This is a genomic window from Niallia sp. WK069_GA_01 (assembly GCF_983173855.1).
On record NZ_OZ470138.1, the window covers coordinates 2,652,885 to 2,710,555 of the forward strand.

General features: G+C 35.2%; 53 protein-coding genes, 2 riboswitches and 1 other annotated feature (1 of these 56 only partly in view). Of the genes, 7 read left to right on the forward strand and 46 right to left on the reverse strand.

Features of this window, described 5'->3' with window-relative positions; all coding sequences use genetic code 11:
* The first annotated feature begins 53 nt into the window (after window positions 1–53).
* Window positions 54–272, forward strand: a complete 219-nt coding sequence (locus AC5LWL_RS12725; RefSeq protein WP_493434644.1) for a hypothetical protein — start codon at window positions 54–56, stop codon at window positions 270–272.
* A gap of 150 nt (window positions 273–422) precedes the next feature.
* Here the strand turns inward: AC5LWL_RS12725 and AC5LWL_RS12730 are convergent, their stop codons facing one another.
* Window positions 423–2,099, reverse strand: a complete 1,677-nt coding sequence (locus tag AC5LWL_RS12730; RefSeq protein WP_493434645.1) for an ABC1 kinase family protein — start codon at window positions 2,097–2,099, stop codon at window positions 423–425.
* Between the two features lie 31 nt (window positions 2,100–2,130).
* On the reverse strand, window positions 2,131–2,424 hold the full coding sequence (locus tag AC5LWL_RS12735; RefSeq protein ID WP_493434646.1) for a phasin family protein: 294 nt from the start codon (window positions 2,422–2,424) through the stop codon (window positions 2,131–2,133).
* A 234-nt stretch (window positions 2,425–2,658) separates the two neighbouring features.
* Here AC5LWL_RS12735 and AC5LWL_RS12740 point away from each other — a divergent pair, with 234 nt between their 5' ends.
* On the forward strand, window positions 2,659–3,156 hold the full coding sequence (locus tag AC5LWL_RS12740; RefSeq protein ID WP_493434647.1) for a YhcN/YlaJ family sporulation lipoprotein: 498 nt from the start codon (window positions 2,659–2,661) through the stop codon (window positions 3,154–3,156).
* Between the two features lie 610 nt (window positions 3,157–3,766).
* Here the strand turns inward: AC5LWL_RS12740 and AC5LWL_RS12745 are convergent.
* The 8 genes from AC5LWL_RS12745 to AC5LWL_RS12780 all read right to left on the reverse strand — a co-directional run bounded on the left by AC5LWL_RS12745 (window position 3,767) and on the right by AC5LWL_RS12780 (window position 8,825).
* On the reverse strand, window positions 3,767–4,303 hold the full coding sequence (locus AC5LWL_RS12745) for an aminodeoxychorismate lyase (protein WP_493434648.1): 537 nt from the start codon (window positions 4,301–4,303) through the stop codon (window positions 3,767–3,769).
* A complete protein-coding gene (locus tag AC5LWL_RS12750; RefSeq protein WP_493434649.1) occupies window positions 4,293–4,673 on the reverse strand; it encodes a hypothetical protein in 381 nt (126 codons plus the stop codon). Before AC5LWL_RS12750 ends, AC5LWL_RS12745 begins: the two co-directional genes overlap by 11 nt.
* Before the next feature lie 259 nt (window positions 4,674–4,932).
* Window positions 4,933–5,655, reverse strand: coding sequence for a 7-carboxy-7-deazaguanine synthase QueE (queE, locus tag AC5LWL_RS12755; protein ID WP_493434650.1), 723 nt, complete (start codon window positions 5,653–5,655; stop codon window positions 4,933–4,935).
* Window positions 5,648–6,136, reverse strand: a complete 489-nt coding sequence (gene queD, locus AC5LWL_RS12760) for a 6-carboxytetrahydropterin synthase QueD (RefSeq protein ID WP_493434651.1) — start codon at window positions 6,134–6,136, stop codon at window positions 5,648–5,650. The genes queE and queD overlap by 8 nt, the downstream gene beginning before the upstream one ends.
* Entirely contained in the window at window positions 6,136–6,807 is a 672-nt protein-coding gene (gene queC / locus AC5LWL_RS12765) for a 7-cyano-7-deazaguanine synthase QueC (RefSeq protein ID WP_493434652.1), read from the reverse strand. The genes queD and queC overlap by 1 nt, the downstream gene beginning before the upstream one ends.
* Before the next feature lie 365 nt (window positions 6,808–7,172).
* The gene (locus tag AC5LWL_RS12770) at window positions 7,173–7,556 is read right to left on the reverse strand and encodes a ribosomal maturation YjgA family protein (RefSeq protein WP_493434653.1); all 384 of its coding nucleotides are present in this window, start codon (window positions 7,554–7,556) and stop codon (window positions 7,173–7,175) included.
* Between the two features lie 47 nt (window positions 7,557–7,603).
* The gene (locus tag AC5LWL_RS12775; protein WP_493434654.1) at window positions 7,604–7,768 is read right to left on the reverse strand and encodes a Fur-regulated basic protein FbpA; all 165 of its coding nucleotides are present in this window, start codon (window positions 7,766–7,768) and stop codon (window positions 7,604–7,606) included.
* Between the two features lie 270 nt (window positions 7,769–8,038).
* Window positions 8,039–8,146, reverse strand: a riboswitch (SAM riboswitch).
* Between the two features lie 79 nt (window positions 8,147–8,225).
* Window positions 8,226–8,825: an EAL domain-containing protein gene (locus AC5LWL_RS12780; RefSeq protein WP_493434655.1), complete on the reverse strand. Its 600-nt coding sequence runs from the start codon at window positions 8,823–8,825 to the stop codon at window positions 8,226–8,228.
* A 131-nt stretch (window positions 8,826–8,956) separates the two neighbouring features.
* On the opposite strand from AC5LWL_RS12780, the gene AC5LWL_RS12785 reads away from it, so the two are divergent.
* Window positions 8,957–10,234 carry an IS110 family RNA-guided transposase gene (locus AC5LWL_RS12785; RefSeq protein ID WP_493432641.1) on the forward strand — a complete coding sequence of 426 codons (1,278 nt, stop codon included), beginning with the start codon at window positions 8,957–8,959 and terminating at the stop codon, window positions 10,232–10,234.
* Between the two features lie 346 nt (window positions 10,235–10,580).
* Here the strand turns inward: AC5LWL_RS12785 and AC5LWL_RS12790 are convergent, their stop codons facing one another.
* From AC5LWL_RS12790 to AC5LWL_RS12860, 15 genes are all read right to left on the reverse strand, one after another.
* Window positions 10,581–11,048, reverse strand: a complete 468-nt coding sequence (locus AC5LWL_RS12790) for a hypothetical protein (protein WP_493434656.1) — start codon at window positions 11,046–11,048, stop codon at window positions 10,581–10,583.
* A 287-nt stretch (window positions 11,049–11,335) separates the two neighbouring features.
* Window positions 11,336–13,216, reverse strand: a complete 1,881-nt coding sequence (gene htpG / locus AC5LWL_RS12795) for a molecular chaperone HtpG (protein WP_493434657.1) — start codon at window positions 13,214–13,216, stop codon at window positions 11,336–11,338.
* 183 nt (window positions 13,217–13,399) lie between these two features.
* Window positions 13,400–13,813, reverse strand: coding sequence for a GNAT family N-acetyltransferase (locus AC5LWL_RS12800; RefSeq protein ID WP_493434658.1), 414 nt, complete (start codon window positions 13,811–13,813; stop codon window positions 13,400–13,402).
* Between the two features lie 183 nt (window positions 13,814–13,996).
* Window positions 13,997–14,950, reverse strand: a complete 954-nt coding sequence (locus tag AC5LWL_RS12805) for a diguanylate cyclase domain-containing protein (RefSeq protein ID WP_493434659.1) — start codon at window positions 14,948–14,950, stop codon at window positions 13,997–13,999.
* A gap of 1,226 nt (window positions 14,951–16,176) precedes the next feature.
* Window positions 16,177–17,598, reverse strand: coding sequence for an amino acid permease (locus tag AC5LWL_RS12810; protein WP_493434660.1), 1,422 nt, complete (start codon window positions 17,596–17,598; stop codon window positions 16,177–16,179).
* Window positions 17,599–17,896: 298 nt separating this feature from the next.
* Window positions 17,897–18,074: riboswitch (Lysine riboswitch) on the reverse strand.
* Window positions 18,075–18,392: 318 nt separating this feature from the next.
* Complete coding sequence (gene map / locus AC5LWL_RS12815) at window positions 18,393–19,136, reverse strand: type I methionyl aminopeptidase (protein WP_493434661.1); 744 nt, start codon at window positions 19,134–19,136, stop codon at window positions 18,393–18,395.
* An 807-nt stretch (window positions 19,137–19,943) separates the two neighbouring features.
* Window positions 19,944–20,108 (reverse strand): hypothetical protein, encoded by a 165-nt coding sequence (locus tag AC5LWL_RS12820; protein WP_493434662.1) that lies wholly within the window; start codon window positions 20,106–20,108, stop codon window positions 19,944–19,946.
* A gap of 61 nt (window positions 20,109–20,169) precedes the next feature.
* A complete protein-coding gene (locus tag AC5LWL_RS12825; protein ID WP_493434663.1) occupies window positions 20,170–20,595 on the reverse strand; it encodes a DUF1801 domain-containing protein in 426 nt (141 codons plus the stop codon).
* Between the two features lie 363 nt (window positions 20,596–20,958).
* Complete coding sequence (locus AC5LWL_RS12830) at window positions 20,959–22,419, reverse strand: alpha-amylase (protein ID WP_493434664.1); 1,461 nt, start codon at window positions 22,417–22,419, stop codon at window positions 20,959–20,961.
* A 230-nt stretch (window positions 22,420–22,649) separates the two neighbouring features.
* Window positions 22,650–24,569 (reverse strand): threonine--tRNA ligase, encoded by a 1,920-nt coding sequence (thrS, locus tag AC5LWL_RS12835; RefSeq protein ID WP_493434665.1) that lies wholly within the window; start codon window positions 24,567–24,569, stop codon window positions 22,650–22,652.
* Window positions 24,570–25,010: 441 nt separating this feature from the next.
* Window positions 25,011–25,241 (reverse strand) — a binding site (T-box leader).
* Between the two features lie 118 nt (window positions 25,242–25,359).
* Window positions 25,360–26,532, reverse strand: coding sequence for a M20 family metallopeptidase (locus AC5LWL_RS12840; protein WP_493434666.1), 1,173 nt, complete (start codon window positions 26,530–26,532; stop codon window positions 25,360–25,362).
* A 148-nt stretch (window positions 26,533–26,680) separates the two neighbouring features.
* On the reverse strand, window positions 26,681–27,490 hold the full coding sequence (speD, locus tag AC5LWL_RS12845) for an adenosylmethionine decarboxylase (protein WP_493434667.1): 810 nt from the start codon (window positions 27,488–27,490) through the stop codon (window positions 26,681–26,683).
* A 708-nt stretch (window positions 27,491–28,198) separates the two neighbouring features.
* On the reverse strand, window positions 28,199–29,128 hold the full coding sequence (glsA, locus tag AC5LWL_RS12850; protein WP_493434668.1) for a glutaminase A: 930 nt from the start codon (window positions 29,126–29,128) through the stop codon (window positions 28,199–28,201).
* A 356-nt stretch (window positions 29,129–29,484) separates the two neighbouring features.
* A complete protein-coding gene (locus tag AC5LWL_RS12855) occupies window positions 29,485–31,713 on the reverse strand; it encodes a sensor domain-containing protein (protein ID WP_493434669.1) in 2,229 nt (742 codons plus the stop codon).
* Between the two features lie 237 nt (window positions 31,714–31,950).
* The gene (locus tag AC5LWL_RS12860) at window positions 31,951–32,376 is read right to left on the reverse strand and encodes an EamA family transporter (protein ID WP_493434670.1); all 426 of its coding nucleotides are present in this window, start codon (window positions 32,374–32,376) and stop codon (window positions 31,951–31,953) included.
* Between the two features lie 223 nt (window positions 32,377–32,599).
* Here AC5LWL_RS12860 and AC5LWL_RS12865 point away from each other — a divergent pair, with 223 nt between their 5' ends.
* Entirely contained in the window at window positions 32,600–33,232 is a 633-nt protein-coding gene (locus AC5LWL_RS12865; protein ID WP_493434671.1) for a ribonuclease H1 domain-containing protein, read from the forward strand.
* Window positions 33,233–34,453: 1,221 nt separating this feature from the next.
* Here AC5LWL_RS12865 and AC5LWL_RS12870 read toward each other — a convergent pair.
* The 19 genes from AC5LWL_RS12870 to AC5LWL_RS12960 all read right to left on the reverse strand — a co-directional run bounded on the left by AC5LWL_RS12870 (window position 34,454) and on the right by AC5LWL_RS12960 (window position 55,082).
* Window positions 34,454–35,632 carry a DUF2812 domain-containing protein gene (locus tag AC5LWL_RS12870; protein ID WP_493434672.1) on the reverse strand — a complete coding sequence of 393 codons (1,179 nt, stop codon included), beginning with the start codon at window positions 35,630–35,632 and terminating at the stop codon, window positions 34,454–34,456.
* Window positions 35,629–35,958 carry a PadR family transcriptional regulator gene (locus AC5LWL_RS12875; RefSeq protein WP_493434673.1) on the reverse strand — a complete coding sequence of 110 codons (330 nt, stop codon included), beginning with the start codon at window positions 35,956–35,958 and terminating at the stop codon, window positions 35,629–35,631. The genes AC5LWL_RS12870 and AC5LWL_RS12875 overlap by 4 nt, the downstream gene beginning before the upstream one ends.
* 197 nt (window positions 35,959–36,155) lie before the next feature.
* Window positions 36,156–36,617 carry a DUF4362 domain-containing protein gene (locus AC5LWL_RS12880; RefSeq protein ID WP_493434674.1) on the reverse strand — a complete coding sequence of 154 codons (462 nt, stop codon included), beginning with the start codon at window positions 36,615–36,617 and terminating at the stop codon, window positions 36,156–36,158.
* 278 nt (window positions 36,618–36,895) lie between these two features.
* Window positions 36,896–38,224 carry a group II intron reverse transcriptase/maturase gene (gene ltrA / locus AC5LWL_RS12885; RefSeq protein ID WP_493433688.1) on the reverse strand — a complete coding sequence of 443 codons (1,329 nt, stop codon included), beginning with the start codon at window positions 38,222–38,224 and terminating at the stop codon, window positions 36,896–36,898.
* Window positions 38,225–38,885: 661 nt separating this feature from the next.
* On the reverse strand, window positions 38,886–40,364 hold the full coding sequence (gene dacB, locus AC5LWL_RS12890) for a D-alanyl-D-alanine carboxypeptidase/D-alanyl-D-alanine endopeptidase (RefSeq protein ID WP_493434675.1): 1,479 nt from the start codon (window positions 40,362–40,364) through the stop codon (window positions 38,886–38,888).
* 78 nt (window positions 40,365–40,442) lie between these two features.
* Entirely contained in the window at window positions 40,443–41,252 is an 810-nt protein-coding gene (locus tag AC5LWL_RS12895; RefSeq protein WP_493434676.1) for an Fpg/Nei family DNA glycosylase, read from the reverse strand.
* Between the two features lie 106 nt (window positions 41,253–41,358).
* Window positions 41,359–42,387, reverse strand: coding sequence for an STAS domain-containing protein (locus AC5LWL_RS12900; protein ID WP_493434677.1), 1,029 nt, complete (start codon window positions 42,385–42,387; stop codon window positions 41,359–41,361).
* A 158-nt stretch (window positions 42,388–42,545) separates the two neighbouring features.
* Window positions 42,546–43,157: a hypothetical protein gene (locus AC5LWL_RS12905; protein ID WP_493434678.1), complete on the reverse strand. Its 612-nt coding sequence runs from the start codon at window positions 43,155–43,157 to the stop codon at window positions 42,546–42,548.
* A 91-nt stretch (window positions 43,158–43,248) separates the two neighbouring features.
* Window positions 43,249–44,637, reverse strand: coding sequence for a DEAD/DEAH box helicase (locus AC5LWL_RS12910; RefSeq protein WP_493434679.1), 1,389 nt, complete (start codon window positions 44,635–44,637; stop codon window positions 43,249–43,251).
* Window positions 44,638–44,975: 338 nt separating this feature from the next.
* A complete protein-coding gene (gene murG / locus AC5LWL_RS12915) occupies window positions 44,976–46,034 on the reverse strand; it encodes an undecaprenyldiphospho-muramoylpentapeptide beta-N-acetylglucosaminyltransferase (RefSeq protein WP_493434680.1) in 1,059 nt (352 codons plus the stop codon).
* A gap of 200 nt (window positions 46,035–46,234) precedes the next feature.
* Window positions 46,235–47,035: an HAD family hydrolase gene (locus AC5LWL_RS12920; RefSeq protein ID WP_493434681.1), complete on the reverse strand. Its 801-nt coding sequence runs from the start codon at window positions 47,033–47,035 to the stop codon at window positions 46,235–46,237.
* Between the two features lie 289 nt (window positions 47,036–47,324).
* Complete coding sequence (ltrA, locus tag AC5LWL_RS12925) at window positions 47,325–48,653, reverse strand: group II intron reverse transcriptase/maturase (RefSeq protein WP_493433688.1); 1,329 nt, start codon at window positions 48,651–48,653, stop codon at window positions 47,325–47,327.
* A 1,242-nt stretch (window positions 48,654–49,895) separates the two neighbouring features.
* The gene (locus AC5LWL_RS12930) at window positions 49,896–50,357 is read right to left on the reverse strand and encodes a VOC family protein (RefSeq protein ID WP_493434682.1); all 462 of its coding nucleotides are present in this window, start codon (window positions 50,355–50,357) and stop codon (window positions 49,896–49,898) included.
* 418 nt (window positions 50,358–50,775) lie between these two features.
* Window positions 50,776–51,249: a GNAT family N-acetyltransferase gene (locus AC5LWL_RS12935; protein ID WP_493434683.1), complete on the reverse strand. Its 474-nt coding sequence runs from the start codon at window positions 51,247–51,249 to the stop codon at window positions 50,776–50,778.
* A 13-nt stretch (window positions 51,250–51,262) separates the two neighbouring features.
* On the reverse strand, window positions 51,263–52,018 hold the full coding sequence (locus AC5LWL_RS12940) for an exodeoxyribonuclease III (RefSeq protein WP_493434684.1): 756 nt from the start codon (window positions 52,016–52,018) through the stop codon (window positions 51,263–51,265).
* Between the two features lie 363 nt (window positions 52,019–52,381).
* A complete protein-coding gene (locus AC5LWL_RS12945) occupies window positions 52,382–52,573 on the reverse strand; it encodes a hypothetical protein (RefSeq protein WP_493434685.1) in 192 nt (63 codons plus the stop codon).
* A 462-nt stretch (window positions 52,574–53,035) separates the two neighbouring features.
* The gene (locus AC5LWL_RS12950; protein WP_493434686.1) at window positions 53,036–53,479 is read right to left on the reverse strand and encodes an SRPBCC family protein; all 444 of its coding nucleotides are present in this window, start codon (window positions 53,477–53,479) and stop codon (window positions 53,036–53,038) included.
* 105 nt (window positions 53,480–53,584) lie between these two features.
* Window positions 53,585–54,064 (reverse strand): DinB family protein, encoded by a 480-nt coding sequence (locus tag AC5LWL_RS12955; protein ID WP_493434687.1) that lies wholly within the window; start codon window positions 54,062–54,064, stop codon window positions 53,585–53,587.
* Window positions 54,065–54,122: 58 nt separating this feature from the next.
* Window positions 54,123–55,082 (reverse strand): tyrosine-type recombinase/integrase, encoded by a 960-nt coding sequence (locus AC5LWL_RS12960; protein ID WP_493434688.1) that lies wholly within the window; start codon window positions 55,080–55,082, stop codon window positions 54,123–54,125.
* A 234-nt stretch (window positions 55,083–55,316) separates the two neighbouring features.
* On the opposite strand from AC5LWL_RS12960, the gene AC5LWL_RS12965 reads away from it, so the two are divergent.
* Together AC5LWL_RS12965 and AC5LWL_RS12970 are read left to right on the forward strand one after the other, a co-directional pair.
* Window positions 55,317–55,607 (forward strand): DUF5658 family protein, encoded by a 291-nt coding sequence (locus AC5LWL_RS12965; protein ID WP_493436604.1) that lies wholly within the window; start codon window positions 55,317–55,319, stop codon window positions 55,605–55,607.
* 102 nt (window positions 55,608–55,709) lie between these two features.
* Window positions 55,710–55,967 carry a DUF2533 family protein gene (locus AC5LWL_RS12970; protein WP_493434689.1) on the forward strand — a complete coding sequence of 86 codons (258 nt, stop codon included), beginning with the start codon at window positions 55,710–55,712 and terminating at the stop codon, window positions 55,965–55,967.
* A 57-nt stretch (window positions 55,968–56,024) separates the two neighbouring features.
* Here the strand turns inward: AC5LWL_RS12970 and AC5LWL_RS12975 are convergent, their stop codons facing one another.
* Window positions 56,025–56,453 (reverse strand): MarR family winged helix-turn-helix transcriptional regulator, encoded by a 429-nt coding sequence (locus AC5LWL_RS12975; RefSeq protein ID WP_493434690.1) that lies wholly within the window; start codon window positions 56,451–56,453, stop codon window positions 56,025–56,027.
* Between the two features lie 133 nt (window positions 56,454–56,586).
* Here AC5LWL_RS12975 and AC5LWL_RS12980 point away from each other — a divergent pair, with 133 nt between their 5' ends.
* Complete coding sequence (locus AC5LWL_RS12980; protein WP_493434691.1) at window positions 56,587–57,063, forward strand: GNAT family N-acetyltransferase; 477 nt, start codon at window positions 56,587–56,589, stop codon at window positions 57,061–57,063.
* A gap of 236 nt (window positions 57,064–57,299) precedes the next feature.
* Here the strand turns inward: AC5LWL_RS12980 and AC5LWL_RS12985 are convergent, their stop codons facing one another.
* Window positions 57,300–57,671: the final stretch of an MFS transporter gene (locus AC5LWL_RS12985; protein WP_493434692.1), read on the reverse strand. 849 nt of this gene lie beyond the right edge of the window; the window shows 372 of its 1,221 coding nt (coding positions 850–1,221); its start codon lies beyond the right edge, outside the window; it ends in the stop codon at window positions 57,300–57,302.

Here is a 57,671-nt window from a genome sequence, read left to right on the forward strand (position 1 = left end):
GTTTATATTATATGGACAAGAAATTAATTCGAATAATAAGGAGAGAATGAAAGATGGCGGTCATACATTTTTTTGAAAATAGATCTATCGTATTAACACAGCTCCTAAATAATATTCCTAATGTGGAGGAGCCTATTAAAATTAAAGGCAGGAAAGGAATCATTTCCAATGTGCAGAAAATAGAAGACAATTTATTTCACGTACATATTTTGTTTGAACAGGTGTTAAAAAATCAACCATTAGTAAAAGATACAAAAAAGAAAAAGCGCTAACAAAAAGGGAAACTTCGATCTGCGTGAATTCTCTTTTATCCCCCATCTAATTGTCTCTTGTTCTCTGAATTTTGTGAGGTTGGATTCTTACTAACTCGTTAGGTGTGGAAAAGGAGCCGCTTTAAATAGCTGCTCCTTCTTTTTGCAAATTCAAAATTTTCCCGATCGAAAAATGGAGATGATTAACCATAAAAACATCAATCCTGCAACGAGAAAACCTATCTCAATTGCCGGCACTTTCCATAAGAGGGTTGACTGTCCGCTTATAGAGGATCCAATGATTAAACCTACCATTAGAATGCTGAAGGCAAGTAATACGATGCTTAAAGACAAGCGATTGGATATTTTGTCCATCTTTTGCAAGACAGCATGCATATCTGGTGTGGAAATTTCAAATCGCAGCTTTCCTTTTTTTAGAGCTGTCGTAAGTTCTTTTATATTTTTAGGAAAGGAACTTGCTAAATCCGCATAATCATTAAGATGATGCCAGGCGTTTTCGGCAAGCTTTTTGGGATGAAATCGTTCTTTTGCAAGTTGTTCTGCAAACGGTTCAGCCAAATCCATCATATTACAGGAAGGATCAAGAAACTCGACAATGCCTTCTACTAACATAAGTGATTTCCCGAGTATAGTTAACTCAGCAGGTATATGTATTTGATGACGTTGAGCAATGTGAAAGAAATCATGTATAATTTCACCGAAGCTTAACTGGCTAAGTGGAACATCATAATATTTGTCCCGCATTTTTTCTATATCCAAGCGAATGGTTGTTAATTCTATATCGTCTGGCAATACACCCATTTGAAACATGACTTTTATTATCGCATCACTGTTTCCCTTTTTTAAGGAAATAACGAAAGATACAAATTGATATTTCATTTCATTGCTTAATCTTCCTACCATGCCAAAATCAAGAAAGCCAATCCGTTCGCCTGGCAAAATAAGAAGGTTTCCCGGGTGTGGATCTCCATGGAAAAACCCAAATTCCAAAATTTGTTTTAAAAGGCTGTTTGCAAATTTCCTCGCTACTTTTTTGCGATTGTAGCCTAACTCTTCCATCTGCTTTATATCATTAATTTTAATGCCTGCCAAATATTCCATTGTCAAAATTTTTCCTGTAGAATAATTCCAGTATATAGTCGGGACTTGGACAATTTCGCTGGATTTAAATTGCTTGGCCACTTTTTCGGCATTTCTTCCTTCAATTGTGAAATCTAATTCTTCTTTTAAAGAATGGGCAAATTCGTCAATAAGTTCTATAATCGGATATTTTTTTACCCAATCTAATTTCGAACTAGCTAATTGCGACAGATCTTTTATAATTTCAAGGTCGGTATAGATTAACTTTGTGATATTTGGCCGTTGTACCTTAACAGCTACATGCTCTCCTGTATGAAGTCTTGCAAAATGTACTTGACCGATGGAAGCGGAAGCAATCGGTTTTTCTTGAAATTCAGCAAATATCCCCGCAATATCCCCGCCTAATTCTGCATCAATAATCTCCGTTACCTCTGAAAAGGAAAAAGGCGGCACATTGTCTTGCAACTTTTCTAATTCATGAATAATATGCTGTGGAAAAAGATCTCTTCTTGTGCTCATCACTTGACCAAACTTAATAAAAGTTGGGCCTAATTCTTCTAATAATAATCGAATTCTTTCTCCTAAAGTGCGGCGATAGGAAGGCTGCATTCTTCCCATCTTTTTAATAAGAGGAGAAAAGGCTTCTGTCAGTCCAAGATCTTTCACCAGATAGCCGAAGCCATTTCGAAGTAATGCCCTAATAATCTCTTGGTAACGATGAGCATGTTTCATTCTCTTGCTGAACATTCCTATCCCTCCCAAGAATCACTTGAAATCTTCATTCACTCTTCTGTTCCAGTAAGGCAATTCTGCGCTCCAGCTCTCGATATTCCTCGATTGTTACAACATCCAACTCTTTTAATGCCTGCTGTACTTTTGTTTTTATTACAGCATCCATATCTTTTTTTGCTTGTTGTCCTTTTTCTAATAATTGATTCACCATATCTTTTGATTCGTTTTTACTAATTTCTCCTTTTGCTACTAGTTCATTCACAAGCTTTTCTACTTGCTCCTTGCTTGCAGCAGCAACTCCAAGGCCTAAAGAAATGAATTGATTGATTGTATTTTTCATGTTTTCCCTCCTAAAGTTCTTGTTATACATTATATTAATTCATTTGGTTCGATATGAAAAACAATAAGTTAGAATATACAGATTAATTTTTCTTTTTAGAGTTATTTTATATATAAGCTTATTATATTTCTCTTTTGTAAATGCATTCTTCCTTTTTCTTAAATTTGGAAAGTATCAATCGCGTTTTATAGGGAAAATTAAAGCTTGAACAAGATATAGAAAGGAAGATGAAGAATGAAATTAGCAAGAAATGTATTGGCATTAGCTGGGGCAATGGCTATTATGGCTGGCTGTAATAACAATGATACAGACAAAGACACTGCCATGAATAATCGAGATAATAATGGCAATGTCAATGTTGAAAATGTTGGCTATAAAACAGATAAAAGAACAACAGCAGATCTTGATTTAGCGGATAAAGCGGCAGATAAAGTGAAGGATCTAAAAGAAGTAGAAAGAGCGGTTGTTATGAAAACCGATCATAATGCTTTTGTAGCTGTCCAATTATCAGATCATCAAGAAGGCGATGTAACAAATAAATTAGAGGATAAAATAGCAGATAGAGTCAAAGCGGCGGATAATGATATTAATCGTGTATATGTCTCTGCTAACCCTGACTTTTATGATCGAATGACGAATTATGGAAAAGATATAGAAAATGGAAATCCAATCAGCGGGTTGTTTGATGAATTCTCAGAAACAGTTAGAAGGGTCTTTCCTAATTATCGATAATCGTAAATCCACTTTAGAATAACTATAGGGCTATCATTTGTAGAGATTTTCTATTCCAGTTCTACAAATGATAGCATTAACTATGCCTATTATCTGGACAAAAAATTCCTGTTCGAAGTATCATCACATTGGCGATTAATCGCGCTGTTTTTCCTTCCTGGTTTTGTTGTTTGGTCTTAGCTTGTACACACCGAATGAGTGCTCGATCACATAGGCAGCAAGATCCATATTTGCTAACACAATTATCATGGGCTTTGCAGCAAGAATCTACATAATTGATAGGGACCCCAGGACCGCTGCAACCTGGTCCGCAATAACGATACCCACCTGGCAGACAAAATCCAATCCTTTTCCTTCTTGAAGGCTGAGTTCTTTTTATCATAAACATTCTCCTTTCTGCTTTTCTCTCTATATGTATGTTTTATGATGGAATAAGCATTATATAAGTACCCAACAGCTAAAAAAATTCTTTTTGCAAAGAAAAATCAAACATTTCCCTAAGAAAAGCACCTTATCCTTTGCACCACCTTAAAACTTGCCATATATCTAATTTGAGTCGTTATAATAAAAAAGATACCTATGCAGAAAATGCAATAGGTATCTTCAAGTGCTATTGTTTTTTAAAGATAGTCGAAATAATTTTATCAGAGGACATGCTGCTATCCATTTCATATGTCCCAGGCTTTAAGTAATTGGCAACGCCTTTTTTATCCACCTTTTGGGAAAATTCAAAAGCGCTTTCTTTGATGATTTTGGCACTTTTTAATGCTCGTCCAACATCTATACTTGTCATCCCATTAGACACACTGATCATGGTACGATAAACAACTTTATCATTGTTCTCTTTATTATCAGAGTTTGCTTTTTTGGCAGCATCTTCTGCTTCTGCTACTTTTTTCTTCCATTCTTCTTCAGTCGCAGCATCTTTCTTTTCTATCTCTTCTTTTGTTTGAACAACATATCCAGATGAGGCAAGAAGATTTTGCATTTCTTCAATAGTAGGTGTTTTCGCTACTATTTGTTCTGTTTGCGTGTCGTTCGTTTTAGCGCTTGTAGCTTCTCCTTTGTTTGAGAAGTATACAATACCACACACAGTCGAAGCTAAAAGAAGTCCTGCCGAGAAGCTAGTTACAATATTAGACTTCATGTGCAACTTTTCTCCTTTCATCTTTTGCTGTAAAGTAAGGAGACAGCATACGTTCTACTTCTGTTTCAGCTAACTTTTTTTGTACGGCAATGCTCTCTATAGAGTATTTACGTTTATACAGGTCTAATACTTCACGCATTATTACACGCTCTTTAGAAGATAATTGAATACCTGATTGTTTTTCGATTATCTCTAAATCAAGCTCCAGGTTTCGCAATTGTTTTTGCAACTGTTCTACTTCATCCATTACAGAAAGATGAATCATATCGATTTCTCGTTGTTCTGCTTTAGATGATTGACGACTCTTAGCAATCGACATAATCAATAACAAGAACGCTGCACCAAACAAAATGGCTAAAGTCCATTCCATCCTTAAGATCCTCCCTCTTTCAGAATCTAGTACCCTAAGTTTCTATTATACATTCTTTTTCTATATTTTTCGATTCATATCCACAAAATCCTTCAAAAGTCAGGAGAATTTGTCGATTTTTTGCGAAAAAAGGTATTTTGCTCAGCACTTAATGCCCATACTTTTTTATATTAATTGAATGCGATTGTTGAACCCATGCTTTTTTTAAATAATGTTTTCCTATTCTCAACAGGAAGTAAAATAAGGCCAAAAGAGGACTTTATACCCCTCTTTTATTTCCCCATACGAACGCATGCAATTGTGGCAGTACCCTTACATCATTCATTTCACTGGATTCAATCGTTTTTTCAATAAGCCATTCATATTTACCTAATAGTTTCGAAAGCAGTTCGTCGTTATTGCCATTATGAATATCATCGTTTCCTACTTGAAGATAAAAAGAAACAGCAGGGTAGCGAGCATGAACTTTTATCGCGTACTCAAAATCATCTTGATCGAAAACAACCACTTTTAGACTAAAGACATTCTTGTTTTCTTGTAAGTTAGCAATAATAGTATCTAATAGAGGGAAATTAGTCTGCATGCCAGAACTAGGTGGTTTTGGCGATATCGTTAAATCATCAATTTGATAAAACCAATCTTGCCATTTGCTTCCTTGTGTTTCGAGTGCTACAGAAATTCCTTTTTCTTTTAATAAAAGAATAAACGGATCCAGAGCTGCCAGTAATGCTGGATTCCCTCCGGATATCGTCACATGATCAAAGCGCGTACCTCCTGTTAGAACTAACTGCTTCCATATTTCCTCCGCTGTCAAAAGCTTAATATCCTCTTTACCCGTACCATCCCATGTAAAGGCAGAGTCACACCAAGAGCATTTATAATCACAGCCCGCTGTGCGAACAAACATCGTTTTCCGTCCAATGACCATTCCTTCTCCTTGAATCGTTGGTCCGAATATTTCCAGTACAGGAATTTTACTCATTTTCCATCCACTCCCGTCTTGCTTCCGCATAACTTGTAGGCGTTTCATAAAGACGGACAAATTCTAAGCGTGCACCTTGTTGAGCAGAATAGGAATCTCTTAATGCGTCTTGCATTTTTTCATATATCCATACCACCATATTTTCTGCGGTTGTATTCATTTTTGGCAAGGTTTCATTCAGATAGCGGTGATCAAGATAAATTTCTATTTTTTCTTTCCATATCTTTTTTATATCACCAAAGTCAATAACGAGTCCAATTTCATTCGTAAATCCGCTAATACCGAATACTGCTTTATACGTATGCCCGTGCAAATTTTTACATTTACCCTCATAGCAATGCAAATGATGGGCTGCGTCAAATGTAAACTCTTTGCTGACAAGCACTCTTTTTTTATGATAATTTAATTCGTTTTTGTTAATATCTTGATTGATTTTCTGCAAGCCTTCTACGATGCGAAAGCCAAAAAAGTTCTGATCCATTATTGTATTTCCGCCTTTTGTTTTGAAAGTAAATAAGTATCTAATCCAGCTTTTCTTAATTTGCAAGCAGGGCATTGTCCACAGCCATCACCAATAATGCCCTCATAACAGGTTAAGGTGTTTTCTCTAATATAATCTAATTGCTGCAGTTCATCGGCAAGCTTCCATGTTTCTGCCTTATCTAACCACATTAATGGGGTATGAATCACAAATTGGCTATCCATTGCTAAATTAATGGTAACATTAAGGGATTTTATAAAAGCATCTCGGCAATCAGGATAGCCGCTGAAATCTGTTTCGCAGACGCCGGTTATAATATGTTTTGCTCCAATTTGGCTAGCCAAAACGGCAGCAAAGGACATAAAAAGTAAATTGCGTCCTGGTACAAATGTGGATGGCAATTGGCCGTTTTCCCCTTCTTTTACTTCTATATCCGCTCTTGTTAATGCATTAGGAGCTAATTGATTTAATAATGCCATATCCAGCACATGATGATTAACATGAACATTTTTGGCGATTTTTTTGGCGCATTCAATTTCTTCTTTATGGCGTTGATTATAGTTAAAGGTCACTACCTCTACTTCTTTAAAAGTCTTTAATGCCCAGAATAAACAAGTAGTACTATCCTGTCCGCCGCTAAAGACTACTACAGCTTTTTCCTCTTTTAACACAATTCCTACACCCTTTCTAAAAAACAATCTATTCAAAAAAACAGTTGTTATAAAATCAAAAGATAGCCATTACTAAGAAAAGCGCAAGCGCCTTGTTCAACCCCGAAGAAAAATGTTCTCTTGCCTCAAAAAGTGTTTTTTACTTTTAGAGGCAAGAGGCAATACTCACAGGGGCTAGGCGCTGGAGCTGGACGCTAAAGAAGCAGTACTCCAAGATGGAAGTACTGCTTCATCTTAGTTTTTTTTAAGAGGGGGGCTACAACCTCTGTTATTCATTTATATCTTCATTATCCTACCATATTTTTAAGCAAAAAACTACCTTCATGAAAGAAGCGAATTTTTCTCCTTTTTTACAAGGGAAAACATTATTTTTTTGAAAGAAGAAAAAAATCGAATAAGAAGGCAAAAAATATACCGAAACAATACCGCAGCAAGTCAACCCATAAAAATCCTTTTCCAAGAATCAACCCACCGATTAAGGTGTTTCTTATGTTGTTTATCCATTCCTCTTGATACAATTGACTGCATTCGATTAAGATACAAAACCCTAAAGCTAGAATCGCCCCATTAAATTGGGAATAGCGAGAAAAAAGGATTCTAGCAAAAAAATAAATCATGCTAGCCCATAGTGCATCTCCTAAATGAATAGAAAGAAACGGAGGAAAGATGACCGAATATCTCGATAACAAACCGAATGCAATACATAATAGAAGGAAGAAGCAATAGTAAACTTTAATCGTTTTCTTCATCTGCATACCACTTTCCTTTATATACGTCATAACCAAGCTGTGTTTCGCTATCTAGTGTCTTTTTGAAGGAGTATTTTGTTATATTCTTCTTCCAATTCTATCACAGTTAATTCAAACAGATGCAAGGACTCTTTTTTATAAATACCATGATCCAAAAGTTTTTCAATGAGAATATCCTTTTGGTTGATTTGTGATGATGGTTGATGTTCCATAGTTATTCTCTCCTTAAAATGCATTTTACTTATTGTTTTAGTCGGAATTGATAAAATAGTACATAATGCTATTATTTATAGCGAATAAAGAAAAAGAGTTGTGGCCTATTATCTCTTTCCAATTAATGAACTTTTTAAACATGACCACTCAAAAAATGAAAGCGACTTATAAAAGGGAATTTCCATAAGTAGATCCTCTTTCCCATCAAGAGTGGATAAAACAAAAAACCCTCTTCTGCAGACAGAAGAGGGAATAAAATATGTTTTCTCTTCTTATCTTGCAGACAAGTAGTTGCCTGCTGGAATTGGCACAGTATTCAAAAGAACCCGCTGCCGAGGTATCAAAGGGCCATTTCCCTCCACCTCTCTGGATAAGATTTATTCAATTTTTCATTATAGTTAATTTTACAAGTAATTAGACCATATAAATCTTGGAATGTCAAGGGGAACCTCTGCTTTAAGAAACTTTTGTTGCTATGTTCTCTTGTGTGGCAGGAATAGGAGTTGGTTTGGAAAAGAAATACCCCTGAAACAGTTCATAACCCATATGACGGAGAAAGTGATAATCTTCTTCCTGTTCGACGCCTTCTGCAAGTGCTGTTGCACCGATTTTTTTTGTTTTCTCTAAAACAGATTGTGCTACTTGCTGTTTATAAGGATCAGTAGATACTCCATTACAATATTCCAAAGCAAGCTTTACAATATCCGGCTGTAGTTGTTCCAGCTTGCTTACATCGTTATAGCCAACTCCGACATCATCCAACGCATACCGAAAGCCATGTGAACGGTAATAAGCTAAAATCTTTTTTAAATGGTTCATATCTTTCACTTCATCTGTTTCTACCACTTCAAATATAACTTGGCTTGGTTTGATATCCAATTCATTGATTAAAGAAAAGGTGCTTTCTAAACAATGCTCAGGGACGTAAATAGCAGTGGGAATAAAATTGATGAAAATTAATGAATCACCTACAATAGAGGCATTGCGTACTGATTGCAGACGGCATGCACGGTCTAATGAAAACAAACGATTTCGTACTCTTGCTGCCTCAAACATCTTAAAAGGAGCATTCCTGTTAGAAGGATTTTCGGGGACTTGAACAAAAAAGAGCCCTCTTGGTATGATACGGGGTGTCAAATCGTGGACCGAAATGACCCCTAACTTAGTTAACCAAGGAGGACTCCAAAATGGATTTTAAACAAAATCAGAAAATAAATCAAGTCACCGAAAAAACACTCGTAGTCGGAATCGATATTGCCAAGCGGACCCATTACGCTTGCTTTGTGGATGACCGTGGACGTGTGCTCCAAAAATCGTTCTCTGTTTCTCAAGCTAGAGACGGGTTCGAGCTTTTCTATCAACGTATTCTGGTAGCCATGAAAGAAAATGAAAAAACGGAAGTCATTGTCGGGATTGAACCTACGGGACACTACTGGCTCAATTTGGCCTACTACCTTGAGGACCGGGGCATTCCCTTGGCCATGGTTAACCCTATGCATGTTAAGCGTTCAAAAGAGTTGGACGACAATCTGCCAACCAAGCATGACAGAAAAGATGCACTTGTGATCGCTCGACTTTTAAAAGACGGACGGTTCAGTTATCCCCGTATCCTAAAAGGTATGGAGGCCGAACTTCGCGTTGGGTCAACGTTTAGAAGTAAATTGACTGAGGAACTAGGGTCTGTCAAAAACATGATTATTCGTTGGTTAGATCGCTATTTTCCAGAGTTTACTCAGGTGTTTCCGTCATTCGGAAAAATGGCTTTGGCAGTACTTGAATGTACCCCATTTCCGAATGATCTTCACCAAAAACAACCCGATGAAGTTTTATCTCTTTATCGGAAGGTTGAGGGGCTCAAATCCCCCCAAAGACCCAAAGCATTGCGTCTTATTGAAGTCGCAGCTAACTCTATCGGAGTAACAGAAGGACGTGAGATGGCCCGTATTGAAATTACCACGCTCGTTCGCCGTTACCATCAGTTAGAACAAGATATCGAAAGCCTTACTCAACATCTAGTTGACCTTGTAAAAACGTCTGTAGAGTACGAATGGCTATCAACGGTTCCGGGACTCGGAGATACAACGATTGTCGATCTATTAGCTGAAATCGGAAGCTTTTCACACTACGAAGATCCACGCCAACTAATTAAACTCGCGGGATTAACGTTACGTGAAAATTCCTCTGGTCAGCACAAGGGGCAAAAACGCATCTCCAAACGGGGGAGAAGAAAGCTTCGCGCCCTTCTGTTCCGAGTAATGATGCCGATGATCCGTCACAATGAAGCCTTTCGAAAGCTACATGAGTATTACACAAATCGTATGGTTAATCCATTACGCAAGAAGCAATCCATCGTGGTTCTATGCGGTAAGCTATTAAAAGTATTACATGGAATTAGCACTAAGCACAAAGCGTTTGACGCACAGCGAATGATGAGGGATATTCCTAGTCTCGTAGAGGCTGCATAAGACCCTTCATCCCCTTAAATAGACCTAGACAACAGGATGACACGGAGAAGCTGGCACTATTTTTTCCATTCGACCTTGAGTCCCTAAAGGAGCTTCGCTAGCCTCTGCCTTATGACTAGACCGAACGAAGGAATGTAGGCACTTAGATGCCCAGAGACATGGGAGGGTACGTCATCATAAGTTACGCAGAGATCCATTGTGCATCGCATAATTTCCTATCACTACTTTCCACCATTATCCAGTAGTGACCGCGTAGCGTACCCATGTATTGGAATAGTTTCACATATTTTAAAAATATTGTTAGGGATTGTGTCGAAAAATATTTTTTTGATACCCCAACAACGGGTCAAACCGTTGATAGATCAACATTTATAGAGGGAGGAATGATATTGCCGCTTTCGTCCATTCCACGTGATAATAATTCATACCCTGCGATAATTGGTTTATTATTTTGCAAACGAATAATTGGTTGATAATGCGTTGTAATTCGATTTTGCTCGATTAACAGATCAATCCAAGCAGTTTCTCTTTCACTCGTAAACTCAGTTATTGGTTTTGTATGCGCTCTGTTCTCTAAAGGATGCAAAGGGTTCGACTCTACAGCATAGATAGAAGAGCTGTCCAAATGAACGTTGGCATAATCAATAAAAGAAAAAAAAGCAGGTTCTAACAACCACACGGTGTGTGAATCAATAATTTGAAATGTATCTTCCGTATCATCCAGATAATAATGCTTTAACTGGTTAAACTCTTCTTCTTTGGAAAAAAAGAGGGTGTACCCCTTTTTGGTTGGCCGGCAAATATCACAAACCATTTTCATTCTCCTTTCACATTTCTTTCTCTATAAAAATTGGTTGAATTTATTATGTAAAATCGTAAGGAAATTCGTATTAGGTCTATTTTACTGTATAGGCTTTTGAACGATGTTACAACTAATATGCTCAGAATCATTATCGTTCCATATTAATCAGTCCCTTAGAAACTGCCTGAAAAAGATAAAAATCAGTAGAATCATCTAGGAGAAACCCCTACAGATGCCTTTTTCAGGACAGCATAAAGAAACAGTCTCCCTTCATAAGAAAGAAAGGAGACTGTTTACTATTAAATCATTATTTTACAAACATTATTTGTAAATGCAATAGGATCTTCAATTGGTAATCCTTCCATTAATAGCGCTTGATTGTACAATAAATCAGTATAAAGAGATAATTTTTCTTTATCCTTAGTATAAGCCGCCTTTAACGATTCGAATACTTGATGATTTTTATTTATTTGCAAGACCTTATCTGCTTTCACTTGCTGGTTATTTGGCATAGCATTTAACGTTTTTTCCATTTCAATCGTAATTTCTCCTTCAGTAGAAAGAAAAACCGGATGTGATTTTAAACGATTAGATATTTTTACTTTTTTCACTTTCCCTGAAAGAGCGTTTTCCATATACGCTAATAACTCTTTATTCTCTTCAGTTGATGTGCTGTCCTCTGCATTATCCTCTTGATCGATGCCAAGGTCACTGCTGGATACTGACTTAAATTCTTTGTCTTTATAATTCATTAGCATTTTGATTGCAAATTCATCAATATCGTCTGTGAAGAAAAGAATTTCATAACCTTTATCTGCAACTAGCTCTGTTTGTGGAAGCTTCTCTATTCTTTCAATGGAATCACCAGCAGCATAATAAATATATTTTTGATCTTCCGGCATATTCGAAATATATTCATCTAAAGTCACTTGCTTTTTCTCTTTGGAAGAGTAAAACAGCAATAAATCTTGCAGATTCTCTTTATTTGCCCCAAAATCACTGTAAACTCCATATTTTAGTTGTCTTCCAAATGATTGATAGAAGGTTTCATACTTCTCTCTTTCATTTTTTAATAAGCTTAACAACTGACTTTTTATCTTTTTAGTGATATTTTTTTCAATTCTTTTTAATTGACGATCATGCTGAAGAATTTCTCTGGATATATTAAGAGAAAGATCTTCAGAGTCTACCATCCCTTTTACAAAGCTAAAGTAATCTGGTAGTAAATCTCCACATTTCTCCATAATGAGTACACCGTTAGAATACAATTCCAAGCCTTTTTCATATTCTTTGGAATAATAGTCATAAGGCGTTTTTTCCGGGATATACAGAATCGCATTGTAGCGAATAGAACCATCAACACTTACATGAATATGTGTCAGCGGCTGATCAAAACCGTATCTTTTTTCTGTATAAAATTGTGTATAGTCTTCTTCCGTTAATTCATTTTTGTTTTTACGCCAAATTGGCACCATGCTGTTTATAATTTGTTCTTCTGTAAACTCTTCTAGATCATTTTCTGTTCCTTCTTTAACCCGATTGCTAGTAACATCCATTTTAATTGGATAGCGGATAAAGTCAGAGTATTTTTTTATAATTGCTTGCAGACGGTATTCTTCTAAAAATTCTTCATATTGATCTTCTTCGGTGTTGTCTTTTATTTTCAGAATAATATCGGTGCCGACTGTTTCTTTTTCCGTTGTTTCGATTGTATAGCCATCCGCACCATGTGATTCCCATTTATAAGCGGTTTCACTGCCGAAAGCTTTTGTAATAACGGTAACAACATCTGCTACCATAAAAGCAGCATAAAAACCAACACCAAATTGACCAATAATATCATGACCATCTTTGCTTTCATTTTCTGATTTAAAAGCAAAAGAGCCGCTTTTTGCAATAATACCAAGGTTATTTTCTAACTCTTCTTTTGTCATTCCTATTCCCGTATCAGAAATAGTAAGAGTTTGATCGTCTTTATTAACCGTTAATTTAATATAATAATCTTCCTTATTAAACTGCAATGTATCATCTGTTAAGGTTTTATAATAAATTTTATCAATCGCATCACTTGCATTGGAAATTAATTCACGTAAAAAAACCTCCCGTTGCGAATAAATTGAATTAATCATCATTTCTAATAATCTTTTGGACTCTGCTTTAAATTCTTTGGTTTGTACCATCGAAATATTCCCCTCCATTTTCCAAATAATAGATTGTTTTCTAGTTTATATTAGCACTTCTTGATGAAGAGTGCTAAACAATATTTTAATACCATATTTTTATCGTTTTTGTCAATAGATTGTATCGTTTGAAGGGAATTTCTCCATAAAAAAAAACTCATCAAAATTTTTTTGTGAGTTTTTTTAAATAACAATCGACATTCCAGGGGCATCTTCTTCTCGTTCCTGAAAACCTAATTTTTTATAAAATTGTTGTTTTCCTTTTGCGGAAAAAAGTTGAATGGATTGAATTCCATTTTGTTGGCATTTATGTAAGAGTCCTTCGATAATCTGTTTTCCCAACCCATTTCCCTGACAAGAAGGATCGACCATCACATCACAAATTAACGCTTGATACACTCCGTCAGAGATCATTCTGCCAAATGCAATTAATGTTTCTCCGTCATAAATAGATAAACAATACCAGCTATTAGTAGCGGCTATATACAATTGCTCTTGTGTATAATTTCCTTTTTTACTTTTTAATAATCCGCTCGCTTCATGTAGATGAGCAAACTGGCTATATATTGGTAATTGATCGGTTATATGGTAATTCATAAGTTATTCCCCTTCGTAAAGTATCTGTTAATAATATTTATACAACATTTTTAATAAATATGCAATTATGTTTTTCGTATTTTTCAAAAAAATAATAAAAAAGCAAGCGGAATGATTTAAATTCTGCCTGCAGAGTATAAATATATATAAACACTTGATGAAACGGTTAGATAGAATTACCGCTTATGCATCCTGAACAGATGAATAAAAATGATATTGATTTTTTCCTTTTTCTTTTGCCATATACATTGCTTTATCTGCGTGAGCAATTAATCCATCTTGTTCTTCGCTGTCATCTGGATATAAGCTAATTCCGATGCTTAGCGTAATAGAAGCGGTTGTTTGCTCAATGAAATAAGGTTTAGATACTTTATCAATAATACGTTTCGTAATCTTGTTCATTTCGTCACGATTCGTTTCTTCAATAACGATAATAAATTCATCTCCACCAATTCGTGCAATATAATCTTCTTCTCTTATTGTTGCATGAAACCTGTCTGCTGCTTCCATCAACAGTACATCTCCGGCGCTATGCCCTAACGTATCATTCACTAATTTAAAATCGTCTAAATCAATAAACATGATTGCCAATTGATGATTATGTCGTTTGGATCTAGCGATTGCTTTCGTTAAATGTCTGTCTAGTGCTTTACGATTCGACAAATCCGTTAAATGATCGGTAAATGCTAATGTTCTCAGTTCTTCTTCTAATTTTTTTCTTTCTGAGATATCGATAATTTGGGTATATATATTTGTAATCTCACCAGTTGCATCGGAGATTGACTTTCCTATACACAGAACCCATTTGATTTTTTCGATCGGGTGTTTTACACGGCATTCTACCCTTTTGCTCTCCCCGTTCTTTAAGGTATCGACAAAGTCATTCATAATGGGTACGTCGTCTTCATAAATGAATTGTTTCCATAGTGGAGGCTTTAGTGTATCAGATGGATAGCCTAATATTTGTTCAAAACCTTTGGAAAAAAAATATTCTTTATTCTGTTTTGTATAAGTAAAGAATCCTCCTTCAATAGAATTAATAAATGATTTATGGGAGATAGTTTGTTCTTCCAGTTGTATTAGTAAGCGATTTTTTTTCTTCAACTTAGCATTTGCTTCTTTCCATGCTCTGCTCAATTGATTCCATTTTGTTATGAAAAAAAGATGAAAAAAAACAAAAATTATGATAAAAATAAGGTAACTTTCCTTCGAAAAAAAACCAAACGCTAAAATAAAATACAAATAAATACAACAGATGGCTATCAAGAAAAAACTAGGTATTCGACGCATATATAATCCTCTTTCAGTAAAATAATTTCTGTTTTTTAGGATAGGTTAAACAATTGTTTATTGCAATATATCGTAGTATATATCATTAGCGTTTAAACTTCTACTTCCCCTAACTTAAGAAGAAGTAATTCTATTTAAATTATAATGAGAATAAAACGGATTTATTCCTATAATAATGTAATGATGCTTAAAAAAGAGGCTGAGACATAACGAAATAGATAATAGGTAAAGACGAACATGCTCTAATTTAGCACGTAAATGGTTCCTTCCCTATCCTGGTTATTTATGTTTTTTTATAGAGTTAACTCAAACTTCGCACCATCAAATTCGTTTGCAAGTCTTGATATCACTCGGCCTAGAACAATAAAATAGGAGGCTTGTTTTTATTATGGGGGTTGCTTTCCACTACGGGTTGCTTCGCTTTCCACGGGGTGGGATCTGAGCCTCCTCGGCGTTGCCTTGCGGGGTCTTTAGCCTTCCCACATTTCCCGCAGGAGTCTTCGCACCCTTCGTTACAAGCAACCTGTTTTAGAATAAGTTCTTGTCTTCGAATTTCATGACTAGGTTTGACTACTAAATACTAGTAGCGTTGATTTTTTATGTTATTATTCAACGTTGTTCTACCAAAATGTGCCGCTTTTAGTCTATTCTATAAGGTGGGTGTTTTTCCAGTTCAATGGCTGCAACTGATGAATCAAAACAGCTTGATTGGAGTGTAAGGTGCGAGACTCCTGTGGGATTAGCGGGTTAGATGAGACTTGCGTCGAGGAGGCTCATCGCACGCCCCACGGAAAGCGAAGTGTATGCAGGCTGCGGGTGATTACCACCAACCTTCTTTTTTTACATAAATAAAAAGCCCAAACCATGATACGAAATATTTTTTACATCTTCGTATTATGGTTTGGGCTTATTTTCGGCTGAAATACTTATGTCCCAGCTTCTTTCTTTTACATATAAAGTGCTAGGTGTCCTCATTCCCATTAAGGAATAAGAACTCCAGTTCCACTCTATCAAATCAAGGATGAAAGAGGTGGAAGATAAAGGAATCAGTGACAGTTAGATCACTTTATCAGTTAAGCAGCTGTTTTGTTTTTTTTATGTGGTTTTGGCTGTTTGTTTAATTGATTATAAAACAGTAAACCGCTCAATAATAAGACGACGCCAAATGTAAATGTTTTGAGGTCTGCTGTTCCAGCTATTATAACCCATATGGAATAAATAGATGCAAGCAGTCCTATAAAACCGTCCACAATTCTTTGTTTTTTTGATTTATACGTTTCACCAGTGACAACTAACTTTATCTGAAAAAAGGATGAAATTAAATATGGTATTAAATAAGATAATGTCGCAATATATATAACAAATCCAAAAGCAGCAGAGATGCTGTTAGATATGGTAGAAAAGATAAAAAGCTGGCCAAATATATTGGTTACTGTTAATGAAAATGTTGGAATTCCCTTTTTATTTTCTTTTAAAAACGCAGGAATAAAAATTCCTTGTTTAGCAGCTTGGAAAGGTACTTCAGAGCTTAACATGATCCAGCCAATGGTCGAACCAAATAAACTAATTAAGCCAACTGCAGCCAGTACTTTTCCTCCTATCGGTCCTACCACCGCAATCATAGCATCGATTAATGGTTTTTGAGAAGCAATCAGTACATCCTGTCTTAAAATCCCCATTACTAATGTGCTAATTCCAATATAGATAGCTAAGGCAATTAATAATCCTAAGATAGTCGCTCTTTTTACGTCGATTTTCCTTTTCGCTCTAGAAGCAAAAACGACAGCAGATTCTACACCGATAAATGCCCATAATGTTGTAACTGCAGCACTATTGATTTGTCCGAAAAGATGAACCGAAGTACCTGAAGCATCTATTTTCGGTTCAATAAATGGCAGGATATTACTAACTTGGAATGCAAATAAAGCGACGATAATAAAAAGTAAAAATCCAATAATCTTTGCAACTGTTGCAATCAAATTCAGCTTCCCAGCATTTTCTATTCCTCGTAATATGATGCAATGTGTTCCCCATAATAAAATGGTGCAAACGGAAAAGGTTAAAGCATTTCCCACTTTTAAGGTAAAGGATCCAATAGTGAATAAAACAGCTTCACTTATTAGTATTGGGAAAAACGTAGAAAGATAGCCTGCAAAGGTCGTAATAATCGCAATATTTCCTGCTAGATTACCAATCCAGTATCCCCAGGTAGACATGAAGCCCGCAAGCAGTGATTTTTTAGAACCAGCTTTAAATAGTTCTTTTGCATATATTTGTGGTCCTCCGTTTAAATTGGGTTTTCTAATGCCAAGATTACCAAAAACAAGTGCAGTTACTAAAACACCCATTCCTGTTAATAACCATGCAGCAATTACTCCGCCAGGACTTGCTACTTCTGATAATGTACGAGGCAACATAAATATACCTGATGCGACCATATTACCTACAACAAGCGAGGTAAGGATTCCTAGTCCAAGTTTTCCTTTAGTATTCATGATGTATTTGTCTCCTTTTCGTTTCCTCTTGCTCAAAATAGGAGAATTTACTTTGAATAGTATATCCTGGATTAACGATCATTTGTTTTCTTCACCCATTTAATAATGAAAAAACGAAATCCCCGTTAAAGCCTGATAGTAAGAACAAATAACTCAATTTGTCTATTTATTTCACTATATCTATTAATCTGTGTATGTGTATTCCATTAAATGGAGATAAGTCTTCTTCTAGACTCCATATAGGCATAAAAAAAACACACCACATAAATGGTGTGTCGTACATAAAACACCATCAGATAGAAAGGATAGTTCATCATAGTAATCCTATGACAGTCCTGTACCTATTCGTGTACAGTCCCAGCTAAATATTATCAGAGAATAATAATGCTTCGGCGGTTGTTCCTTTCAAAAGATATCTGCAAGCTCTCCAACTCTCCATCTTCATACTGATAAAAACCGCAACCTCTACCTCATCTTGAGCTGATAAGGATTTTTTATTATTAAAATTATACGTATTACAATACGAAAAATATCGAAAAAAGTCAACAGGAAAAGTTATTACGGTAAAACATTTGCATTTTTCTAAAAATAATTTATTTTTAGAATAAGACTTGTCCGCATAGAAGGATGAAGAAAACAATCTTGTTTTGCGTAGAAAAAGTGACTGCAAAACCGCAGCCACTTTAGGAAAAGATAAGTAGTATAATATGTTGAAGCCACTTGAGTGACTAGTTTCAGTTTTTGTAAGTCTTTAAATGTTAAAACCACTTTTTTCGTAGAAAGCATTTTTTGTTTTATAATGTGGTGATAATTGGTTTATCTTTTGTGATAATCACCGTATGCTCGTATTGAGCAACAAAGCTTTTCTCTTTTGTTGAAAAAGTCCAGCCATCTTCTTTTTCGTATACTTCTTCTGCTTTTGTTGAGATGAAAGGCTCGAATGCAATAACCATGCCTTCTTTTAATAAATCATTATCCCAAGAGTCAAAATAATTTAAAATATGATCTGGTTTTTCGTGTAAAGATGTTCCAATTCCATGACCTGTCAGGTTTTTAATGACTGTAAATCCATTTTTTTTCGCTGTATTATATACAAATTTTCCAATGCGATTTTTTTTGCCTCCAGGTTTAAAACATTTTAAGCCTTCTTCAAAAGCTTCTTTCGCTACTTCACATAATTTCACTAGGTTCTGATCACCGTTTCCAACGACAAATGATTTGCCTGTATCGGCAAAGTATCCATTTTTGCTTGCTGAAACATCTATGTTAACTAGATCTCCTTCTTGGATAATGCGTTCGCCAGGAATTCCATGTGCTACTTCATCGTTTACAGAGATACATGTAAACCCTGGAAAATCATACATAGACTTTGGTGCTGAAATTGCTCCATGTTCTTCAAACAGTTTTCCAGCAAGTTCGTCTAATTCTTTTGTCGTTATACCTGGTGTTGTTTTGGTACATAATTCTTCTCGAATAATACTAACGATTTTTCCGATTTCTTTTAAGCTGTTTACATCTTGTTCGTTTTTTACAATCATTTTTTTCTCTCCGTTCATTTCTTGTACGATTTTTATTCTTATATATATAATTCCATTGAATATGGCGTTTACCATTATACGCTTTCTTGTCTTTTAATGAAAGTAGAATCCATTAAAAAGCGTGGCTAATCCTTTGTGCAAGTCTCATGTGTTTAACATCTTTTAATAGGCTACCCTGAAAAGAGGCTTTGGCTCTCTCGAGTAGCCCGCAGCCGGAATACACTTCGCTTTCCTGCGGGCGAGCGTCGAGCCTCCTCGCTGCGCTGCGGGGTCTCGTCTTTCTCGCATTCCCGCGGGAGTCTTCGTGTATTCCGGCTGCTCTCTGGAAGTTTTCATTTTCTCGCCATTTTGCGAAAATAGAAATATTGTTTTCTGTAGAGTCCAATACATCTGCCTTCTTATATACAGATTTCAGAGTTCTATCCCTTCAATCATTTGGCTTACGGCCGATTACCTTGCTGTCTAAGCTTAAAAGCAAGGGTTACCCCTTACCCTCCAAGACTCTCTACGAGTGAATGGCTAATTCTCACTCAGTGGGAATTCCACCAACTATATATTGCAACCTAGGCTCGGTCTCTCCTGTCCCGCAATTCCCATAGGAGTCTGCGTGTATTCCGGCTGCTCTCTGCTTATGAATTTAAGAAAACTGTTTTTCTTTTTGTGTTATGGTGGGAATCTATATTAGATGGGTGGTTATTCTGTAAAAGATAATTGTATGTGATTTCTTTTTTTGATATACATTAAAAAAAGCTAATTCTTGCATGTGGAATTCCACTTTTGCAAGATATTAGCTTTTTAGCATGGAGATTATTTGAATTGTCCGTTGTTTTTTGAAGCTTTTTCTTTTTTTGCTTTTTCATGATGGATTTTATTGGTGGCTGCACTTCCGATTTCATGTGCAAATTCTTCATTTAGCACAGCAGAATCAAACCCTTTTTTGTTTTTCTGTTGAGGATCATTCTTTTTTGTCATTTTAAAAACCTCCTTTTATCATCTTTAGTATGATTCGGAGGTATACCTTTTATTCTTATGCTTATTTATTTTCAGGATATTGTTCCTTTAAAAAACGTACAGATTCTGTAATTAAGTTTTTTAATACCTTTATATCAATATCCTTGAGCTTATTTATATAAACACAAGCTTTTCCCGTTGTATGCTTTCCGAAGTCCTTTAGCAATTCCTCCCGTTTCGTTAAATCGCTTGCAAAATATAAACTGATTTTTGCTTTTCGAGGCGAAAATCCTACCAAAGGTGCATCACCTTCATGACCAGAAGCGTATTTATAATGATAAGACCCAAATCCAATAATGCTAGGTCCCCACATTTTTGCTTGTAATCCTGTAGTTTCTGTAAAGATGTCTAATAGTTGATAAGCGTCTTCTTTTTTCTTATCATTGTCGACGTTTTCAATAAATTCTATTACATTATTTTCTGTCTCTTTTGTTTTTAGTTTATACACGAATATTCCCTCCTCTTTTTATCATGAATTGGCAGTTATTTCTTCTATAAATAATAATATAACCTTGAGTCAATGAAAAGGACATACTAAAAAACGACCTTATTAAAAAGGTCGTAGGCTAAAAAAACTGTAAAAATCCAAGTAGATTCTCACCATGGAGCGTGAAAAGAAGCTTTCAATTTTGGTTATTGTATATTGAAAGCAGGGAGCAGCCGGAATACACGAAGACTCCTATGGGATTTGCGAGACAGGAGAGACCCCACAGGAGTTGCTCCGAGGAGGCTCGCCGCCCACCCCATGGAAAGCGAAGTGTATTCCGGCTGCGGACTTATTAAGAGAGCATCTCTTTTCAGGGTAGCCTTTTTATTCTATCGGATCTGCCAGTCCCCAGACAGATACACTTTTTTCATTAACTGGGAATTCGGCAAAACCATCTTCTGCTATTTCAATTTCTTCCTTTCTTGTATTCGTAAAATCAATCCATTTTTCGCCTGCTCGGTCAGTTCCGACAAACATTCGTTTTTTAGCCTCGTGATGATTAGAAATAACCACCGCACAGCCGGATCTTTCTATTTCTATATCCCCGTGGCGCACCCAGCCGATTACATGTTTATCATCAAAATAATCGTCTTGTTTTCCATATGCTTTTTGTTTTCTGGCATATAATAAGGGGTCAATCGCTTGTTTTTTTCCATCTATGCTGTTTTCCCCGCTAATGCCGAAATAATCTCCATAAAAAACAACAGGATATCCATCTTTACGCAATAGAACAAGACTGTAAGCAATTTGTTTAAACCAGTCTTCCACCCATGACTCTAACGATTCTTCCGGTTGTGTATCATGATTATCTACAAACGTGACGCTATTTTGAGGATGCGTTTGCACTAACGTATCGTGAAATATAGTAGATAAATCAAAATCGCTTCCTTGAATAGAAGCGGTATGTAGCTTATAATGCAGTGGCACATCAAATAGGTCTATTTGATAATCCATTTCCTTTAAAAAATCTGCACATTCTTCTATATCTGATTTCCAAAATTCACCAACAAAATAAAAGTTATCTCCATTTGCATCTATCATATTTTCTGCAAATCGTTTAATAAATTTATGGTTAATATGTTTAATAGCATCTAATCGAAAACCATTACATTGGAGGGTTTCACACATCCACTTCCCCCACTTGATCATTTCATCTTGAACTTCCTTATTATTATAATCAATATTTGCAAACATAAGAAAATCATAATTGCCAAATTCATCATCGACATGATTATTCCAGTCCTTATTGTCACCAAGAATTCTAAATACCCCTGTTTTATCTTCTTTAGCATCGTAGTCTGTTCCATTAAAATATTCAAAATTCCAGGTGAATGATGAATGCTTTCCATTTCTTCCGGGAAAATTAAATTTCGTCCATCCCTCAATATCATGGGGCTTTGAAATAGCTTCTTCCCGATTTTCAGGATTTACCTCTACTACTTTAAATGTTTCTTTCTCATCTGCACCTGCTTTATGGTTCATTACAATATCTACATATACAGCGATGCCGACATTATGGCATGCATGTATTGCTTCAACCAACTCTTCTTTTGTACCATATTTCGTTCTTACGCAGCCTTTTTGATCAAATTCACCGAGATCATATAAATCATAAATCCCATAACCATTATCATCTTGAGACACACCTTTTGTAACAGGAGGTATCCATACAGAATCAATGCCTGCTTCTTTTAATTTTCCAGCGTTTTCTTTTAAATTTCTCCAATGGTTTCCATCAGCTGGAAGATGCCATTCAAAATATTGCATCATTGTTTTATTTTTCATGTCCATTCACCTTTCGTTATAAAGAAAATGAGTTATGTCTAATTAGTACCCCCTTTTCGCAAAATTAATGTCAATGTAAAAAAAAATAGTATAAAAAGGGTTTGGCTGCTTGCTAGAATTGATAAGCAAGCAGCCAAACCCTTAAAAAGTGATAAGATAAAATAGTTAAGTTAGGTTGTTTTCGGATGGATTATTGTTTTGGAACTGGCAGCTATTGAAGAAAAGAGGCTTCAACCAAGAAGTCTGCGCTCAATAGCATTTTTTAAAGTAGAAATAAACGCATCCAGCTTTATTTCAGTTGATTCATCATGTCCATATTTTCGAACTTGAACAGATTGGTTTTCTTGTTCTTTATCTCCTACAACGAGAATATAAGGAATTTTTTTCATTTGTGCCTCTCTTATTTTATAGCCAAGTTTTTCTACTCTTAAATCAAGCTCTACCCGTATTTCTGCTGCTTTTAATTGTTGAGTAATTTCTTTCACATACTCTTTATGAACTTCATTTGACACAGGAATCACTTTTACCTGGACGGGAGCAAGCCAATCTGGGAAGGCACCTCCGAAATGTTCAATCAGAATACCAAGAAACCGGTCAAGGGATCCAAATACTGCCCGATGAATAACAACAGGACGCACTTTGTTGTTTTGTTCATCAATATAACTTAAATCAAATTTTTCTGGCATTTGAAAATCTAATTGAACAGTCGCACATTGATGGCTTCTTTTGAGTGCATCTTTAATATGAATATCAATTTTTGGTCCATAAAAAGCTCCGTCTCCTTCATTAATGGAATAAGGATAGTTTAGTTTTTGCAACACATTTTGTAATGCGTCTTCTGCTTTATCCCATAGTGCTGCGCTTCCCATATAATCATCGGGTCTTGTCGATAGTTCAATGTCATACTGAAATCCTAATGTTTGATATACATAATCGATTAGCTTTAATACCAGCGTAATTTCATCCTCTATCTGACTTGGAGTGACAAAGATATGGGCATCGTCTTGACAAAATGTCCGAACACGAAGCATTCCATTTAATGCACCACTGAATTCATGGCGGTGTACTTGGCCGAATTCCGCCATTCGAATAGGCAAATCCCTGTACGAATGAAGCTTATCTTTAAAGATAAGCATATGTCCTGGACAATTCATCGGTTTTAATGCAAATTGCTGATCATCCACTTTAGAAAAGTACATATTTTCTTTATAATGATCCCAATGACCAGACTGTTCCCATAATCGCTGGTTCATCATAATAGGGGTGCGTACTTCTTGATAATCATTTGCATACTGTAATTTTCTTAAAAAGGATTCTAGTTCATTACGAATCACTTGCCCGTTTGGTAAATAAAAGGGCATGCCAGGAGCCTCTTCAGAAAACATAAACAGCTCTAATTGATTTCCTAATTTCCGATGGTTTCTTTTTTTTGCTTCTTCTACAAAATGAAAATACTCCGCTAATTGTTCCTTTGAAAAAAATGCAACACCATAAATGCGCTGTAGCATTTTGTTGTTGCTGTCACCACGCCAGTATGCCCCGGAAACATGTGTTAATTTAAATGCTTTAATAAACCGAGTTGCAGGCAAATGCGGCCCGCGGCATAAATCAACAAATTCGCCTTGACGATAAACGGTTACCTGTTCTTCATGTGGAATGGAATGTAACAATTCTAGTTTAAGCGGATCACCAGCAAAGATTTTTTTTGCTTCCTCACGTGAAATTTCGTCCCTTTTAATCAGTAGATTTTCTGCAATGATTTTATGCATCTCTTTCTCAATCTTAGCAAGATCCGAAACAGTAAGGGTATCTTTTATATCGATATCATAGTAAAAACCGTTCTCAATAACAGGTCCAACACCTAAGTGAACATCTCCATATAGACGTTTGGCCGCTTGAGCTAATACATGTGTAGTTGTATGACGCATAATCTCTAATCCAGCTGTAGACTGGAGATCGTACAGTGCTATCTCGGCATCCTCATTGATAGGACGTGTTAAATCATACCATTGTCCATTAACCATTCCAGCGACTGATTTCTTTTTTAAACTTGGGCTAATAGACTGGGCAATATCTTCAAGCGTTACCCCCTTTACATATTTCTTTTCTTTTCCGTCTGGAAACTTAATGACCATTTCTTGTTGATTCATTCCTCTTACACTCCTTTTTGTACGCTAACTTTGTTCCATTTCCATGTTGATTTTCTGCCGTGGATTCTGCTATTTTCGAGAAGCGTGCGCAGAATTCTCTGCTCCAAACAACAAAATGATAAAATAAAAAAACACACCCATCCCTCCAAAAAAAGGGACGAGTGTGTTTTTACTACCCGTGGTTCCACCCAACTTTCCATAAAAAATGAATGCATGTAACATGCGTTTATTTTTCCGGCTCGTTGTGCTTTATCGCAGCTCATACGGTATTGGATACTATTATTTCCCCAATACTGCTCCAAGGTGGTAAGTTCAACATTCTATGTTAGGAAGCTCTCAGCCTTGACTTCCCTCTCTGGAAACCGTCATGATGAACCCATATCCTTATCATCGCTTTTCAGTAATCGTTATAAACATAAAAAAACACACATACATCCCTAAAGAAGGGACGAGTGTGTGTTTGACTCGTGGTTCCACCCAAATTCCCAGCAAGTTGATAAAAAAAGCTGGCTCATGGTTGCTGTAACGTAGCAGCTACGGTATTAACTACTGTCATTTCATCAATACTGCTCCAAGGTGGTAAGTTCAAATTGCTGCGTTAGGAAGTTTTCAGCATTTCTTCCCTCTCTGTAAACCGTAAAAATAAACTCATATCCTTATCATCGCATTTAAATTTACAAATATTATACAATATTATCTAAATTTTATCAATATGCATTCGTTCATTTTATAGAAAATGTTAAATGGTTATCCTTATCTTTTATTATTATTATGCGTTATTCAAGCTATTTTACTCTTGATTTCCTTGATTAAACTCTTCTTTAATTTGTTGAAGAAGCGCTGGATTTGTTAAAACTTTATAACCTGTTAAAGCTAGTGTTTTTGCGCCTAAAATCATTGCTTCTCTAGCTTGTTCTGACATGGCTGCTTCTCTGAATTCATGGGTATGGCATGCATATGCTTCGTTGCAGATTTTAATATAAGGGTGAATGGAAGGAACTACTTGACTGACATTCCCCATATCTAAGGAACCTGAACCATCTCGCTGATTCATTATTTCTTCTTTTGTCACACCTAAAGAGATCAATTCTTCTGTGAAGGCATTGGATAAGGCGTTATTTGTTATCATATCATCATAAGAAAATTCATAATTAGAACAGGTAACCGTTGCTCCAGTCTGCAAAGCAGCGCCTTCCGCACATTTTTTCACCTTTTCTACCAATTCATTTACATACGCTCTTTTTCCTGCTCGTACATAAAATTGCGCAACCGCATAATCCGGCACCACATTAGCCGCTTTTCCGCCTTCTGCGATAATTCCATGAATCCGTGCATCTGATTTAATATGCTGTCTTAGCGCATTGATGCTGTTAAAGGTTTGGATAACGGCATCTAAAGCATTTATTCCTGCATGAGGACTAGCGGCAGCATGCGCTGATTTTCCGTAAAATTCAAATTGAATCGCATCCATTGCTAGTGATGTGCCGCTTTTTAGATAGTTATCTAATGGATGAACCATCATAGCAACATCTAATTCGGAAAAAATTCCAGCATCAGCCATGGTCACTTTCCCACCCTTTGTTTCTTCAGCTGGTGTTCCGTAGACAATAATTTTCCCACCTGTTTTATGTAATGCCTTGCTCAGTCCAATTCCTGCAGCCACACCCATTGTTCCAATTAAATTATGACCACATGCATGACCAACTTCAGGCAATGCATCGTATTCAGCCATAAATCCAATAACTGGCCCTTCTTTTCCACTGTCAAATGTAGCTGTAAATGCGGTAGGTAAATCACAAGTTCCCACTTCTACATGAAAATCATGTTTTCTTAATGTCTCTGTTAATATAGTACTTGCCTTAAATTCTTCATGCCCTAATTCAGGGTTTTTTCCAATATATATACTGATCTCATAAAAATCATCTTTATATTGTTCGATTGCTTCTAGGATGTTATCTTTCACAAGTTACATCACCTTTCTATTATTCTACTAAAATAGTTTAGCAAAAATGGGAGGAAAAGAATAGTTGTAATTTGATTAAAAATAAAGAAAATAGTATAAATATTCACTAGTTAAGAAGGGAAAGGAACATTCCATATCCCTTTCACAATTAACCATGTATATTTTTCCCATAAAATATTTCATTCATTTCTGTTGTTAACTTTTCTGTGATATGTGTTTGTTCTTCCTTCGATAATTCATCTACTTTATAGCCGAATAAATAATTATTTAGATCGAATTTTTTCAACTTGCATTTTGTATGAAAAATATTCTCCTGATAAATATTAACGTCAATCATATCAAAAAGTTTTTTCATTTCATTTGGAATATAATTTTGAATAGAGTTTATATTGTGGTCAATAAACAATTTATGTCCGCTAATATCTCTTGTGAAGCCCCTTACTCGATAATCCATAATCATAATATCCGTATCAAAAGAGTAAATTAAATAATTTAACGCTTTTAATGGAGAAATTTCACCACATGTAGAAACATCAATATCTGCACGAAATGTGCTGATTCCTTCATCAGGATGATATTCAGGATATGTATGGACGGTAATATGGCTTTTATCAAGATGCATGACGACTGAATCAGGTAGTGGTCCTGGCGATTCTTCAAAAACATCCTTTGGGGCTTCCGCAACCGGTCCTTCTGATACGAGTAAAGTCACACTTGCCCCTTGAGGTTCATAATCTTGTTTGGCGATATTTAGTATATGTGCTCCAATTATATCGGATACATCCATTAATATATTTGTTAAGCGGTCTGCGTTATATTGTTCATCAATATACTGTAAGTAGGCTTCCCGTTCTTTTTTTGTTCTAGTATAGCAAATATCATACATATTAAAACTTAATGACTTGGTTAAATTATTAAAACCATGTAATTCAATCCGTTGTTGAGGTGTTAAATTCATTGCTGTTCCTCCTGTTCTTCCCATTGTGTTTCCTTTAGTAGTTTATCGAACAAGTAAATAGTGTTATCTTACCCGACTAAAAATTTTTTAATCGAAAAGCTGCGTTATAATTTCACGTTGTTTTACGAAAACACCCTTTTGTATTGCCAACAAATAAAAAATATAGTTTTTTTAATGACTCAAACTTCGCAGTTATAAATTCTTCTTTATGTATCTTTATGTATTGACTTAACTTGGTTTAGAGCAATGAGAAAAGAGTGATTGATTAATCTAGCAAACATTATTCCTTATAATAGGGGCAAGATTCTCGTTTCAGGATGTTCGCTTTCCGTGGGGCGTGTGATGAGCCTTCTCGGCGCAAGCGCCTGCTTAGGTCTCATCTAACCCACTAATCCCACAGGAGTCTCTCACCTTCCACTCCAATCAAGTCGTTTTGATTCATTAGTTGCTGTCGTTGAACTGGTAAAAACATCCATCTTATAAAAATAGACTAAAAGTGCATATTTTATTGTTCTAAACCGAGTACTATCAAGACTTGCAAACGAATTTGATGGTGCGAAGTTTGAATAAATGATAATTAAGGAAGCGTCACAAGATCTACGGAAAAAGAGAGTTCTCATGAATACATGGCAAATCAAAAAAAGATTACCTATTATGAATAGAATCCTTTTGTTTTAGGATATTCATTCATAAAAGATAATCCATTTTTTAAAACATGCTTAAAGAATATTTTTCTGCCAGCATTTCTAAAAGTTTTAAACCTGCCACGCTATTTCCTTTATCATCTAATGCAGGTCCTGAAATACCAATGCCAAATCGATTGGGAACTGCTCCTAATATCCCGCCTGACACACCACTTTTCGCAGGAATGCCAACACGTACTGCAAACTCTCCAGAGGCATTATACATGCCGCATGTGACCATAAACGTTTTGCAAATTCGGGCAACATAGGCTGGCATAATTCGTTTTTGGGATATTGGTTCGATTCCATTTAATGCAAAAATGATGCCAATTCTCGCTAAATCTAAACAATTCACTTCAATCGCACATTGTTTTGTATATAAGTCCAATAATTCTTCTACATTCTCATTAATAATTCCATGTTGTTTCATAAAATAACATAATGATCGATTTAAATGAGAAGTTTCAAACTCTGACTTTGCTACTTCTTCTGAATAAGTAATATCATCATTGCCAGTTAATGTTTGTACAAATGACAAAATTTTATCTAATCTAGCTTCAACAGAATTTCCTTTAATCATATGAGTAACCGCCAGTGCACCTGCATTAATCATTGGATTAAGGGGTTTAGACGGATTGCTCATTTCTAATTTGACGATAGAATTAAAGGGATCTCCTGTTGGCTCATATCCAACCTTGCTAAAAACATGTTCTTCTCCACATTCAATTAATGCAAGGGCAAGTGTTAATACTTTGGAAATACTTTGAAGGGTGATTTTTTCTTTTATATCACCAGCAGAGACGCATTTGCCATCAGGATGATAAATCGCAATCGATAACTCCTCTTCATTCGCTTTGCTTAATGCTGGAATATAATCAGCTGTTTTTCCGAATTTTGTATATTGTTTTGCTTCTTTTAACATCGCTTCTAATTCTTTGCTTGTTTGACAAGGCATTTACATTCACCAACTTTTACTAGATTGTCCAATGAGAAATGGACTATAGATCGAGCGTTACTTTTTCTATTTTACCTATAATATAAAGGGGATTTCAATGATAACAGGTTGTTTTATTCATTTTTGTTTGTCTTTGTTTTTTATAAGCAGAAGAAGCTAGAATCAGCAAGCATAAAATAAGGTGAATCCTTCTGATAAAAGAAGCATATATTATCCGTCTCCAACTAGCAGAAGCAAACAAATAACGGCCCAAATAAGGATAGCAAAAAGATTGGCATCATTCTTTGAGCAGATAAATAAATATGTAGTTCCACTTATTTACGTTTATATGTTCTGGACAAAAATCTCGAAAGCACTTAAGTACTTTCGAGATTTTTTAATTTAGGTACAATTAATTTTTCTACATCTTCTACTTGAAGCGGTTTTCTGAAGTAGTAACCTTGACCAAATTCACATTGATTTTCAATTAAAAACAAAACTTGGTCCCTATTTTCAATTCCTTCTGCTATAACAGAGAAATTCATATTTTGTCCTATATCAATAATTCCTTTCACTAAAGAACCTTGATGAAGAGGATGTTCAATATCATCGACAAAAGACTTGTCAATTTTGATGGTATCAATAGGCAAATATTTCAAATAGCTAAGGGATGAGTATCCTTTTCCAAAATCGTCAATAGAAATAGGAAAACCTATTTCTTTTAATTCATGAAGAATCATAATAGACTGTTCAATATTTTGCATAATGCTTTCTGTAATTTCTAATACGATCCATTTTGGTTCAATTCCGATTTTAGTTACAATGCTTTGCAGCTCTTGGACAAATTCCTTGTATTGTAATTGTTTGGCCGAAATGTTAATACTTATTTTAAAAGAGGAAGCACCTAACAAATCCCAAGTTTGTTTCTGTTTACAAACTTGAGTTATAACCCATCTCCCAATCGGAATAATAAGGTTTGTTTCTTCCGCAATTGGAATAAATTCTTCTGGAGAAACAAATCCATATTTTGGATGAAACCAACGGATCAATGCTTCAAAACCAATTATTTTTCCAGTAGACAATTCAACCTGTGGCTGATAATGGAGACTAAGTTCATTGTATTGAATTGCTTTCCTTAAAGCCATTTCCAAATCCATTTTTCTTGAATTTTTTTTGGTCAACGTTGATGAATAAAATTGAAAATTATTTTTCCCAGCTTCTTTTGCGAGATACATAGCTGCATCAGCATTTTTTGTTAAAGAATCTTGGTCTACCCCATCTTCCGGGTATACGCTGATTCCAATACTTGGTGTAATGAATACCTCTTCTTGATTAATAAGAAGTGGATAAGAAAATTCAAAGATTATTTTTGCTACGGCTGCTTTCACTTCTTCTCTGCTCTTATTTTCCAATAAAATCAAAAATTCATCTCCGCCAAGTCTCGAAACAAATACATTTTCATCCACTGCCACTGTTAATCGCTCAGCGACTTTTTTTAATAAAAGATCACCAAAAGAGTGTCCTTTTGTATCGTTTATGCGTTTAAATTGATCTAAATCAAGAAATAAAATGGACAGTGTTTGTACACTAGAATCATTTAGACGGGTATTTAAATAATTTCTGTATTTATTTCGATTAGGGAGATCTGTCAAAGTATCTACAAAAGCTAAATTTTCTATCATTCGATCACTTATTTTTCTTTTGGTAATGTCTTTTCCAACGATTAAGGTTGCTTGTTTTCCTGCAAATAAAATAGGCATACAAGCTATTTCCACATCTAACACTTTATCATTCAATGTGTTGATTTGAATTTCAAAGCTTGTACTTTCATTTGCAATCATCGTTTGATCATTAAAGAGATTTCGGATCTGTTTATAGTCTTCCAAGGAAATATAATCATAGATTGGTTTGCCAATCAATTCCTCTTGCTTTGTCTTTCTTATGAGTTTGCTGCCAGCATTGTTTATGTAAAATATTTTATAGTTGGATACTACAGCAATAATATCTGGCGACGTCTCCACTAGTGTGCTAAAGCGGTCTTCACTTTCTTTCTGCTCTGTAATATCAAATAAAACACTAGTAAATTCAACCATCTGATTATTTTGATCAAATACCGGAATTCCTTTATCTTTAATCCAACGTATTTGTCCATCTGGTTTTTTTATTCGATATATACTTGTTACACTTTCTTTTTTGTTTAATTTTTCTGCCCTTTCTGTAATGATAGGAAGATCCTCTTCATAAATCACTTCTTTCCAAAGGGAATGTCGATGATAAAACTCATCCGTTGAACGACCATATATTTGTTCCATTCCTGTAGTTATTAGTAAGGTATCTGATTTTAAATCATGATACCAAATGGCGATATCCATCGTTTCAAAGATTGTTCTTAGCTTCATATTGCTATTTTTCAATTCTTTCATCATCTTCGATATATTTTTCAGTAGTATTATTAAAGCTACAGTAGTACCAATGCTAAAAATAATATGCAGCAGAATAAATAAATTATCATTCAGACTATGAAAAAATAAGTCAACAAGCAAAGTGCAAGCGACAAAGAATATTAAAGCTGTTATCCATTTTGTCTCGTTGTTTTTAAGAATCAATTTCCATTCTCCAATCATCTATCAATAAAAAGTAATTTTTTATTTTTTTCAAAAAAATCTCTACTAAACCTAACCCATTTTTTTAGAAATTCCATTTTAAACACTACCCTATATATCGGTTTATTAAAGTGAATTTTTAATGAAATATTCATTGGAAATAAGAGGGAATTATGAAGGTTTATTCATTTCATTTGAAGAGAAAGCAACCTGCATGCATATGCATGATGATTAGAAGTATTAATGCAAGGTTGTCAGTATGACACCAATAGCAATAAGAGCAATGCCAAAACCATTAAGCAGGCTTATTTTTTCCCCTAAAAAAAAGATGGCAATTAATGTAGCTAAAACGACACTTAATTTATCAATTGGAGCAACTTGGGTTACCTTTCCTGTCTTTAAGGCTAAAAAATAGAATAACCAAGATGTTGCACCTGCAACTCCACTTAGGACAATAAAGAAAAAATTCTTTTTATCAGTAATGATGCTAGGTATTTTACTGATATTTCCTTCAAAAAATACAACAAGCAATAGAAAAGCCGCCATAATGATTGCTCGAACGGCAGTTGCTGTATTTGCATCGATATTTTGCAGCCCGATTTTCCCAAAAATTCCTACCAATGCAGCACAAACAGCAGATAGCAAGGCAAAAAATAACCAAGACATTTATAATTCCTCCCGTCAATGAGTATGAAAGAATGGATAGAGTCACCCATAATTATAGAATACACTAAATTCTTTATAAAAAAGTTGATTTCTGATGAATTTTGTCTAAATTTATCAAAAAAGGAAAGATGCCTCTTCTATCACATTTGGACATGCCTCAATTGTTACCTTCCCATTGCACCATATGTTATGATATGAAAATGATGAAGTTGGAGGGTGTTACATGGCGAAAAAGAAATATTATGTAGTGTGGAATGGAAGAAAAACGGGAATATTTACAACTTGGGCTGAATGTGAAAAACAAACAAAAGGTTTCCAAGGGGCTTCTTTTAAATCCTTTCCTACTATAGAGGAAGCGCAGCACGCCTTTGCGCAAGGGAAAAATATGGGCATGGGAGCATCTATTCAATCGAAAACATCAGGCAGCAAGAAACAGTCAGCTTCCCCTGAGGCAATAGAGGAAAATAGTATTTCTGTAGACGCTGCATGCAGCGGAAATCCTGGTTTGATGGAATACAGAGGCGTTCATACTACTACTGGAGAAACTATTTTTCATTTTGGACCAGTATTTGGCACCAATAACATCGGTGAATTCCTTGGTATTGTAGACGCCCTTGTTTTGTTAAAGGAACAAGGAAAAAACACGACGATCTACACTGATAGCATGACTGCTCTTTCCTGGGTTCGTAATAAAAAAGCCAATACTACATTAAAAAGAGATAGTAGAACAGAAGAACTTTGGCAAATGATTGAACGTGCAGAAAAATGGCTGAAAGAAAATAGCTATCCAAACAAACTGATTAAATGGGATACGAAGCGTTATGGAGAAATAAAAGCTGATTTTGGAAGAAAATAAATAGATCTTATTTGTGTAAAGAGGCTGAGACATAACTAATAGATAATAGGTAAAGACGAACATGCTCTAGTTTAGCACGTAAATGGATTCTTCCTTATAATGGTTATTTATGTTTTTTTAATCTAGTTAACTCAAACTTAGCACCATCAAATTCGTTTGCAAGTCTTGATATTACTTGGTTTAAGAACAATAAAATGGGAGGCTTGTTTTTTAAAAGGTGAGAAAGTATCTATTTTTTGAAATGTGAAGGCTGTCTAGCTCCAACGCCTAGCCCCAGTGAGTATTGCCTCCAGACTCTAAAAGTAAAAAACACTTTTTGAGTCTGGAGAACATTTTTCTTCGGAGCTAAACAAGGCGCTTCCGCTTTTCTTATGGGGTTGCTTTCCACTACGGGTTGCTTCGCTTTCTGCGGGGTTATGCTTGAGCCTCCTCGGCGTTGCCTTGCGGGGTCTTTAGCCTTCCCACATTTCCCGCAGGAGTCTTCGCACCCTCCGTTACAAGCAACTTGTTTTAGAATACGTTCTTGTCTTCGAATTTCATGACAAGGTATGATGACTAAACACTAGTAGCGCTGATTTTTTATGTTATTATCCAACGTTGTTTTACCGAAATATTCCACTTTCAGTCTATTTCTATAATGTGGATGTTTTTACCAGTTCGACGACTGCAACTAATGGAGCAAAACGGCTTGATTGGAGTGGAAGGTGCGAGACTCCTGTGGGATTAGCGAGACAGCTGAGACCCTGCAGGCCAAGGGCCGAAGCGGCTCAGCGCGAGCCCCACGGAAAGCGAGCATCCTGAAACGGAAAGAAAGCCCCTATTTATAAGGAATAATGTTTGCTAGATTAATCAATCACTCTTTTCTCATTGCTCTAAACCAAGTTAAGTCAATACATGAAGAAGGATTTATAACTGCGAAGTTTGAGTTAAGTATAAAAACTTTGTTGTTCCATTGTTCTACAAAACTCATTTTCCGCGGGAAGTAGAGTGTCTCCCGCTTTAAAAGTTATTTTCTAAAACCTAATTCTTTTACCAAGAAAAAATGAAAAAGATTGGAAAATAGAGCAGCCTGCATACACGTAGATTCCTGTGGGATTAGCGAGACAGCTGAGACCCTGCACGCTAAGGGCCGAAGCGGCTCAAGCGTAGCCCCTCGGAAAGCGAAGTGTATGCAGGTGCGGGTGATTACCACAAACCTTCTTTTTTACAAGTGGTCGTTTTTTAAAAAGAATACCTACGTTTTCGAATGCGCAAATAATACAGCAAGGTTCTAATAGTAAACACACCATAAATTAAAATATTCAGTGAAAACACTGCTGTTAATTTCCAATCTAAAGTTCCGTATCTAAATGTATCTACTAATAAGTATGTATAGATGATAACGAAAGGAAAAAACATGCTAGAATAGGTGATTGCTACTTTTTTCGCTTGTTTTAAGCGGAATGTTTGATCACTATAGATCTGCGGACGTTCTTCTCCTTCTGCATATATATGGCTCCATATTGTCCATTTTTGCAAAGAGGATGATGACGCGTATACACTCTTCCATCCAGCTTCACGGTGCATATTGAAATAACTTTCACTCGAAATATTTTGATAATCTAAGCAATAACTTATTGTTCGTGGACTCCCGATAATAAAATAGAAAGCAGTACCTCTTCTATTCACTCGATAAAGGTTATATCCCTGTTGTTCCATCCGTTCAAGCCACTTTTCAAGCTTATCCGGTGAAAACCACCAAGCGAATTTTCTTTTCACTACCATTTGACCGGCTTGTTTTAATTGCTTTTCTTTGGCTTTAGGCAGTCTATTTTCCTTTTCGTTTATAGTGTATATCCTGTTTGAGTTTTCATTTATTAAGTGTTTGTTTGTACGATTAATTTTGATAACAGAATAGATTGCTAGAATAAATACTGCAATCGCAATCACAAAAACAGTGTAGGTTATAATCCATAATGGACTTTCAACCACTTCAATCGATTCATTTTGAAACCAAGACAAGCCAAGTAGAGAAAGGTTCATTACTATTGTCCATAGAAAATAAATCAACAATGCACTAAAAAGATACTTAATTTTGTTGTTATGTTTAATAATGCCTTCACGGACAGATGCGGTTTTTATTTGTTCAAGAGGCTGTTCATTAGACATTACATACCAGTTTCCCCTTTGAATAACCTTTACCCAGCCTTCTTCTACTAGAGACCTTGATAATGGAACTGCTTTGATTTTATCGTAACCTATTCGATAGGTTATGTCTTTTGGTTTATCTTGCCGAAAGAAGAAGCTTCTTGTCCAGCGATTTAAACGGTCAAATATATACCCTTTCTTCGCCATAGAGGAAAGCCATGTTTCTGTTTTTTTAACATCATAGCTCCAAAATGGTCGAAATACTTTTATCATAAAAAATCCTCCTCGTACGTTCGTGCATTTTCATGCAGCTCCTTTAGTCTATTTATTTCAGCGGTCATCAGTTTTTTTCCAATGTCCGTTATTTCGTAGACAGTTTTTCTTTCTTCGTCAGCAAACACCGTTATTATTCCATCTTTTTGCATTTTTGTTATGGTTCCATATACGGTTCCCGATCCTAAATGAATACGAGAGTCTGTAATTTCTTCTACATGTTTAACGATCCCATATCCGTGGCGAGGTTTTGTTAAAGATAGAAGAATATAAAATGCGGTTTCCGTCATTGGGATATATTTTTTCAGTATTTTCTCTATTTCCAATATAATTCTCTCTTTTCGGTTGTTTTTAAAGTACGGCAGCTAATTTTAACTAAGTCGCAAGTAAATATGTCATGTCATGACTATATCACGACATGACATATTTGACAATAGAACACATCACCGGTTAGAAAAATAAAAAAAAGCTAATTTCTTCTTAAAATAGAGAAATTAGCTTTATAAATATGTATAAATGATAATTACTTTGAAATAACAAAATGAAACATGTTGCCAATTTCGGATGAGATACATTCATTTAATGTATATTCTGTTCCATTAGTTGTATTTTCTGTTGCTATTTTCGAACAACTTGTTTTTTCTATTCCTTTATCTGAGCCAGCATATTCGTCTTGTGAATTGTCATAAATATAGGTGATTGTTCTTTTGTTAGATTGTAGATTTTCGAATATTGGATCGCCTTCTAATGTATAGGAGGTTATTCGGATTGTGTCCTCTTTCCCTTCTCCTGCATTTTGCATAAATTGTTCTAGTCTTTTTCCGTTTTTTATTTTTCCGTGAAGATTGACAACATCTTTATTCTGTATTGCTTCTTCTGAGGGATATGGTTTTTGGGGATTGCCTGCTTCGTTTTTTTGTTGGCAGGCAGATAATGTCAAAGATATAGGCAGTATTAAAAAAGCTATCCGAAATAGTTTATTCATATGTTTTCCCCTTCCGTTTGCAATAAGTATATTAATAAGGTAGACGGGGAAATTAAGTATTTTGTTACACTGTTCTATAGTTCTTTTTTTCACAAGGCTACCTTGAAAAAGTGCTCTCGATCAGTCCGCATTCAGAATACACTTGGTTTTCCGTGGGGCGAGCAGTGAGCCTCCTCGGGTCGAGTAGACGGGAGCCTCTCCATGTTGGATTGTGCTCCGCTGCCCCTCCACGAACCGTGCGTGCGGAACTACCGCACACGGCTCTTCCCTATTATCTTTTACAGAATGTAAGAAATCTCTTTTTTACGTTCGAATATATTGACCTTTATTCTTGGCTCTGGAAATGGGAATCTCTCTAGAAAGAGAGTAAACTTCTCCCAGTTGAATGACTTCTTTTGACTTCGTCTATTCATCCATTTGTAGAATAGTCTTCTCACTCTATCTTTGAAATTACTCACTTGCCTTATGTTGTCCGTTACACCATAATAGTTGTAGTAGCCAACTAAGGAACGGTCTAGTCTACTTTTTATTTCATGGATATTAGTGGTTCGATTCGCTTTCAACCATTCTTTCTTTTCCTTGAGCTTGGCTCGCATTTTCTTCCTGCTTGATTTGAGTTTCACTCGAAATTTTCCTGATTTACTTTTGCTACAATAGTGTGTAAATCCTAGGAAATCGAACGTAGGAGGTTTTCCTCCTCCGTTTCTTTTGCAGTCTTTTTCCGCAAACCGACCAAATGGAATGATTTTCGTTTTATCCTCTGCTACTTCGAGATGGAACTTCTTCAAGCGTTGAATCAATGCTTGATAGAATGCTTGCGCGTCTTCTTTTACTTGAAAACAACAGACAAAGTCATCTGCGTATCTAACGATATACGCTTGCCCCTTACATTGTTTTCTTACCACCTTCTCAAACCATAAATCCAGCACATAATGGAGGTATATATTGGCTAGGATAGGAGAAATAATGCCACCCTGTGGCGTTCCTGTCTCCGTTTTATACTGCTTTCCCTCTTCCATATATCCACCTTTTAAGAACCTAGCTATCAGTCTCAAAAGATTCGGATCATTTATTCGGTGTTTCAGAAACTCCATCATCCATGCATGATCCACATTATCAAAGAACCCTTTGATATCGGCGTCGACAATATAGTTGGTATATCTATCATTGATATACACATTCAGTATTTTCAGCGCATCATGACAGTTACGTTTTGGACGAAAACCAAAGGAACTATCCAAGAAATCCTGTTCATAGATGGCATTTAAGATTTTCGCTAATCCACGTTGCACTATTTTATCTTCATGTTCAGGAATACCTAATGGTCTTTTCTTGTTTGTTCCTGGTTTGCCTATATAGGTTCTCCGAACTGGAACTGGTCGATAACTTTTCTGCTTCATACGTCTTACTAAATCAGAAATGTTTGTTTCCAACTCTAGCTCGTATTCTTCTTTGGTGGTCTGGTGTATGCCAGGTGCTTTTCTGTTTGGTAATTCATTATGACACTGTTTCAGTGACGACTCGTTCAATAAGTGTGTGAGTGATGTAAACTTCATTTTTGGTTGAGATTTCGCTACTTCTGCTATCCTTATTAGTTTTGTTTCCATTTCTTCACCTATCTCTGTGTATAGTAAATGTTTCCCCAAAAGGGCAATAATAGGGTAGCTGCCTTTCCTCCATCAGAATTACCCGATTTCATTGGTACTACGCAGCTATCCGACTTCCTGTCAGCGTTTGGCTTGCTTGCTTTTTATCGCTTGGTTCGCCATACTCTCTATTCCTCTAGAAAGACTAAACAGGATCTCCCGAGTTGCTACCATATATCGATGTATAACGTGCCGAGGTCACCGACTCCGAAGAGGTTTCTGTTTTCTCGCCATTTTACGAAAATAGAAATATTGCTTTCTGTAGAGACCAGCACATCAGCCCTCTTGTATGCAGATTTCGGAGCTCCATCCCTTCAACCATTTGGCTTACGGCCCATTACCTCGCTGTCTACGCTTAAAAGCAAGGGTTTCCCCTTGCCCTCCAAGACTCGCTACGAGTGAATGGCTAGTTCTTTCTCGATGGGAATTCCACCCACTATATATGGCAACCTAGGCTCGGTCGCTCAGTCTCACCTGTCTCGCAATTCCCACAGGAGTCTTCGTGTATTCTGACTGCTCTCTGGTTCAAACTCAGATTATAAAAAATGGCATGCAGCTTCTTTACAAGTGCTATGTTGCGAATCTTTATTAGCTGGGTGTTTACCTTGAAGATTGGCTTTTGTTATTGGGCTGCTAATAGTTCGACGATTTTGTCTTGAATTGCTTTTCCTTTTTCTTCGTCTACTAAATGGTTTAATAAAATGGAAAAGATATAGGTATGGCCATTTTTGGATTGTACGTAGCCTGATAATGTACTTACTGCTGTTAAGGATCCTGTTTTTGCTTGCACCTTTCCTTTTGTATTTTCTGATTGAAGGCGATAGCGAAGTGAACCGCCAACCATTCGTTCTTTATTTCCGGACACAGGCAAGGAATGTAAATAGACAGGAAACCATGGCTTTTGTTGAACAGTATACAACAGCTTGGAAACGTCATTTGCTGTCAGCAAGTCAACGGGAGAAATTCCAGAACCATCTCGCAGCAACATGTGTTTCGGATGTAACCCTAATTGAATTAGTTCGTTTTTCATTACCTCTAAGCCTTTTTCAAAACTACCTTCTCCTTTTTCTACTTTTCCCATTTCTTTTATAAGCGTTTCCGCTATAGTGTTATTGCTTAATTTCATAAAAGGAACAAAAAGATCTGCTAAAGGGATAGAGGAATGGGCAGCGAGTATAGTAGAAAGCTCAGGTGTTATTCCTTCTTTGACATTGCCAGTTAAGTGAATTCCCGTTTTCCGCAAAGATTTCTGGAATAAATCAGCTGCATACATACTCGGATTCCCAACAGAAACCCATTCCTTATCAAGTGATGCATCAAGAGGAATCGTTCCGGTTATTTCCAGTGTGTTGCTTCCATGTAAGCGTGTATAGTGAATTTCTTTTTTTTCATCTTTCTGAATGGTTTTTGTTCGGTTGATGATGTGTACTGTATCTGTATAAGGTTTCATCGTAATATGTGCAGGTTGGCCAATTGATTTTGCTGGAGATACCTCTAGGATGACTGTTCCTGCATCATAGTCTTTGTTAGGTGAGGCGGTTAATGCAGCTATTTGAGCTCCATAATAACTTGATTCATCACTCCATGCTAGGTCGACAGAGAGCGGATTAGAATCATACCAGCTGCTGTCCGCAATCAAATTACCGGTTATTTGTTGAATGCCTTTATTTGCAAGTTTTTTGGCCAAATTATCTAAATCCGCAGCCTCTAAAGTTGTATCTCCTTTTCCTTTTAAATAAAGATTTCCATGGAGGATCCCATTATTAATCAAGCCATCCGTATAAATCTCGGTTTTAAAACGGTAATTCTCTCCTAAAACGGATAATGCAGCAGCTGCTGTGAAGAGTTTCATATTGGATGCAGGTGCCAATCTTGTATCGCCAATATGTTCATAAATAAGCTTTCCATTGTTTTGATCACGTATGCTTACTCCCGCAAGACTTCCTTTCAAATCAGGTTCATTTACAAGGATGCTATGAATATCACTGCCTAATTTGCTACTTTGTATGGCGGCTTCAACATGCGGTTTCGTACTTCCATTTTGTTGAAGCATAAAAGCAAATATGAATAAAACGAACAATATTTTTTTTCGTGGTTTCATTGAATTTTCCCCCCTGCTTTTGTTCTCGTGGCTATCCAGTATGGTCAGGATAGCTACGAATTAATCAACAAGGGGCTGCTAAAATTGACAGCCGGGGCAGTAAAAGGTTTTTTTAGAGGAAATAGCTGTTTGAGCAATAGTGTTTCCACAACGATTACACTCTTTTCCTGCCTCATCATATACTTGACAAAAATCATTAAAGCTACCAGTCTTTTTATCGTTTATAAAAAAAGGATGTTCCATATAACCACCAATTGCTGTTGCATGAAGCAACACTTTTTGGATAGAGTAGTATAATTTTTTTTGTTCTGTTTTGGTTAATGCTTCTAATTTTTTTGATGGTAGTATTTGCGCATCATAACAGATCTCATCCGAGTAGCAGTTTCCGATGCCTGATAAAAAATGCTGATCAACAAGTTTTAATTTTAAATTGCCACGTTTTTTTAATAAATGGCTCAGAAAAAACGTTTCCGTAAAGTTTGCTTCTAATGGTTCTGGTCCTAAATCAAGCAACTCTTGTTTGACCTCTTCTTTTGTCAAGAGATGTAAATAGCCTAATCGTAATCCGATAAAATACAAACTTTTATCGGAAAAACATAATTGAATTTGAATAGTACGTTTTGGTTTATCCATTTCTTTTCCGTAAAACATCCAGCCACCTAACATTAAATGCAGCAACATAATTTTCCCATTATTAAGATGGAATAATAAGTGTTTCGCTTTTCTTTCTATCGAGATTATTTGAGCCCCTTTAACTGCATCGATGAAAAAGGAAGCAGCAGTATTAATAGATTTTTCTCTGTTTACTACTACATCCGTTATCATTTTTTTTAGAATAAATTGTTGTAAGTGTATTTTATAATTCTCCATTTCAGGAAGTTCCGGCATATTGATGTTCCTCCTTTTTTCTAGTTAGCTTATTTTTGCCTACTTTTTATAAAAAATAAGGTACATAAAAAAAAAGCCCTACCATATGCAGGACTCTATCGTTTCATCATTTTTCGGTTGTTTTTGAGGTGATGTCAAAGCCTTGTTGGTCTAAAGCAAATTCTACTCCTTGTTCTAATGTTGCAAACGACTGAATGTTTTTTAATTCTACCCCAGTGTTTACAATATGAATACTAAGTGAAGCCGAAATTCCTACTAAAACACATTCACCGCCAATTAGTTCGATTGCTTTTACTAACCCTTGCAGTTTATGGACAATGTATTCATCGAATTCTATTAATGCTGTCAAATCTAATAGCAAATAGCTGGCTCTTTGTTTCGTAAATTCATAAAGTGCTTTTTGTAATAAATCTTCCATTCGTTCTTCATTAAATTTACCTACAAGGGGAATGACTAAAATTCCATTTAAAACGGGCAATACTGGAGTAGACAAGTTTTTCACCAGTGTAGACAATTCTTCTGTTCGTTGATCTACCATTTGTTCCAATTCGTTTATATATTGTTGCTCTTTTTGCCGGGCAAGATCATGAATATTTTGGTTTGGTGTAATGGACGAAGCAAATAGTTCTATTTCATCGTATTCATAACCAGATAATTGACTTTGATTGACTTTATACCACATCGTATCGTTAAATAATCCGCTGAATACTCCCGCCCAATGACTTGGCAGAATAACACTAGCATGATCTTTATTTAAAGTTTGAAAAATTCGATGCTCCCAACTATTTTTCAAATGGACAATTACTTTTTTTTCCTCTAAGGAATAATAATGAATATGAACATTTCCCCAACCGGCATTTCTGTAAATATCACTGTATTGTATTAAGATTTCTTCTATAGTAAATCGATCTTTATAATAGCTGCTGACTAGCTCTCCCATTCGAAAACCAGTTGTTTCAAATACAGTAGTAGAAACATCATTTCCAGAAACTTCTCTTATTGTATGTAAAAATAGCTCAATAGCAGAATCCCAAAATAAAAGGGCTGGTGCCCCATCAAAGGTAAATATTCCATTTTCCCTATCCCAAGTAAACTCGTTAGAATTAACTTTTGCTTGAACAACTGAATCTGTCATATCGTTCCTTCCCTCACAATCTAAAATAAGCGCAAGCGCCCTTGTCATCGCGTGTTTTGACATAAGGCGATAGGGTGCTTGAGCTAGATATTCATAAAAAACGAAAAATCACTTGATAAAAATAAGCATATACTACTATATACAGTATGTAAATTAATTTAATCTATTGTTTGTTCTGCTTCTATTTTTTCTTCCATTCTAAATAGAAATAAGTAAATTAATTGTAATGCTTCGAATACTTTGATTTCCTTAGAAAAAGTAGATAAACCTTCTATTGGAAAATTCACTTCCCATAAGCCTTCTTGATTATTGAAAAGCAGATTATACGTTAACTCTTTTTCTACTAAAGCTTGGTCAAAATAAGAACGAATCGATTTTTCAAGTTTTTTTGGCAGGTGTAAGCCAAACATTACTTCATATGTACGAAAAACAGAATCGACTTCAATTGTTAAAGCATCTATACGAATTATATCAAAAGCAGCTGTTTCCATGTATAAATAATGATCAAGGTTTTTTTCTAAATAGCTAATTTTTTCTGATAAAAAAGAATTGTCTATGTTTTCTTGAATGCTATCATCACTTTCTTTGTGGGCAATTTCGATATAAATTGGTTGAAATCGTTCAGACAATTCTGCTATGGAAATCTCCGTTTTCTCTAATAAGGATTGTTTTTCAATATACGTCCCTTCCTCAGGGAGAAAAGCATACTTTCCTGTTTGGAGTTTATTTTCTTGATTGTCAATATAACGTTGCATTTGTTTTTTTATCAATATAATGACTCCTTTCTGATTTAAGCTGCATACCCACCATCACATATAAAGGAATGGTGGGCTTGTTAATTATGAATGAATGAAAATGCCTCTATTTTTTTTTCGTTTTTTTCGGTTTAAAAATAGCACTGCCAGATGATTTTTGATTTCTGCCTTTTTGTAACGGTTTGTCCGTTTTTTTATTTGGTTTCTCGGCATTATTTCCCCGATTAGAAGAGGATTGCTTTTTCTCGCGTTTTTCTGATGAGAAAGAATGCTCTTTTGAGTTACCTGACGTTTTTTTTCTTTTATTAGGACGAGCTTTTGCTGCAGATTGTCGTTTTTTCTCACCTGTATGTTTAGTGGATGTTTGTTCCTTTTGTTCTCCCTCTTTTTTAGGAAGCGGCATTTTTTCTATTTTAATATTTAATTGATTTTCGATTGTATCCAATAAAGGACGATCTTCAGACGTATAAAAAGTAATAGCAGCACCTTCAGAACCAGCACGTCCAGTTCGGCCAATTCTATGCACATAGCTTTCGGCATCTAATGGAATATCATAATTATAAATATGGGTTATCCCGTCAATATCCAAGCCGCGTGCTGCTACATCGGTTGCAATCAACAATTGAAACTTACTTTCTCTAAATTCTTTCATCACTTGTTCTCTTTTGCCTTGCGATAAATCGCCGTGAAGTTCTCTGCACGAAAAATGAAAAGATCGCAATGCCTCATATAATTTGCTAACACGCCTTTTTGTTCGGCAAAAGATAACCGCCATAAAAGGCTGATCATTTTTTACTAAAGACATTAATGCAGCTTGTTTTACACGAGGAGGTGTATGGATACTCATTTGTTTAACAGTTAAAGCTGGCCCTTGTGTTTTTTCAACAGTTATATACTTTCCATCTTTTGTGTATTTTTTTGCTAATCTTTTAATATCCTCTGAAATAGTTGCAGAGAATAATAATGTTTGTCTCGTTTTTGGCGTTTGTTTAATGATAAACTCCATTTCTTCTTTGAATCCGATATGAAGCATCTGATCCGCCTCATCCAGTACAAGACAAGTAAGCTGACTAAGATCAATTGTGCCTCTTCTTAAATGGTCTATCAATCTTCCAGGTGTTGCAACAACAATCGAAATTTTTTGCTTAAGACGATTTAATTGTTTATCTACATCTTGTCCTCCATATGCAGCTAATACATGAATATCATCCGTCTTCACTTTGTTTATTTCATCGGTTATTTGAATAGCTAATTCTCTTGTTGGACTAAGAATTAATGCTTGAATATAGGCGGTTTCTTTATTTAGTGTTTCCAGTATTGGCAAAGTAAACGCAAATGTTTTTCCAGTACCTGTTTGCGCTTGTGCTATAATATCTTGTCCATCTAAAATGGTTGGAATCGCTTTTTCCTGAATTGGTGTTGGCTTATTTATATGATGTTTTTTTAACGTTTCTTGTAGCAAAGATGAAATCCCTAAGCTTTGAAAATTTTGCAAATATATCCCTACTTTCTAATTGCCGCATTATGCGGTTGAACATTCCTTATTGTGGCTTTTTTCAGCAAAAATAGCAAGACAAAGCGTAAAAAAATACATATTTCATCAGAAACACTCTGGAGGGCTTCTCGCCACCAGAGTGTTACCTTATAAAAAAGGACTTTCCAAAATTAATGGATTGCCCTTTTTTAAAAGCTGAAAAATTATTAATGGTGAAAAAACAAGTTAACTTCAACATGTTGAATATGCTCCTAGCAGAAAAGGCACGATGTCACATAAAACGATTGTCCATCAACGCTTGCAGCATGTAGCGGATTTTACTATACGGAGCGTTTTATTTAGTATTTTTCTAGTTCTTGTAGAATGGCAGTTAGTGCATCTTGTTTTGCATTCTCATTCATCGCATTTTTTAGAAGTTCTTGTTTATCGTCCAATTCCTGCACCATCGCTAAAAAGGTGTCTGGAGTTAACGCTTCTTCCTCTAATGTTAAGGAGTAGCCCTTTTTGGAAAATGATTTTGCATTTAAAATTTGGTCGCCTCTGCTCTGCTGTTTGCTTAAAGGAATAATAAGCATAGGCAATTGAAGAGCAAGAAATTCAAATATCGCGTTGGATCCGCCTCGAGTGATAACAAAACTTGTAGCAGCTAAGATATCAGCCAGTTCATCATGAACATATTCCAATTGTTTATAACTTCTGTTGTTCGTGAATGCTTCTGCGACGTTGCCTTTTCCACATAAATGAACAATTTGATATTTTTTGGTTAATTCTTCTAGGTTCTCGCGAATGGCTTCATTGATCTTTTTGGCGCCTAAACTTCCACCCATCACGGTAATAATTGGCTTTGCACTAGTAAAATCTAAAAAATGTCTACCAGCAGTAGCAGAACCGGTTAAAATGTCTTTTCGAATCGGTGATCCAATACATTTGCTTTTCTCTTTTGGCAAGTAGTTTATTGTTTCTTCAAAAGAAGTGAAAATTTTGGATGAGAAACGCAAGGCGATTTTATTTGCCAGTCCAGGAGTTAAATCACTTTCGTGAATAATAACGGGTATCTTTAACATACTTGCTGCAATAACAACCGGTACAGAAACAAATCCTCCTTTTGAAAAAACAACATCAGGTTTTATTTTTTTAAGCACCTTTCTTGCATCCAAGCAGCCTTTTAAAACTTTAAAAATGTCTTTTATATTTTCAGCAGACAAGTATCTTCTTAATTTTCCACTTGAAATAGAATAGTAAGAAATGTTGATTTTTTCTATCAATTCTTTCTCGATTCCTTTTTTAGAACCAATATAATGGATATCCCATTCCTTTTTGTTTAATTCTTTTATTATCGCTATATTTGGAGTAACATGACCTGCAGTTCCTCCACCTGTAAAAACAATTTTCTTCAACGTTGCATCATTCTCCCTATTTATCATTAAATGGATTTTTCGTTCCTTATAATGGATCCCAATTAAATATTATAAATTATTTCGTGATAAAATGCTTGAAAAATTAGATGAAAGCATAATTCTTTAGCTTTTTTTAGCTGCTTTTTAGTTAGAAAACAAAAAATGTCCCTGCAAGGATCTGCAGAAACATTTTTACTAATTTATACTAATTTTAGAATTTGCTCAATCGCATATGCTACGCCATCTTCATTATTGCTTTTTGTAATATCGCTTGCTCTTTGTTTAATTTCTTCTGGAGCATTTTCCATCGCAAAAGAACGAGTAGAAACTTCAAACTGCGTGACATCGTTTCCACCATCACCAAAGGTATAAATTTCATCAAAAGTGACATTTTTAATATTTTCGTATCTTCTGATTGCTTTTCCTTTTTGTGCATCATTGGAAGTAATTTCACAGTTATTTGGAAAAGAAGAAGAAAAGGAGATTGTATTGAGTTTACGAAGAGCTTCCTTTACTTCATCAATTTTTGCGATTTCTGTTTCTGCAACAACTGCAATTAGTTTATAAATTTTGATATCATCTAAATGCTGGATACGATTATAATCACATTCCTCAAACATCTTCTCAATTTCATCCCAAGCTTTACCTCTTAATTGTGGCAATGTCGCTGGAAATCCACCTTGATTTGTATAGACAAGAATACCTACATCAAGCTTATTTAGTTCGGCAAAAAGCGCTTGATACAGCGTCTTGGAAAGGGTTGTTTCATATATTAATTCGCCAGTTGGTGAATACATCATGCTTCCATTTAAACAAAAAATAGGTACTTGTAAATCGGAAACGCCAGCAACTTTTATGACGTCTGGATATTGTCTGCCAGTGTTCAGGATAACATGAACATCCTTATCTTTTAGTTTTTTTATCGTTTTTTTATTGGCATCTGAAATTTCATGTTGATCATTTAATAATGTACCATCTAGGTCAATTGATACACATTTCATTCTATTTCCCCCTAAAACTTCTTTAGTTTCTATTTTTTTATCTATGTACATCATAGCATATTAGCAGGCTTGCCACACTTGTGGTTTATTCTTTTGTGTAGACTACTCTGAAAAAGGGTTCCGCAAGTGGAAGACACTTCGCTTTCCTGTGGGCGAGCGCCGAGCCGCTTCGTCGCTACGCTCCTGCAGGTCGAGTAGACGGGAGCCTCTCCATGTTGGATTGTGCTCCGCTGCCCCTCCACGAACCGTGCGTGCGGAACTACCGCACACGGCTCTTCCCTATTATCTTTTACAGAATGTAAGAAATCTCTTTTTTACGTTCGAATATATTGACCTTTATTCTTGGCTCTGGAAATGGGAATCTCTCTAGAAAGAGAGTAAACTTCTCCCAGTTGAATGACTTCTTTTGACTTCGTCTATTCATCCATTTGTAGAATAGTCTTCTCACTCTATCTTTGAAATTACTCACTTGCCTTATGTTGTCCGTTACACCATAATAGTTGTAGTAGCCAACTAAGGAACGGTCTAGTCTACTTTTTATTTCATGGATATTAGTGGTTCGATTCGCTTTCAACCATTCTTTCTTTTCCTTGAGCTTGGCTCGCATTTTCTTCCTGCTTGATTTGAGTTTCACTCGAAATTTTCCTGATTTACTTTTGCTACAATAGTGTGTAAATCCTAGGAAATCGAACGTAGGAGGTTTTCCTCCTCCGTTTCTTTTGCAGTCTTTTTCCGCAAACCGACCAAATGGAATGATTTTCGTTTTATCCTCTGCTACTTCGAGATGGAACTTCTTCAAGCGTTGAATCAATGCTTGATAGAATGCTTGCGCGTCTTCTTTTACTTGAAAACAACAGACAAAGTCATCTGCGTATCTAACGATATACGCTTGCCCCTTACATTGTTTTCTTACCACCTTCTCAAACCATAAATCCAGCACATAATGGAGGTATATATTGGCTAGGATAGGAGAAATAATGCCACCCTGTGGCGTTCCTGTCTCCGTTTTATACTGCTTTCCCTCTTCCATATATCCACCTTTTAAGAACCTAGCTATCAGTCTCAAAAGATTCGGATCATTTATTCGGTGTTTCAGAAACTCCATCATCCATGCATGATCCACATTATCAAAGAACCCTTTGATATCGGCGTCGACAATATAGTTGGTATATCTATCATTGATATACACATTCAGTATTTTCAGCGCATCATGACAGTTACGTTTTGGACGAAAACCAAAGGAACTATCCAAGAAATCCTGTTCATAGATGGCATTTAAGATTTTCGCTAATCCACGTTGCACTATTTTATCTTCATGTTCAGGAATACCTAATGGTCTTTTCTTGTTTGTTCCTGGTTTGCCTATATAGGTTCTCCGAACTGGAACTGGTCGATAACTTTTCTGCTTCATACGTCTTACTAAATCAGAAATGTTTGTTTCCAACTCTAGCTCGTATTCTTCTTTGGTGGTCTGGTGTATGCCAGGTGCTTTTCTGTTTGGTAATTCATTATGACACTGTTTCAGTGACGACTCGTTCAATAAGTGTGTGAGTGATGTAAACTTCATTTTTGGTTGAGATTTCGCTACTTCTGCTATCCTTATTAGTTTTGTTTCCATTTCTTCACCTATCTCTGTGTATAGTAAATGTTTCCCCAAAAGGGCAATAATAGGGTAGCTGCCTTTCCTCCATCAGAATTACCCGATTTCATTGGTACTACGCAGCTATCCGACTTCCTGTCAGCGTTTGGCTTGCTTGCTTTTTATCGCTTGGTTCGCCATACTCTCTATTCCTCTAGAAAGACTAAACAGGATCTCCCGAGTTGCTACCATATATCGATGTATAACGTGCCGAGGTCACCGACTCCGAAGAGGTTTCTGTTTTCTCGCCATTTTACGAAAATAGAAATATTGCTTTCTGTAGAGACCAGCACATCAGCCCTCTTGTATGCAGATTTCGGAGCTCCATCCCTTCAACCATTTGGCTTACGGCCCATTACCTCGCTGTCTACGCTTAAAAGCAAGGGTTTCCCCTTGCCCTCCAAGACTCGCTACGAGTGAATGGCTAGTTCTTTCTCGGTGGGAATTCCACCCACTATATATGGCAACCTAGGCTCGGTCGCTCGGTCTCGTCTTTCTCACAATCCCACGGGAGTCTTCGTGTATTCCACCTGCTCTCTGCTTCAAACTTAGGTCATTAAATAAAATAGGAAGCAGCTTCTTTTCATGTATCAAGATGCGAATCTCTATTAGCGTGGGTGTCTAATTATTTGTCGAGTTTAGTTGGAAGTGGTTTTAAGTTTGCTTCTATTTGGGCACGTTGTGGTTCTAAAAATGGTGGTAGTGCCAGTGATTCTCCTAGTTGAGGTCACCATATCATAGAAAATTGTATGTTTAGACGTATTTTGGACATATTTTAAGGAGTGACCTGTACGTTAAGGAATTAATTTGTATTAATTGAGAGATGTGAACAGCTACTGAGAAGTTGATTATAGGTTAAACAAAAATAGTGTAAACAGATAATAATGTTTATTAATTTTAATGTAATAAAATAAGAGCAATACTACAATTCGTAAATAGTGCTACTCTTTAAAGTTTGAATTTCAATAAATATAATAGAGAATGCTTCAAAAGAGAATTATAAGCCGTTGAAAACGCTTATAATAACATAGATTTTGGATTAACAGAGTAAGGATTTACACCTTTATTTACATGTAGCACGAAGAAGGTCTTAAACTCATTATTTACAAAAAACAATATAGAATGTCTATCAGCATCGACCTTTGATAATTCTATGCATTTCTTTGGTATACCAGTTTTACTCCAGAAAATTTCTCTTTTCCTTGTTTGTGGATTGTCTCATTACAGTGCTCTTCCGTGTATAAATTCCCACTCTTTCCAAGACATAATTTCAAGTTCCGGTCTGGGTTTATCTTCTAACATGGAAATAAACTCAACTGAGTGGCCATCTGGGTCTGTAAAATAAATTGACACAGCAGGCATAAAAGGGAATACCATTAATTCTTCGGAATTTCCACCTAAAAAATTCTCGGATTCAATCCCTAATTCATTTAAATAACCTCTTGCCTTCATAATATCCGTCACATCTACTTTAAAAGCAAAATGTTGACGCTGAATCTCTGGTGAAGGATAGTTTTCTCTAATACCAAACATTGCCTCTCCAGGATTTCCAATCCAATAAAATTTAGATTTTCGATTAGAATCTTCATATAAAGGAATGATATTGAGTAATTTTTCATAGAATTCAGCGGATATTTTATAATTACTTACATTAATATGTGTTTCAAAAATCCCTTTAATCATTTGAATCCCCCTGATAAGTAGTGATTTTTACCAATATCATTTGTTTATTTCCTACAGAATAACTATAATATATTTTCAAAAATACTACATATTTGATTTGATAGTTACAGATATAAAAGAAATTTTATATAAATTCAAATTATAAACCACCTTTATAAGAAAAAAGTCGACTCCCTCATCTTTGAGAATATTACCTTTCATTTTTAAGTAACTTTATTGGTTTTTAAATACCTTTATTGTCTAAAAACAAATAGAACCAGCTTATAGCTGACTTAAACGACCACCAGCTAAATCAAGTGGTCGTTTGAGGGCTGAAATGTGGAAACCAACGCATATTTGGCTTTGAAAAATTGAGAGAAAAGCCATTTCTTAATAAGTAAATTGTCGTCGTTTCACAAGAGTCTAATTGTAAATAAATTTATATTTTTTTCCTCATCGTTATATCTGTTGGTTCGAAATTTAATTTATTATAGAGATGAATGGCTCTTTTGTTATGGGCAAAAACATGTAAAGCTATTTTTTCTCCGCCATTTTGTTTTATATGATTCTCTAGTTCTGTTAATGCTAACGTGCCAAAACCGTTCCCCTGATGCTCTTCATCAATACTAAAATCATAAATAAACGCTTCTTTTTTTCGGTCTATTTTGTTTAAAAAATACCATAAATAGCCGATTTTTTTCTTTGATTCTGCGTGCGTGATTTGCAGCACATAATGATTTTCTGTGTCTACTCCGTTTGGAAGCAGCTTATTCGTTTCCTCTTCTGCTTTTTGAATAGATTCATCTTCCAACCAAGTGCCAGCTTCCACTTTTTCCTGGGCATACTCTTTTACTAGCATGGCTTTATATGCTGAAAAAGCCTCAGCAGGAAGTTTTAGTAATGTAATGGACATCTGAATTCTCCTTTTATATATCTATCTTCAATAATACAGGGCAATGATCACTACCCATTATATGACAATAACTCTCTGTATCTAGTAGTTTATCTTGTAAACTTTGCGAAAGAATAAAATAATCAATTCTCCATCCGATGTTTCGTTCCCTTACTTTTGCCATATAAGACCACCATGTATACACATCTGTTTTTTCAGGGTAAAGATGGCGGAAAGCATCAATAAAACCAAATTGAAGCAGATTGCTCATTTTGCCTCTTTCTTCTATGGTAAATCCAGAATTGCCTAAGTTTGATTTTGCATTTTTTAAATCGATTTCCTGATGAGCAACATTTAAATCGCCGCAATAAATAACGGGTTTTTTGCTATTTAATGCAAGTAAGTAATTTTGCAATTGTTTCTCCCATTCCATTCGATAGGACAATCTGCTTAAATCTCTTTTCGAGTTTGGTGTATACACATTCACTAGATAAAACGTATCAAATTCAAGGGTAATCGCTCTTCCCTCTGTTTCTACAAAATCATCTCCTAAACCATATACAACAGAGAGCGGTTTAATTTTGGAGAAAACGGCAGTCCCAGAATAGCCTTTTCTTTCTGCATAGTTCCAAAATTGATGGTAGCCATCTAATTCTAAAACAATTTGCCCTTCTTGAAGCTTTGATTCTTGAATACAGAATATATCTGCATCAACTTCTTGAAAAAAATCAAGAAAGCCTTTTTTTACACATGCTCTTATTCCATTTACATTCCATGTTACAATTTTCATGAAAAATAGTATTCTCCTAACATTTAAGTATATTTCTTATATGCTAGATTAACAGAAATAATCCATCTCATAAAGATTTTTGACCTTTTTATATATTTCCTGTTGAAAAAGGAATAAAAAATAGTTTGTATTCCAGCTTGATTCATGATGTTCACCACTTTACTTACGCACATGAGACTTAATATTACTAAATTATGTAAAATACCTCGAAAATTTATTCAATCTTCAATAGAAGCAGTTTGAATATTCATTTAATAATTACACTTTCCGAAAACTCAATGCAACTCATAAACTTCTAATAATTTTCACAGAAATCAAATAGATAATTACTAATTTATCATCTGTATGTGCTTTTATCCTCTTCTATAACGATACTTTGAGAAATGTTAATTTTCCCCAAACCCATGCCTGAAAAATTTCGTCTATCCTTTTTTTAAATGCTTTATCATCAACCATATCCTCGTCAATACCTAGTTTTTCAAAAGTGAATGTTTCTTTCGCTTCTACCCCCTCATATTTTGCACTGCTAAATGAAAAAGTTATTTTTTTACCCATTTATTTATCCTCCTATAAAGAGCTTTATCCTTTATTTTTAATCATATCACTAGTTTCAACGATTCATCCTTGATATGACCCACTTAGCATAAGTTCTATCAATTTACTAAAAAACTCAATATAGTTAACTTCAGAAAGGAGTCGTTTCCAATGTGGCAGCAGACAATATAGAGAGTTTCAAAAACATTGTTTTCAGAAGATACATAAACTCAAAAGAAGGAGAATTCAAACTGATCGGTTGGTCTATCGTTTATCATAGAAGATTATGTGGAGGAGAGAACCAGCAGTCTTGATGAAAGAGTAAAGACATTTAGTTTCTATTTTTGTCCTATTTTTTATTCATATTCGAGATATCATAAGTTTTTAAAAAAGTGTATATTAATAGAGGGAAAATAATACATATTAAGGAACCTCTATTAATATACAGTCCAGTATGTAATTCAATTAGTTTACATAATATTTTTATGATAAACTTTCAATCTTTTTGCATACACTAATGGTTAATTCTTCTGTAATTTCGTCTAATTTATTGTCCAGCATGCTGTTTACGACAGATGCAAATGTTCCAAGTGCTTCCATTTTCAGATAACCGGTCATTTTTGTTTCCTTTTTGGAAACAGGCATTGCTAAAAAATAACCACTTCCGGTAAATTTCTCGTTGATGCCCGTTAATTTAAAAGTCACTTTACTTGGTTCTTCCCATTTTAATATATCAACTCGTAATTGAATTTTTTTCGAAAATAGACCAAAATCTGTTTTAAACTCCCATGTAGAGACTAATTCAGAGAGGATTTGATGCTGAATATAGCCAGGGACTAATGGAGCCCAATTATTCATCGATCGAACAAAATTCCATACTTTCTGCAGATCTGCTTTTACAATAATGCTATGTTTCTTTTGTGGCATCATAACACTTCCTTTTATCAACTCTATATACTTATGTTATTCATGAAAAAGAAGAGATATGATTGTTGTTTAGTTAACATAATATTATTATAAGAAACTCATTGCTTACACTCCCCTAAATGCCTGTTGCATTTTACGAATATAAACAATTTGGCCAATATGGTAGGCGTTATGTGTGATGGCATGCGCAATTACCTCTCCCCATTTACCTGGTTCGGTAGTGCCTTTTACCTCTGATTCGAGTTGTTCTTCTGTAAATAGCTCTTTCCAGGCTAAAAGAAGTTCTAGTAGTTCCCCTTTTAATTGAAAAAATTCTTTCCCTTCAGGAACAATAAAAGTATCTTTATTATTTGTCACCAGTGCAACTGCTTTGACATCGGCATGAATATATCGCTTCTGCCAGGTTGCATTCCAAAAAATTAAATGCTGCACAATTTCAGCGATGTTATGACATTTCTCATTAGGTTTCCAAAACGCTTCTTTTTCTTCTAATCCTTTTACAGCTAATTGAAAGGATGCATACCAATTGGATTCTGTTGCATTTGCTAATAACTGTTCTGTCAGTATATCTTTTGCGTTTAGCATAATATTTTCCCCTCCATTTTTCTTTTCATATAAGTTAACATAATAATATTATGTTAACTTATATGAAATAATCTTCTATATCCATTTCCATTGCTTTTTCTTTTTGTGCATCGGATACATGCGTGTATTTTTGTGTAGTATTTAGGTTAGTATGTCCTAAAAGCTCCTGAACCGTTCGGATATCTCTCCCATCCCGCACTAAATGGGTCGCAAAGGAATGCCTTAATTTATGACTGGATATTCCTTTTGCTTTCCAATTAAAAATAGGAAATTCTTTTTCTACCGTTTCACAAATTCTTTCTGTTATTTCCTGTATTCTTCTTCTTGATATCCTTTTTCCTCTTCGGGATATAAAAACAGCATCTTCATATCCTTTCATCGGCATAATCCGATCCTCTTCTATATAGAGAATCAGTTCTTCATATATCGTAAGCGGAAGTGGAATATATCTTGATTTATTCCCTTTTCCCAACACTTGAATCCCCTTTTTATGAGAATGGATGGAAGATAGATTTAATGTATGTATTTCTGTCACGCGTAGTCCAGCAAATGCCATTAAACCTAGCATAACTTTATTCCTTCTTACATGTTGTCTTTGGGATACTTTTTCGATCATGGAGAAAAAAGATTTTAATTCCTCTTTTTCAAGATAACTAGGCAGCTTGCCTTTTTGTTCTTTTGCGCTTTCGTAATCACTTGCAGGATTTTTGGTTACTAACTCATAGTCTATTAAACATTTATAAAAGGATCGGATGGCCGTTAAACGTCTATTTCTGGATTCTGCACTATTTGCTCGTTTTGTTTTTAGTTCATTCATAAATAAGGTTAAGGTTATTTTTTTCACCTCTTCCAAAGGAACCTTTTGCTGTTTTTTACGGGTGATATAGTCTAAAAAGAAGTAAATATCACGAATGTAATTATCTATTGTAAATTTACTGTAGTCCTTATTATCCATATGTGTTGCAAAAATGGTTAATACCTCTTCATACCACTGGGATAATAGATCTTTTTCCATCATTGTATGATTCCACCAATCTAGTTTACTGTGTTTTTATTATACTATAATCCCTAAAAAACCGCACATAAGAGATATTATGCGCGGTAATGCAGTGTGAAACGTTACAATCGAATTATTTATTCTTTCGTTAGCAATGACCTATTTCATTTCGTTATTAAAATTAGGATAATTAGTAAGAAATAGTAAAATGCTGGCCATACTGATAATAGGAGGCTGATGATGAAAATATTATTTATGCTACTAAGTTTGTTCAATCTAGCTGATGGGCTTTTTACATATATAGGGTTACGTTTACAGTTGATTAGTGAGTCTAATCCTCTGATGGAAATGATATGGAATATCTCTCCCATTCTTTTTCTTTTTTGCAAAGTCATCTTATCTTTTCTTTTATTTTGTATCTCTATGCTATTCATTACAAAATATCAAAAAACATGGACCTGTGTTTTAATTATTCCACTAAGTATATACGGAAGTATCATGCTCCTCCATTTTGCTTGGATATTAACCGCTTTTCCACTTAGTTGACCATAATTATATTATGTATCTTTTGGAATAAATTTTCTTTCATTTTTTCTTATTAGCTATTACAATAAAAGAAAGATTGCAAAAAAAGGGGTTAATTAAAAAATGAGTGTACATAAAGCCATTACAAAACACGTGGAACAAGTAAATAATCGGGTCCATCATTTTAAACAGCTTGATCATTTACGTGAACATTATATTGAAGAAGCGGTACAACAATGTTTAAACGGAGAAATCTTTTCTGTTCAAAAGATAAATGAAGTAACAGAAGAAATTAATGTACTTGCTAAACAAGGGGTTATTCCTTCTAGAAAAGTAGTAACAGCGGAAATGGTAAAGGAATATGCGTTGAAATTGAACTAAAAAAAGCAGCACGGACTACACGTGCTGCTTTTTTATTTTCTGAATGCTCCTTCATCTCTAGTTCTTATCCAATTTTTCTTGTATGATCTTCATTGAAATACGGATTTCATTAATCTCGCTATCAGTTAGCCTATTAAACAATTGATTGATGTGCTTATCAGACTGAATGTTAATTTTATTCAGCAGGTTCTCTCCTTTTTTTGTTAAAAAGAGAAAGTTTTTTCTATTGTCTATCTTAGAGCTCTTTTTTTCTATTAATCCTTCCTTCTCTAATTTACGTAAAATTCTGCTCATATAGCTCCTATCAATAGTAAGTTCTTGAACAAGATTATTAGCAATACACTCCGTTCTTTCCCTAATTTCAAAAAGTATTCTTGCTTCAGTTAATGAATAATCTGTGTCTAGAATTTGCTGATTAAATAATCCAAGCACCTTTGTATAAAAACGATTAAATTGTCTGATATCATAAATAGCTTCTTTATTCATAATTTCTCCTTTTAGTTGATTTTGTCCACATTTAATAGTAATATAACTATATCCCTAAAATGTTGACTTAGTCAATCTTTTAGGCTACTTTTTTCAAAAAAATATTCACAATCTTTTTAATAGGAGAAACTATATGATTATTCGAGAAATAAAAAAAGACGACAATGAAAAAGTAAAAGAAATAATACAAGATTCCCTGAAATCGCTCGGCTTAGCGATTCCAGGGACAGCTTATTTTGACCCTCAACTTAACGACCTTCACCAATATTATGCTAATCTAAATAATGCGAACTATTGGGTTGTAGAAATGAAAGGAGAGATTGTTGGGGGAATTGGTATAGCGCCATTTAACGAACCTGACAACATTTGCGAATTGCAAAAGCTATACTTAATTCCAAAAGCACAAGGTCTTGGAATTTCTAAGAAGCTAATGGAAACCGCTTTGTCATTTGCTTCTAAACATTTTACAAAATGCTACTTAGAAACACAGCATGAATTAAAAGCGGCATGTATATTGTATGAAAAATTTGGATTTAAACTTTTACAGAAACCATTATCAGGTTCTGACCATTCTGCAATGAATGCTTGGTATATAAAAGAGTTGAAATAACCACAAAAAGAACTTGTTTCTGAAGATAATAATGTCTAAAGTATGCCTATGATGCTATTAAATTCTTGGGTTAGTTTTTTTAAAAGAAGCAAGTCCTTTATGCGTAAATCGGCATTTTAGTAAAACGTTCATTTTTATTTCATTGACGATCCAGAGAAAATTAGGATAGTGTCAGAAAGAAAACAAGAAAAGGGTGCCCATAAAAAGTCCTGTTTGGACGTTAATGGGCAACCCTTTTATTCTTCTTCCCCCTTCTCCTTATAATAGCTCGGAAAATTACTTTTTTTGGTTAAGAGATAATAACTTGATAGTAATAATAAGAATCCGGCTGCAAAAAAAGTAAAGCGAATAGAAATTTCAGCAAAAAATCCAGCGAGCAATGCACTAATGCCAAACACGAGTGATACCATTGTATTTTGCGCACCATAAATTTTCACTAAAACATCGGAGGAAGCTTCTTTTTGTAAATACGTATTTAGACTTATCGATTTTATTTGTTCTTTTATTCCATGCAGCATGATTAACAATAATGCAATCCAAGGTATAGAATTCAAAGCAAATAAAATAGTGATGATCGATACTGCAAAGGAGGCATAATTAGCTGCTTT

What these genes read in the sequence shown, in the direction of transcription:
- AC5LWL_RS12725 (WP_493434644.1), top strand. Translation starts at nt 54, where the DNA reads ATGGCGGTCATACATTTTTTTGAAAATAGATCTATCGTATTAACACAG.
- AC5LWL_RS12730 (WP_493434645.1), bottom strand. Translation starts at nt 2,099, where the DNA reads ATGTTCAGCAAGAGAATGAAACATGCTCATCGTTACCAAGAGATTATT.
- AC5LWL_RS12735 (WP_493434646.1), bottom strand. Translation starts at nt 2,424, where the DNA reads ATGAAAAATACAATCAATCAATTCATTTCTTTAGGCCTTGGAGTTGCT.
- AC5LWL_RS12740 (WP_493434647.1), top strand. Translation starts at nt 2,659, where the DNA reads ATGAAATTAGCAAGAAATGTATTGGCATTAGCTGGGGCAATGGCTATT.
- AC5LWL_RS12745 (WP_493434648.1), bottom strand. Translation starts at nt 4,303, where the DNA reads ATGAAGTCTAATATTGTAACTAGCTTCTCGGCAGGACTTCTTTTAGCT.
- AC5LWL_RS12750 (WP_493434649.1), bottom strand. Translation starts at nt 4,673, where the DNA reads ATGGAATGGACTTTAGCCATTTTGTTTGGTGCAGCGTTCTTGTTATTG.
- queE (WP_493434650.1), bottom strand. Translation starts at nt 5,655, where the DNA reads ATGAGTAAAATTCCTGTACTGGAAATATTCGGACCAACGATTCAAGGA.
- queD (WP_493434651.1), bottom strand. Translation starts at nt 6,136, where the DNA reads ATGGATCAGAACTTTTTTGGCTTTCGCATCGTAGAAGGCTTGCAGAAA.
- AC5LWL_RS12770 (WP_493434653.1), bottom strand. Translation starts at nt 7,556, where the DNA reads ATGAAGAAAACGATTAAAGTTTACTATTGCTTCTTCCTTCTATTATGT.
- AC5LWL_RS12775 (WP_493434654.1), bottom strand. Translation starts at nt 7,768, where the DNA reads ATGGAACATCAACCATCATCACAAATCAACCAAAAGGATATTCTCATT.
- AC5LWL_RS12780 (WP_493434655.1), bottom strand. Translation starts at nt 8,825, where the DNA reads ATGTTTGAGGCAGCAAGAGTACGAAATCGTTTGTTTTCATTAGACCGT.
- AC5LWL_RS12785 (WP_493432641.1), top strand. Translation starts at nt 8,957, where the DNA reads ATGGATTTTAAACAAAATCAGAAAATAAATCAAGTCACCGAAAAAACA.
- AC5LWL_RS12790 (WP_493434656.1), bottom strand. Translation starts at nt 11,048, where the DNA reads ATGGTTTGTGATATTTGCCGGCCAACCAAAAAGGGGTACACCCTCTTT.
- htpG (WP_493434657.1), bottom strand. Translation starts at nt 13,216, where the DNA reads ATGGTACAAACCAAAGAATTTAAAGCAGAGTCCAAAAGATTATTAGAA.
- AC5LWL_RS12800 (WP_493434658.1), bottom strand. Translation starts at nt 13,813, where the DNA reads ATGAATTACCATATAACCGATCAATTACCAATATATAGCCAGTTTGCT.
- AC5LWL_RS12810 (WP_493434660.1), bottom strand. Translation starts at nt 17,598, where the DNA reads ATGAATACTAAAGGAAAACTTGGACTAGGAATCCTTACCTCGCTTGTT.
- map (WP_493434661.1), bottom strand. Translation starts at nt 19,136, where the DNA reads ATGATTGTAAAAAACGAACAAGATGTAAACAGCTTAAAAGAAATCGGA.
- AC5LWL_RS12820 (WP_493434662.1), bottom strand. Translation starts at nt 20,108, where the DNA reads ATGACAAAAAAGAATGATCCTCAACAGAAAAACAAAAAAGGGTTTGAT.
- AC5LWL_RS12830 (WP_493434664.1), bottom strand. Translation starts at nt 22,419, where the DNA reads ATGAAAAATAAAACAATGATGCAATATTTTGAATGGCATCTTCCAGCT.
- thrS (WP_493434665.1), bottom strand. Translation starts at nt 24,569, where the DNA reads ATGAATCAACAAGAAATGGTCATTAAGTTTCCAGACGGAAAAGAAAAG.
- speD (WP_493434667.1), bottom strand. Translation starts at nt 27,490, where the DNA reads ATGAATTTAACACCTCAACAACGGATTGAATTACATGGTTTTAATAAT.
- glsA (WP_493434668.1), bottom strand. Translation starts at nt 29,128, where the DNA reads ATGCCTTGTCAAACAAGCAAAGAATTAGAAGCGATGTTAAAAGAAGCA.
- AC5LWL_RS12860 (WP_493434670.1), bottom strand. Translation starts at nt 32,376, where the DNA reads ATGTCTTGGTTATTTTTTGCCTTGCTATCTGCTGTTTGTGCTGCATTG.
- AC5LWL_RS12865 (WP_493434671.1), top strand. Translation starts at nt 32,600, where the DNA reads ATGGCGAAAAAGAAATATTATGTAGTGTGGAATGGAAGAAAAACGGGA.
- AC5LWL_RS12870 (WP_493434672.1), bottom strand. Translation starts at nt 35,632, where the DNA reads ATGATAAAAGTATTTCGACCATTTTGGAGCTATGATGTTAAAAAAACA.
- AC5LWL_RS12880 (WP_493434674.1), bottom strand. Translation starts at nt 36,617, where the DNA reads ATGAATAAACTATTTCGGATAGCTTTTTTAATACTGCCTATATCTTTG.
- ltrA (WP_493433688.1), bottom strand. Translation starts at nt 38,224, where the DNA reads ATGGAAACAAAACTAATAAGGATAGCAGAAGTAGCGAAATCTCAACCA.
- dacB (WP_493434675.1), bottom strand. Translation starts at nt 40,364, where the DNA reads ATGAAACCACGAAAAAAAATATTGTTCGTTTTATTCATATTTGCTTTT.
- AC5LWL_RS12895 (WP_493434676.1), bottom strand. Translation starts at nt 41,252, where the DNA reads ATGCCGGAACTTCCTGAAATGGAGAATTATAAAATACACTTACAACAA.
- AC5LWL_RS12900 (WP_493434677.1), bottom strand. Translation starts at nt 42,387, where the DNA reads ATGACAGATTCAGTTGTTCAAGCAAAAGTTAATTCTAACGAGTTTACT.
- AC5LWL_RS12920 (WP_493434681.1), bottom strand. Translation starts at nt 47,035, where the DNA reads ATGAAATGTGTATCAATTGACCTAGATGGTACATTATTAAATGATCAA.
- ltrA (WP_493433688.1), bottom strand. Translation starts at nt 48,653, where the DNA reads ATGGAAACAAAACTAATAAGGATAGCAGAAGTAGCGAAATCTCAACCA.
- AC5LWL_RS12930 (WP_493434682.1), bottom strand. Translation starts at nt 50,357, where the DNA reads ATGATTAAAGGGATTTTTGAAACACATATTAATGTAAGTAATTATAAA.
- AC5LWL_RS12935 (WP_493434683.1), bottom strand. Translation starts at nt 51,249, where the DNA reads ATGTCCATTACATTACTAAAACTTCCTGCTGAGGCTTTTTCAGCATAT.
- AC5LWL_RS12940 (WP_493434684.1), bottom strand. Translation starts at nt 52,018, where the DNA reads ATGAAAATTGTAACATGGAATGTAAATGGAATAAGAGCATGTGTAAAA.
- AC5LWL_RS12945 (WP_493434685.1), bottom strand. Translation starts at nt 52,573, where the DNA reads ATGGGTAAAAAAATAACTTTTTCATTTAGCAGTGCAAAATATGAGGGG.
- AC5LWL_RS12950 (WP_493434686.1), bottom strand. Translation starts at nt 53,479, where the DNA reads ATGCCACAAAAGAAACATAGCATTATTGTAAAAGCAGATCTGCAGAAA.
- AC5LWL_RS12955 (WP_493434687.1), bottom strand. Translation starts at nt 54,064, where the DNA reads ATGCTAAACGCAAAAGATATACTGACAGAACAGTTATTAGCAAATGCA.
- AC5LWL_RS12960 (WP_493434688.1), bottom strand. Translation starts at nt 55,082, where the DNA reads ATGATGGAAAAAGATCTATTATCCCAGTGGTATGAAGAGGTATTAACC.
- AC5LWL_RS12965 (WP_493436604.1), top strand. Translation starts at nt 55,317, where the DNA reads ATGCTACTAAGTTTGTTCAATCTAGCTGATGGGCTTTTTACATATATA.
- AC5LWL_RS12970 (WP_493434689.1), top strand. Translation starts at nt 55,710, where the DNA reads ATGAGTGTACATAAAGCCATTACAAAACACGTGGAACAAGTAAATAAT.
- AC5LWL_RS12975 (WP_493434690.1), bottom strand. Translation starts at nt 56,453, where the DNA reads ATGAATAAAGAAGCTATTTATGATATCAGACAATTTAATCGTTTTTAT.
- AC5LWL_RS12980 (WP_493434691.1), top strand. Translation starts at nt 56,587, where the DNA reads ATGATTATTCGAGAAATAAAAAAAGACGACAATGAAAAAGTAAAAGAA.